Origin of the sequence: Sinorhizobium americanum, from assembly GCF_001651855.1 — a bacterium.
GTDB lineage: Bacteria > Pseudomonadota > Alphaproteobacteria > Rhizobiales > Rhizobiaceae > Sinorhizobium > Sinorhizobium americanum.
Genome location: NZ_LNQC01000051.1, coordinates 1 through 51902, shown reverse-complemented (window position 1 = coordinate 51902; position 51902 = coordinate 1). Strand labels below are relative to the sequence as shown.

Sequence of the window (51902 nt, the reverse complement as noted above, 5' to 3'; positions counted from 1 at the left end):
GCTCACAGCAGCTCATCGTGTCCGTTACCGATACCTGACCGCTCACCCGCTCCGCCAGACGGGGTCTGCTTGCCGCTTACGAAGATCTCGACCACCCGATGAGTAAGCCGCACCTGGACGGTGCGGCCGATCAGCCGGTGTGGCACCGAATAGAAGGTCTTATCGATCTCGACGTGGTACTCGGGATGGACCTTCGCCGATTTCCATTCCGCGTATTCGAACGGCGTCGCCGGCAGCGGCCTCAAGGCTGTCCGCTCGATCTCCTCGAACAGCTCGCGGCGGCTTTTGCCAACGTGGCGCATCGGCCGGTTGTTCAACTCCTCGAGCAGTTCGGCGATCGCCGTATTGAGCTCGGCCAGCGAGAAGAACATCCTGTTTCCTGAGCCGCGCGAGAATCCAGCGCTCGACGATCAGCACCGCGCCCTCGCGTTCAGCGTCGGCTCGAACCACAGCGCCTTGGCGATCCCAGCCTTCCAGATTGTTGCAGACGATCGCCTTGGTGACGCCACCGAAGCAGGCGAGCGCCCGCACCTGGCCGTCGATCCAATCGGGCAGCTTTTGACTGAAGCTGACAAAGGCGAAGGTCAGGTTGGAGTCGCCCAGCACCGCGACAAAGATCTGCGCGGAGAAAATAACGCCGGTGGTCGGGTCGATCACCGGCACCGTCTGGCCGGGATAGTCGGTCCACATCACCGCGCCCGCCGCATGCAGGTTGCGGAATGTCGGGCTTGCCTGCCGCCGGAAGGCGGCGAACCGGTCTCAGAACCAGGTGAAGCCGTTCCAACACAGCATCGTCGTCGTCTGGCGGCAGTGGCCAGCACGACAACCCCGCCTTCCGCGCCCGCAGCAAATAGTCGAAACCGAGGCCTTGCCGATCTTCAGCCGCTCGGCCACTTCGCGCACCGAAAGACCCTGTTTATGGGTCAGTCGCAGGATCGTCCGGATGTCCTTCACGCTCGTTCGTCTCGCTTGCTCCCGTCTTGGCATGGCCCCTCTCAACGTCTTCGTGAGAGGCACATTGCCAAAACGGCGCGGCCGAGAACCGACCGTAAAAATCCGCCCCGGAACTGTCCGGGACTTAGCGGAATTGCCGTCCGCGACTTACTGAAATCTGTGACCGGGACTTACTGAAACACGCACATGACGTCGCCGCAGCATTACGGATCCATAGGAATGGCGAAACTCGCCTTAATGCGATCTATCACCACCATTGTCTTAAAGCTTTTGATGTCGGCATTCTCATAGAAAAAGCGGCGGGTGAACTGCTCATAGTCCTGCATATCTTTGGCGGTTACGACCAATACGAAATCAGCTTCTCCCGTTATATAGTAGCCGATCATCACCTCGCGCGAATGGCGTATTGCCGTTTTGAAACGATCGACAATGTCAGCTCTCTCTCGCTCGAGGGAGACCATTACGACCATGGTAATGTATCGACCAACTGCTTTGGGGCAGACGATAGATATGTCCGCTTCGATAACGCGCTCACTCCGCAACCGCTTTAGACGCCGTTGGCATGCTGTTGGTGATAGGTGAACAGCCTCTGCCAATTCCTCTGATGTTAGCCGATTATTCTGCTGAACAGCTTGAAGAAGTGCGATGTCCGTACGATCTAACTCGGTCATTGCTGTAGCCTGCAAAGATAAAGATTCCGTCGGTTTGCTTGCCCAAAGATGAGCATCGCAGCTACGCGACAGAAACGACGTTCAGGGGATGGCGACCCAGGATTTCGCGCAGGGTCTGAAGTGCTGCGGACCACTGAATTAATGAAAGTTCTTGCATCTCAATACAACTACGGAGTCACGCCTTGGGTGAAATGTATGAGCCGAATTTGGGCGCGCTTTGAAATATGCGCCACACCTGGTCCTGATACAGCAGTCTGGCAGTGGGCAGGTACTGCGCGAGTCGCCATGCACAAGATGAAAGCAAGCTTTGCCGTCGGATTTGCCATCCCTTTGCGTAGGGGTTGGTACTTCCTAGCAGGCCTAGCAGAGGGACGATTCTTGCTGCAATACGGAAAAACAAGGTGAGCCTCGGACAAATCTCGCCGCCTGCCGACAAGCAGCTGAGATCTCGACTGTATGAAACGCCACCGGCCGGCACACTCAGAAGGTGCGTCTAAACAGCGTCCAGATACAAAAAGAGGCACTCAATGACGATTGCGACTCGATCTTCTCAGGGGTGGCCCCAGCGCGACTTTATCAATCCCTCTGTCTCGCGAGGGCAGCCACTGAGCGAAACCATCCGGAACGGTGGGGAAGCTGTCGTATCTTAACAGACGTCAATCCCCGTGGCTTTGGTCCGTCCAGAGTCCATAGAAAGTGGCTGCCGTCGGGACCTGCTCGAGCGCCTTCATCGCCACGGATGGTGGCGAGATCAGTCAGCTTGTGTAGCCAGTGTTGCATTCTAGCTTCTCCGGGAATGATGGGCGGCTCCGGCATGGTGCTCCCGTGAGTGTTCTGCGGAAGAACTTTCCGGTCGATTATGCCGATCTCATCGTCGCGCCCGTTCGGACGGTGTCCTGCGGCAGCCCAAAGGACACGAATACCGGTTGTTCCTCCACTGCGCTGTCTCTTCACGTCAATTGACTCCTAGCCCCTACGAGATAAGTAGATGGACCAGCGTGAACAGCCGGCGGGCCGTCTCCTGATCGATCTCGACCTTGGATTTGAGGCGCTCTCGGAGCAGGGCGGAGGCTCCATTGTGGATTGCGCGGCGCCCCATGTCGATGGCTTCGAGTCGGTCGGGCTGCAGCCGCGCCGTTGGCAAAGCTCTCGCACACAAGCCTGTAGTCCTTGAGAGCAGCGAATGACGTCAGCGAGACGTGGTGGCACAGGTCGGGTGCGCCGGTCTCGGTGGTGATCGACATCACCAGTCGCCGGACCATGAGTTCAAGATGAAGTCGATTAGGGACCGCCGCCGTGCTCGACCGGAGCAAAGCTGTTGTTGTCCAGGAAAATGGCGACAGTTTGCTCGTGCTTCTGTGCTGCATCCGTCCGGCCGACCAAAGGCGGCTCAAGCGAAATCGCCGAAAGCCGAAACCGGGATGGCGTGGCGCTCATGCAGGTCATCGCGCACGGCCTCCCCGAGCAGTGTCGACCGCGCAACCGCGCTTCTTTGCGGAACCAAACGACGTGGCTGCCGCCGTGGTCCGACGACAGCCACTTTGCCCTGGGAGGCTGGGCAAAAGGAAAATCTGTTCGAAAAGCTCGTGCCCGAGATTCGACGCGGAAACCGGAAGCGGTTCCAATTGCTGTATACTCGCTCCCGAGCGGCAGCGCCACCGCGAGGATTGTCTTGGCGAAGCGCCGCAAGCGTCGCCGGCGGCCGGGCCGGTGGCACGCATACTGTTGCAAGCCGAAGAGAAAGTGGCTGCCGTCGGGGCCTGTTCGACGGCAGCCAAGTGGCCCTGGTCGGCTGGAGTAAATGCCATTCGCAGGGCGGGAGCTGGTCCAGATCGACGCTGACGAAGGCCAAGCGCAGAGATTTCAGCAAAGGAGCCGGCGTCGCACACACGGTGCAAGCATTGCTGTTCTTCGACCTGCTGCCGCATCTCAAACGCTCCTCAGGGACGCGAGACGCGAGTTATCGGCTGGCTCCGGGCGCGAGACGGAGTTGTCCCTCGCTCGATCGCCAGCACGGTTTCAGGCGCGCCAACTCCATCATGGAAGGCGGCAAGCCGCTGGCCCAGTTCCTGGTCGGCCGCTGAGAGGCGATGGTTCATTCGGAGAAAGTCCGTCCAGGTTGGCGTCCGGAAGGTCTCGGTCCACAGAGTGGGGGTCAGCAGGTTTCGCTGGAGCGTCCAGTTTCGTGCCCCCGCCCGGCTCTGGATACGCCGCCGCTCGCGCATGCACTCGAGGAAATCCTCGAGATCCTGCTCGGCAATGGCGTATTCGACTTTGACAACGATAGGTCCGCTTCTCGGCGTCAAGTCGAGTGCGAGCGACGGCGGTACGAACTCCGAAGCTTCTTTCTCCGACTCTTCCCAAAACTCGATCGGCAGCACGAATGCAGCGGCGGCCACAAGCATCAGAACCACGGCTGCGCTCTCGAATGCCATGGTGAGGGAGTAGTTCTGCGCGACAGCGCCCCAGATCCAGCTGCCGGCAGCCATGCCGCCATAGGAAAGGGCGTAGTAGATCGAAAGTGTCCGACCAACGACCCACCTGGGGCTCGACAGTTGGATTGCAACGTCAACGCCGGTCCAGGTGAGCAGCCAGCCGGCGCCGCCGACCGCTAGCGCAAGCGCCGCGACGGGGATCGATGTCGTGAGGGGGAGCAGAAAGCAGCATGTCCCGCACGCGACTGAGGCAAGCGCGATCAGCCGGTCCTGAGGCATGATCCGTCTGAGATAACTGCTGCTGAGCCCAGCGGAGAAGGCACCGACACCGAATGCGGCGAGGAGTGCGCCGTAGACGATCGGCCCGCCCAAAAGATGATCACGGACAATTAGCGGCAGCAGCGCGAGAATGGAAATGCTCGCCACTCCGAAGAAGGTCCCGCGTACGATGGCCGCCTTGATTTCCGAGGACATCGCGGTAAAGCGCAGCCCATCCTGAATGGCCGTCACCACGCGCTCGCGCGGCAGCGAGGACGAGCGCACGTGCCACTTTGAGCGGGAGATTGCGGCAAGCGGCGCCAGATCGCTCAGGGCTGCGAGAACGAAAGCGGCAAGCGGGCCCAAGAAGGCGAGGATCGCGCCGCCAATGGCGGGACCGGTACTTCTCACGATGTTGTAGCCGACCGACATCAGCGTGACCGCCGCCGGGACGTCGCGCTTTTCCAGGATATCCCCGACCGAGGCGTGCCAGGCCGGATCGGTCAAGGCAAAGCCGCATCCGGCGAGAAATCCCAATCCCAGGATCAGCCACGGACTGCCGGGGCCCAGTGCAACCGAGATTGCCAGCGTTAGCGAAGCCAGAGCGATCAGGAAGTGACCGGCGAACATAACGCCGCGGCGGCTAAAGCTGTCGGCAATGGCGCCGGCGACGATGGACAGGAAGAAGGCGGGCAGCGTCGACGAGGCCTGAACCAGCGCCACCATCAAGTCGGAGGCGGAAATCGTCGTCATCAGCCAACTGATCGCGGTTGTCTGGATCAGCCATCCTAGGCTGGAGATTTGCGTCGCCGTCCAGATCGCACGAAACGCCCGGTTCCGAAGAGGAGCCAGGGTGGTCGAAACGGCCGAGTGCGGATCATGCTGCATTTCTTCCTGTCTTTCTCAAGCTCCTAACGCGTTGCTGCAATGCAGCAGAATATCTGGTACCCAAAGACGGATTTCGCCGTTATGCAGCTAAGCCGATGCCGGAAACCGGCGATGATGCGCGTTAGGCGAGTTATCCGGCACGTTACGCCATAACTGTCAAAGCTATTTAAAGATGAGACAAAGTCGTCAACTTAGAAATGCGACATCATCCTATTCCTGATTACTGCGTTTGCAAGTTGCTATATTTACAAAGTACGTAGACGGAGCCGCCGGCCGGGTGGAGCTGGCCAGGGTTGCGCAGCCCGGTCGGCGGCGGATGGCTCCAGCTGCAGAATAAACTTTAGCTTTGACACCCCGATCACTCCGCCGCCTTCAGCTGCGCAAGGGCCTGCTGGCGCTTGGCGATGACCACCGGATCCTTGGTGAAATCCGTCTTCCGGCCAGGCTTGGTGCCACGCTTCTGATAGCCATTGCTCTGGCTGCCGTCGCGAATGCCGAACATATGGTCCGTCTGGCCGGTGCGGCGCGGTCCGCCCTTGCTGCGCTGTTGCTCTCGTCCGGCCTGCCTCTCGGCCACAATCGAAAGCATGTCGTCCAGGCGCTTGTTCGCAACCACCTCGCAGCGGTGCACCGAGCGCAGCGTGTCGAAGGTCCTGTAGGGCAGGGAGGTCCCCTCATGGGTGACCTCGAGGCGACCATCGGGATAGTCGCAGACAATGAGCTTCTTGCCGGCGAGCGCCGTCGCGAAATCCGTCGGATCGAGGATGAACATCACCTTGTCATAGCGCAGCGTCAGCGAATTCGACAGTTTGCGGATCTCCTTGCGGCACATGGCGCCATCGAGGTTCTCATGCGCGGCAAACGGCCGGTGCATGTCCTTCGGATTGCGCGGCGCCTTGCCAAAGCGGCGATTGAAGTCGGCCATGAACTCCGGCGCATAGGCATTGGCCGCCGCGATCGTGTCGATGCCGCGCAGCCGCAGTTCCTTGACGAGCCGATCCTGCAGCGTCTGGTTGGCGCGCTCGACGCGCCCCTTGGCCTGCGGGGTGTTGGCGCAGATGATGTCGATGTTGAGTTCATAAAGGGCCCGCCCGAACTGCGTCAGGCCACTGGTCCTGTCCTTCTTCGACGCATGGGTGGTGCGGAAGATGCCATGCTTGTCGCTGTAGAAGGCGATCGGCTTGCCCCAGTGCTGCAGATAGGCCTTCGTCGCGTGCAGATAGTCGAAGGTGTTCTCCGATACGGCGAAGCGCAGATGCAAGAGCTTGCCGGTGGCATCGTCGATATAGACGAGCAGGGCGCATTTGGGTCCGCGGTTCTCGAACCACCAATGCAGCGAGCCGTCGATCTGAACGAGTTCGCCGAAACAATCGCGCCGGCCGCGCGGCTGGAAGACCCGCTTCTTGCGCTCGCGTCGCGACACCCAGAGGCCGGCTTCGATCATCCACTGACGCAGCGTCTCCTTGCTGACGGCAATCCGGTGGCGTTCGAGCAGCTTCTCGGCCGCCAAGGTTGGTCCAAAATCCACGTAATGCTCACGCACCAGGTCGAGCACTAGGTTGCGGAAATTCTCGCTGTAACGCCGGTTGCTCGGACGGCCGCGCTTCTTCGAGACGAGACCATCGGCGCCGGCCAGATCATAGGCCTGCAACAGCCGGTGCACCTGACTGCGGCTAAGACGAAGCAAGGCGGCCGCCTCGACGACGCTCAGGCTGCCACCGCGAATCCGCTGGATCAGTTCAAGACGATGCAATTCCTTCTGCGACATGGTGATCAAACAAGACATGACGACTCCGAACGCTCATGGTCTCAACCACGCTTCACGTCGCCAGTCTTCCTTCCAAACGTTGACGTTTGACCAGCATCCCGAGAGGCGACGACTGTCGCATCTCTAACTGGCTCATATGTCGCATCTCTAAAATGCTGCTACAATAACATGTCGCATAACATAGCTTATGGAACTTACATGCGTAGGTCCGCCTGAGAGTTAAGCTTTGCTCACCTGAATGCCAGGTCCTGGTGTTCCGTCACGTGGTGTTTCCTCCTTCAGAGCTGTGAGCCCCCGGTCTCTGTTCAGCTCAACAGAAATTGTTGAGGGGAATTGCGCGCGAGAAGTGCGTAATCACCGTGAAGAGCCGACGGGCGGTATCCTTATCGACCAGCACTTTCGCTGAGAGCCGTTCGCGCAAGAGTTCGGCGGCCTCGTTGTGGACGCCGCGCCGCCCCATGTCGATTGCCGCGAGTCGCTCGGGCCCAGGGCGCCTGATTGCATCACAGGCTGTCGCAGATGCGCGTGTAGCCTTGAGCAACCGCCGGAAGGGCGTGATTGACAGGTGGTGACTGACGGCATGCGCTCCATCATCGTCGGCGATATGCAGCTCTAGGCGCCCATCTGCAGCTTCGATCCTGAGACGATAAGGGCCGCCATCGTGACCGACGGGCAAGAAGCTGTTGTTCTCAAGGAGGTCAATAACCGCAAGCGCCTGTTCGCGTTCGACGCGAGGGTCTCGACGGTCGAAGGATCGGCCAAGCGAAGCATCGCAAAGACGGGCTTCCTGGCTAATCGCTCTGCCTTTCCCTAACATCGCTTCCACGCACATGGCTCCAACCTGCAGTTGCCTGGCAATTCAAGTTCAGCACATTCTGAGCCATCGACCCACATCTCGCTCCGGCGCAATCGCGTAGTCTGGAGCGTTTATTCACGGCTCAGCGCCGTCCGACTCAAGCACCCCTCGTCGTGTGCTTGCGAAATTCTCCACTGCATCTACAAATCGGTCGAGATCCGATTGCAAAACCGGAAGGCTCAGCGCGAACATGCCACGCCGAGCGAGATAAAAACCGGTCTGCACCATGTCGAGAAAGAACAGTTCCCGCAGGTCTTCCTCTTGAGCCGTTGGCGAATACGGGCGGCGGATCGTAGGGGCGCGGTAGTGCGCTGTGGCGACGGAGCCCACTCCGCTGAAGTGCATCGCGACGCCGAGCCTCGTAAGTCGGTCATTCAGTGCAGTCCGCAAGCGCTCACCGCGAACGTACAACTCCTCCGCTACTTCCTTTGTGAAAATTTCTCCAAGCGCGACACGTCCTGCAGCCATCGACAGGACGTTGTTATTGAACGTACCTGCGTGCGACAGACGCCCCTCGAAGAGCGACATCACGTCGGCCCGACCGCCGAACGCTCCAAAGCTCATTCCGCCGGCCATGTACTTGCCGAGCGTCGTGAGATCAGGATTAATCCCCAGGCGCTTTTGGAGCCCACCATCAGACATGCGCGATGTCATGACCTCATCGAAGATCAGCAGAGCGCCCGCCTCTCGCGTAGCCTCCCGCAATGCTTTCAGGAAGCTGATTTCCGCTGGGATACAGCCGCCACTACCGAGCATGGGTTCGACAATCACCGCGGCGAGCCGATCCCGATTCTGCTCAATCACCGCAGTGGCAGAGTCCGTGTCGTTGTAGTCGGCCAAGAGGAATGGGAACGGAACGGTAACCGGAGACGGACCCTGGGGGGTGAACAATAGAACACCGCCATGGTAGCCGCCGGGAAATGCAAGGATCATGTCTCGGCCGGTGTGGACGCGGGCCGCCGTTAGCGCCAATAGATTGGCCTCTGTGCCGCTGTTGGTGAAGCGTACTAGTTCCATTGACGGAAACCGCGCGCAGATGAGATTTGCAAACTCGTATTCGGCCCTGCCCACTGCTGCGAGGTTCAAACCTTGCGTCATGGCTTGGTGAACAGCAGCGTGGATCCGAGACTCCGAGTGGCCAAACAGACCTGCGGTGTATTCACCGCAAAGATCCACAAATTCATTGCCGTCAATGTCCCAGAGCGTACTTCCCTCACCTTTGTCCATCGCAATCGGAAAAGGCTGATAATATAGCACCGAGCGGGTGTTTCCACCTGGCATCACGGTGCGAGCTTGGCTGTGAAGTTCGGCGCTTCTAGGATGCCTTGCGATGAAGCGGCTCCTCGCGTCCAGGAGACTCGATTCAAGTGTACTGTTCGATTCCGGGGCTGCCAACATCTCAAGATCTCTTCATTAAGCGTCGCCATCAACGCACATAGGGAAGACGGGGCGGCCGCGCGGCTACTGTCTCGCACCAGAGAAGTCTAGGATTGGCAGCTACCAAGATGTCTTCAATCTCACCCACTTTGTGCGTCTTCCATTTCATCCCTGCGCGCTTTTGATGGTTCTGCTGCACGGATGGCAGCTTTAGAAAAGTTAACAGATCGACTACGAGTTCAAATTCGCACTCACGGTGTGGGCGGCCGGTTGCGCTCCACATATGCAAAAGCTCATGTTGCGGCGGGCCCAGTGCAACCCAATCATAATGACTGATGGGGTATTCGGCTTGCGCTGCATCTGTGGTGGGTGAAGAGAGACGCTGCGTTTCGAGCTAAAGGTAAAACGCGAGATCTTGCTCTCTCGCAATCAAACTTGCCGCGTTGACGTTCCTGAGTTGCCGCGTGCGGAAGTGGGCGATATGTCATTCGAGCGATTTCGTCGCGTGCCAATTTGGCAGTCTCAGCGACCCTCGCTCGTTGATGTTAATACGGACCCGTGAAGTCCTTCCTGACCCGCTATGCAACAAATGGCAACCGTCCTGGCTTCACCGAACGCGGTGCAAAAGGCGCGGCTTACTTCTGTGAAATGTAAGGCACCGGCGGCGAAGACTTCGCGGTTCCAGGGGGGCGCTCGACCAGGATGTTCGTCCGCGGAGGGCTCATTCTTTTGCTCACCTTCAGGAGTTCTCGATCCAGTTCCTTATCCGCATCCGTGAGGCGATTATGAAGCCGATGAAAGTCTGTCCAGGTCGGTGTGCGGAACGTCTCCAGCCAACGGGACGACTGCTGAACGTCGCGGGTGAGGGTCCATTGGCGTGCGCCAACGCGGCTTTGCGCGTATCGGCGTTTCTGCATGATCTCCAGAAACATATCTATGTTTTCCTCAGAGATCGCATATTCCGTCGTGACGAGGATAGGGCCGCTTCTTGGCTTCAGATCAAGCGCGATTGCCGGCGCGCTGAAACCGCCCGACGGTTCGAGTTCCGAGTCAGAACGATTGCTGATCGGCAGCTTGAGACCAAGAGCGGCGACCGCCAATGTCGCGGCACTAGACCAGCCCAGCGCAATGGGAAGCGAATGATTTTGGACGACTACACCCCAAAACCAACTGCCCGCGGCAATGCCGCCGTAGGTGAAGGCGCTATAAATCGATATCGTGCGTCCAACGACCCAGCGCGGACTTGCCAACTGTACGTTCACGCCAAGTCCCGACCATGCGGTGAGCCAGCCAGCGCCGCCGGCGGCAAGGCTGAGCGTTGCGATGGCGAGCGATGAGGTAAGAGCAAGGGAGATCTGACATATTGCACATGCGATGCAGGCAAGTACCACCAGCCATTCTTGGCTTAGTATTCGCCTGAGCTTGGGATTCATGAGTCCGGCGAGAAGTGCACCAGCGCCAAAGCCGCCCATCATAATACCGTAGCTGATCGGACCGCCCTTCAGAATGTCACGAGCAATCAGCGGTAACAGTGCCAAGGTAGAAATCGCTGCAAAGCCGAACAGCGTCCCGCGCACGATTGTTGACTTGATCTCCGAAGATATCGCCGTGAAGCGCACACCATCGTAGATGGCGGTCATAAGTGCTTCGCGCGGAAGCGACGGCGTTTGAACCTTCCATTTGTTGCGCAATAAAGCGGTGAGAGGGGCGACAAAGCCAAGCGTGGTGAGCGCGAATGCGACAAGCGGCCCGAAAGCGGCAACGACTAGGCCGCCAAGAGCAGGACCGACACTGCGTACCGAATTGAACCCGACATTCAGCAGGGTAACAGCTGCCGGCAGATGGCGGCGCTCCAATATGTCGCTAAGGGAGGCACGCCAAGCTGGATCGCTGAGTGCTATGCCGCAACCGTCCAAAAAGCTGAACGCGAGAATCATCCATGGATCGGTTATGCCGAAGGCCATGAGGATTGTCAGCATCGCGGCCGCGGCCATCATGAGGCTTCGACCGACGATCATGACCGTCCGGCGGCTGTAGTTGTCGGCAATCGCCCCAACGAAGACGGCGAGAAAGAAGGCCGGCAAGGTCGATGAGGCCTGGACGAGAGCAACCATCACGTCCGATGTGGAAACGGTGGCCATCAGCCAACTGAGCGCCACCGTCTGCATCAGCCAACCTAGAATCGAAACCTGGGACGCTAGGAAGATCGAACGGAAGGTTCGGTTCTTCAATGGCGCCAGCAAGCTCGTGGATGCGTTTTCTTCGGTAGAAGGCATGGCAAAGTCTCTTAGTAACGGGCAACTCTTGCCCGCTGTCGAACCTAGTGCTTTAGCAAATTTGCGCTGTCAGACCATTCCATTCGATTGCCACAACAGCGCGCCGTCTCGATTATTGCATCGGCGCAAGATAAACCGAGTTTGTTCATGTCAGTCTCCTCTTGATTTCGCTTGGAGCCACCGGCGATGAAGGACCGGTTCGGTATAGCGGTTCGGCTGTTCGCGTCCCTTCAGCACCAGATCCAGCGCGCCTGGAAGGCGATCGTTTCGTCGAAGAAGCTGGCCATCGGCACATAGGCCGGATCGTCGGCATTCTGCCGGTCGACGATCGCGGCCATCCGCTCCAACGTCTCGCCGATCTGCGCCTCGCTAAGATGCCACGATGTAGCCAGTTGGCCATGTGCTGTGCTGAGATGCGTAGCGTCGCGTGGTCCTCCATCAGGCCGACATTGTTGATGTCGTCGAACCTTCGAGCAGCCGATGCCCTGGTCGACCCAGCGCACGACATAGCCGACGGCGATGCCGATGTGCACATCGTTCTGGCGCAGAACGATCTCGGACGGCGCCGCTGCGGTTCCGGAATAGCCGGCGAACTGAGCCGGATTTGCGAAGCCTCGTCCCACCACCGCTCGTAAGGTCAGCGAGAGCGTCGACCCGTCGAGTGCAAGCGCTGCGACCTCGTTCCAGCGGCCCGTCACGAGCGGCGCGCTCGCATCGCGAAAACCCCGAGCCCGGGCAATGACCTTGGCACCGCGCGCCGGATTATAGCCCTTGCCGCGCTCGGCTCCGTCAGTATCAGGAATGGAATCGGTGCCGTAGCGCGCGTCAGTGAGAGAGCCCCCACGCGCATCGGCGGCGTTCAGTGCATAGCGGGCATTCATGACCGGCACGACGAGTTGCGGGCCGGCAATGGTTGTGATCTCGGCATCGACATTGGCGGTCGAGCTGGAGAAATCCGGCCCCCCCGGGAGATAGCCGATCTCATCCAGGAAGGTCTGGTAGACCTCGATATCGACCGACGCACCATGCTCGCCATACCAGGCATCGAGCTTCGCCTGGAGTTCGCCGCGTGACTGGCCGGGCTTTCCCCTTCGCTGGGCTTGTTTCACTGAACGGTCACTTGTGCCTGAGAGTTTCCTTAGGGGGTTGCTCTGTCGGCGCCGGCGCAAAACCGATTCTCCCGAACAGTCTTTGGAACAGCCAATTATACCCCCAATACGGTCTCGACCAGCGTTACCCAGTAGCCAATCCCATACGGCAAAGCCTCGTCATCGAAGTCAAAGGCGGGATTATGACACGCGGGTGTTGGCCCATTGCCAAGGAAAATGTAAGCCCCCGGTCGCGCTTCGAGCATGTACGCGAAATCCTCCGCTCCCATGGCAAATTTCACGTTATCGTCAACGGATGCAGACCCTACAAGACTGCGCGCCGCCTGAATCGCTAGATCGGTTTCCTCCGGGGAATTAAAGGTCGCTGGAACCGATCGGGTATATTTGAACTCAATATCCCCGCCGAAGCCTCGCGCAATGCCTTGAGCAGAAGCAGAAATCTCTTGCTCGGCGAAATCACGAAGGCGAGATGCGGAGGTCCTAACGGTCCCGCCGATCTCGACCTGATCGGGTATGACATTGTACGCCTTCGCGGCTTTTAACTTGGTAACAGAGATCACCAGCGACTCTAGGGGATCGGTTTTGCGCGATACCAACGTTTGCAGGCCAATAATGATCTGGGCTGCAATCACAACGGGATCGACAGTCCTAGAGGGATTGGCCGCATGGCCACCCCGGCCCTTAACGATGATATCGAAGTCATCTTGGGAGGCCATAATCGAACCATGGCGGATGCCGAACTTGCCGACTTCGATGCCCGGGCGAATGTGCATGCCAAAAACCTGAGAGATTCCGAAGCGCTCCATGATCCCTTCCTGGACCATTTTAAAGCCGCCCGTCGGAAATTCTGGCTCCTCGGCCGGCTGGAAAATAAGGGCAACGGAGCCCTTGAAGTTGCGGGACCTCGCAAGATGCTTTGCGGCGCCCAGGAGCATGGCCGTATGACCGTCATGGCCGCAGGCGTGCATTACACCAGAGATTTTTGACGCCCAAGGCTTGTTTGATGTCTCAACTATTGGCAGGGCATCCATATCTGCTCTCAAGCCAATCGTGGGCCCGTCGCCGCCTTCTCCCTGGATCAAGGCAACGACGCCGGTCCCAGCGAATCCGGTTTCAATGTGATTTATGCCAAATGACGCGAGCTTTTCGGCGACAAACCTTGCGGTGTTGTACTCCTGGAAATCCAATTCGGGATTTTCATGAAGATAACGACGCCAATCAGTAACTTCGCCTTGCAACTCCCGGAAATCATTAATCTCTTTCATTTTTCCACGAACCTTTTGACCTCTTGATACCACCTCCCCCTGCATCTCTCGGGCGAAGGTGACATTAGCCCATTTGCGCGATTTGCATTCCCGTTGAGTTTCAATTTGGGCTGTCGCCGATCCCAGTGAAAACGCCTTCGAGCACTGCTATAGAATGGCGCATGTGAGCGAAGCGTTTGCAGCAATCTGTGACCTTCCCTGAAATACTGATGCCACTGTCGGTCGCTCGCTGAAACGATCGAGAAAGAGACACGACTGGAGATGAGGCAGTCGGAAGTCAGTCACTCCAACATATTAACGCGAGATCGGCTCGCTGGGCATCATTGACTGCGTAGCTAGTCGCACGCTCGGTGCGGTGACCAAAACCAATGCAACCTTCTTTGCAACTTCAGTTGCGCGTCGAGGCAACCCTTGGACTGCCGTCCAACCGGGGCGTCCATCCTGAGGTGCGTCGGTGATTGCTGCGAGAGACAACTGCCGAAGACGATTTCCTGCGTAGCATTGCCAGCCCTTCGAGCCTGGCGACGCGTTCTCAGCTACGCGCACCTTAAGCCCGCGCTGGCGTCGTCCGGTGTGTACCGTTCAATGTGAATCGGACGCGGCGCTCAATAACAGCGCTCCTAACCTCTGGCTCGCTCTGGCATTGCCAGTGGCGTATTTGTGAATTTCGTCGGTCGAATCCGATGGCATGAGAAAGCCGCCGTAGAATTTTCATGCCATGCAGATTCGATTGGCGCGATATCTTCTGGTGTCAGTGGCCGCCACTCAAGCCCGTGCTCCTCCGGCGGATGCGTCCGATTTGATTCTCAATTTCGATACGAGTTCCAAACGGCTCCGACAGCTTCTGCATTCGCTCCAGAATGGATCTCGCCTGCTGCCCCTCGGCGAGCCGAGGAACTCCTCTGTTCGCAAACCTGTTCGTGCGACGTAGCTCGATTGGATAGAGCTGCAACTCGGCAAGCTGATTGCCGTCGAAGCGGCTGATCGCAACGACGCTCTCGTAGAATTCAACACCGGATTGAGGACCGACGAATCCTTCGGCTGTCGGGTATCCTTTTGCGACCTCATCCACCGTCACTTCGGCATCTGTATCGATCCGCGGATCCTTGTTATAAATATCGAACATGTCACCGCCCACCGGTGTTCGAATGTCCTGGCAGAAGAAATTCCCTAAACTGTAAAAGATTGGCCGCCCATTATAGATCTCTATTCCTCGCAGGATATGGGGCCCATGGACAATGTATGCGTCTGCACCAGCATCAATCACCCTGCGGCGAACGCTTGCTCGTAGTCGGCTGGCTCTTGACTCCATTCGCCGGGTTCGTGCCCATGGTTGGTCACAAGGCAAAAGTCGGAGAATTGCTTACCCCGACGAATGTTACGCAATATATCGGCGACGTCTCGCGCGTCAGCTTCAAAGCTGTAGCCGGGCGTCTCGCCAGCTATATAAATGGCTCTGCCTAGTACGACCTTGTCGGGAGTTTCGACGGTTGGTTTGTAGCCCGGGAGCACTTCCCGGACACGCTTCAAGCTTTTAAGCATTTCCTGCGGAAGCACCGTACTTTTTGTCAGGCGCAGGGCGTTGAGCCCGGGTCTTCCAGGCGCCTCTCCAGCTGGATCGCACGCCCGAGCCATCGGGCTGAACGTCGTCGCAAATGACACCATACCCGCGCGACCGCGCGGCGTCTCCAGAAAGCGAGCGGCGCCAGCATGTCCGAGAGTTTCTCCGGCTCCTGCGTGGACAATCCCGTGCGCATCGAGAGCTCGGGTGGTCTCGCGCATACCTTCTATGCCCCAGTCAAGCGTATGGTTGTTGGCGCGGCTCAACATGTTGAAGCCCATTGCTTTCAAATCTGATCCCACTTCTGGGGCGCTGATGCAATATGCACCACCGTACTCAGCTTGTGGGCATCCTTTGGACCGAGAACCCAAGATGCTGGTTTCCAAGTTTCCGAAGATGACGTCGGCGCCACTGAATATCCTCAGCACGTCTGATAAACCCGGATAATAACCTGTTGTTACTGGACGAGAATAGAGGAGGTCGCCCACCGCAACCATTGTAAACCCATCTTCAACGTTCGTCTTAATCGAGCCAATTGTATCAAAGCTATCCTGTTCGATTTTTTCGATATTGCTTCCCTTCGAATGACTTTCCATAAAACCTCCATTACAGCGGAAATATTTGTCCCTTGGTCATCTCATCTGTGGCAATGCTAGACCGCAAGTGGACAACAAGGACGGAACGCGAACCGCTTGGAGAGTTGATGGGCTGGATCTGCATTCCACGTCGAAACGTCCGAAGAGTGTCCTTCTTGAGATCCGCTATCTCGCTATAACGCGGTCGTTTGTCGGCTCGATGAGGCGCATCATAACGCAAGAGTCCACTGCGTTATCTTGGACGACATCACCTAGATCGGGCGCCTTCTCGCGGCAGATGTCGATGGCTAACAGGCATCGAGGCGCAAAGCTGTAGCCGACGATCGGCTCACGCAGTCTTGGCACGTTTCCCGGAATTTCTGGAAGACGACGCTGTCGACCTTGCCGCCGATCCGGAACAGAGCGCATGAAGCCGGGTGTAACGCTGAACCGGGGCGGGCGAAGAGCTCATGAACCGTGTCGGCGATAGTTTAGCTGGTTCCAACCCGGCTTATTGTGCTCACCTATTGTTAGATCTGGCTTTGTCTCGCTCACAGCATCTCCTCCGGATTTTGTGCGCAGTGTAAAACTACATAGCGATAACAAGTATGCAAGCGGAGTTTTCGTCAAACTGCGCTAACTGTTGAAATGGATACGGCGCAAAATGGATCGGTATGAAAAGAGTGGTGGCGTCGTGGATCCACGGCGCCACGCGGCTGCAGCTCTTCGACGGTCCAGCGCCCAAAGAATCGTGCGCTGGCTCCCTGGATCGACGCCGGAACACCTGGTGCGGCGATGGGGCGCCTATCTCCGGCCTCTGTCCTCCCCCAAAGCCTACGTCGATTGTTTGATCCTCGACGACTTCGGCGCGTTTCAGCGGACGAGCTCCCCGTATTCCGCGACAGCACCCGATTGGCCGTTTTGGCGGCTCCCCTTTTCTCCGGCGCGATCCCATGCCAGTATTGCGGTCGTCGCGCTTGAGCGCCTCCAATCCACGGCAAGCGACTAGGGCGCAAGCGGATAACGACCGTTCTTAACCACGGCCATTGCGCAAATGACCGAACGAGCTTCAGCACGTCGTCGGCGTACCGCAGGGCTTAAGTCGGACCCCGCGGTTGAGGATGCACCTAAATGGGTGAGCCGTGGCGCCATTCGGCAACCACGGCTCGATGATTTACTATCCTGATCCGTCGAACCATACCGCTCGGCGTAAGCTTCTCGCGCCGGACCCTGCAGAGTCGACCCGCAGCGTTTCGTCGGCCTTACACGTCAAACGCGAATGCCAGCCGTCGAAAGGGTTAGTCTACAAAGGTCCGTGATATCATAGATCGGCAACCCTGTCTTGCGCCGAAGGGCGTTTGTGACAACCGGAAAACCGGTGCACTCGAAGAGTATCAACGCAATCTCGGGGTGCTCGACGCGGAGTCGTGCGATGCAGCCGCCAACCTCCCGTTCGATCTGATCAACGTCAGTTCGCACGAATGGGCGGGCTAGAGCGTTGCGCACGTATACGCCATCTTCAATCCCTCCGATGACTACACGCCTCCGGTCGCCGGGGTGTTGTATACCCAACAGGTCTTCACTGAAATGCCGCGAGTCAGCCGTTATTACCGCGAGCTTTTTCGCTGGAGCTAACTGTCGCAGCAGAGCAGGAACAAAAAGCAGGCTTGAGGTCACGACCGGCACATTGACCGCTGTAGAGATCGCTGCTTGGTGACGAACCATAAAGCCGCAGTCAGCGGTAATCACGCCGGCACCTCGATCGACCAGGCGCTGGGCTGCTGCCACACAAGCGCCTTCAAGCGAAGCGTCACCCCGAATGACTACTTCAGCAAACGCACCATCCACCATTTCTGTGATGATAGGTCGGTCAAAGGTCGCCGGGTGGAAGAGGGAGCCTTCACGCGGAACATAAGTTGGATCATCAGTCGACAGGCCTTCATCCAGCTCAAGTATTCCAAGAACGGTGCTTTGCGAAGACATGGGTTGGCTCCTCGGTGTCAAAAAAGCTTTATTGCTTTGAGATGGTTTTCGGATAACGTCCGGTTTGACACGGGAGCATACACCCCCGTGATCGACTGAATCTGGTAACAAGATGACGCTGGAGGACCCTGAACACCTTGTCCACTGTAAGGTACCATGCGGTCTGTTCGGAACTGTACGGTCAAAGAGTGATTACCCTGCGTGGTGTGTTGGTCAACACTTCGACTCCCGACTCCGTAACGCGGATTGACTCGCTGAACATGTAGCCAAAGTCCTCGTCGAACCAGTTACCCAGCATAAGATGAAAGGTCATGTTCGGCTTCAACTCGGTCATGTCCCCGCTCTGAAAGCTTGCAGTCGGTTCTATCCAACCAATCCCGATGGCATAGCCACAACGCGACTCCTTTTTAAAGCCATGCTTTTCATAAGTTCGGTGAAAAGCATTTGCGACATCGCTACAGGTCTTCCCAGGGCGAATTGTTTCAAGCGCAGCATCTAGTCCGGCAAGGTGCGCAACGTGAACACGGTTGAGACGTTCCGAGGGTTCACCAATTGAGAAGGTACGCATAAGCGGAACAGTGTAACCATGCCGAATACCGGCAAGTTCGATATTGATCTGCGACCCTTCCCGAAATACGTCCTCGCTCCATCGGATGTGCGCTGTTCCTGTTCGTGGAGAAGAGCAAATGGCGTTTGAGGCGATATTTGTACCTGGCTTTCCATTTGCGCCCCGTGCAAGCGTCGCCTCAATCTCAGCGGCCACATCGGCTTCGCGTTCACCAGCACGTATAACTTCGGCTGCCCGCTGCATCGCGGCGTCCGAGATGGCGGCAGCCTCGCGCATGATAGCGATCTCGAGGTCCGACTTAATGATCCGAATCCACGTTACGAGGTTGGTACAATCCTCAAGCTTAGCGTTCGGGAGGCGCGTCCGGAACTTCGTTACCGCGTGGAAGCGCAAGTCCCCGAGTTCAAAACCTACGCCGCGGTTTCCCAAACCTTTTTCGTGTAGAAAATCGATAATCGCATCATAGCCATTTTTTTCGGGAGTACCGATTAACGCTTCCGGATATGCGAGGATGCTGTCACGGCTCATAAACGTCTGATGAATTGCTGCAGGAGCATCCATTTGGCGCAGAATGAAAATGGGTTCTTCTTCGTGAATCAACACCACCAGTCCATCAGGCACGTAGCCTGATGGCGTAGTATACCCTGTGAGATAGGTGATGTTGTGTACGTTGAACACTACAAGCGCTTCGATGTCCCGCCGAACCATCTCCGATTTCACGGCGGTAAGCCGACGTAGGAATTCCGTCCTCGGGAAGACCTGAGGGCCCTTGCTAATAGCCATTATTTTACTCCTGTTATTGAAAACCTTGCGCTCCCTGAAACCACCCCACAAGCAATCACCTTACGAAAACGGTCTCAAGGCGATTAGCGCCGCGATTTCCCGGTTGTTCCTTCGCCCGCAGTTGCCGCAGCAAAAAAGGGCACCGAACTCACTTACTAGGGCGCGCCTAGCTATGGCTTCAAGGGGCATGGCCCCCTGGAACCATCGTTGACGTCGCCGAGCCACTCAGTGCTGCAAGATTTGGCCCAGGAAAAGCTTTGTTCTGTCGTGCTGGGGTTTGGTAAAGAAGTCTTTGGGAGCGGCTTCTTCGACGATGCGGCCTGCATCCATGAAGATGACGCGGTCTGCGACGGCGCGAGCAAAGCCCATTTCGTGGGTGACGCAGACCATGGTCATTCCGTCGCGGGCAAGGCTTGTCATGGTTTCCAGCACTTCCGACACCATTTCCGGGTCCAGCGCCGAGGTGGGCTCGTCGAACAGCATGACGGCCGGCTCCATGCAGAGCGAGCGAGCAATGGCAACGCGTTGCTGTTGCCCGCCGGAAAGTTGCACGGGGTATTTGTTCGCCTGTTCGGGAATGCGCACACGCTCGAGGAATTGTAGGGCGGTCTTCTTGGCCTCGGCTTCTGGCACGTCCTTGATCCACATCGGACCAGCCATACAGTTCATCAGCACGGTCATGTGCGGGAAGAGATTGAAATGCTGAAATACCATGCCGACGTTCTTGCGAACTTCAGTCACGTTGCGCATCTTGTTGTGCAATCTGATCCCATTGACAGTGATCTCACCTTCCTGATGCGCTTCGAGCCGGTTGAAGCAGCGGATCAGCGTCGACTTACCCGATCCGGAGGGGCCGCAGATGACGATGCGTTCGCCCTTGCGGACGGTGAGATTGACATCTGTTAACGCTCTGAAGGTGCCGTACCACTTGGAGACATGGGTCGCCTCAATGATTTTGTCCGAAGTCATCGTTACCTGCTTCTTGCCTGATGGTCCTTGAAACGAAGTTGGCTGCAGGTGCAACATGTCGGCTGCGTCCGTAGGCTCGCGCTGAGAGGGGACATTTTTCAATTGATGTATCTTGCTCGCGGTCATCGCACCTTGCTCCTCGCATAGTGACGCTCGATCCTGCCTTGAATCATTTCCAGACAAACGGACAGAATCCAATAAATAATTGCCGCAGCAATTAGCATTTCCATGTGATGGAAGGTTGGTTGGCCGATCGTTCGAGCAAGGAAAGTCAACTCCCACACTCCCAGCACCGAAACGAGCGAGCTGTCCTTCAGCATTCCGATAAACATATTCCCCGTCGGCGGAATGATGACGGGCAACGCCTGCGGCAGAACGATTCTACGCATGGTGAGGCCAAAGCCGAACCCCATGGACCGGGAAGCTTCCCACTGGCCTCGATCGATGCTAGCAATACCGGAGCGGAAGATCTCCGTCATATAGGCGCCAATGCAAAGTGACAGCGCCAAAATTCCCGAAGGAACAGCATCGATCACAATTCCAAGTTGCGGCAAACCGAGATAGACGAGGTAGATCTGCATCAGAAGCGGCAGGCCACGAAAGAAGGACGTATAGAAACTGGCGATCCCGTATGCAAATCCGTTTGTTGACAGCTTAGCGATCGCGGCCACGATAGCAATCATTGATGCGAACAGAAGGGAGATCGCTGACACGTATAGTGTCGTAAATACCCCCTGCGAAATCAGGAGCGGAAGATTATCCCAGATAAAAGGCAGACTGAGATTGAATAAATTGAAAAAACCGATGAAGAGAACAAGCAATTCGAGCCATACGACGACGATTTGCACTATCAACGGCCCAAAGCCGATTAGAACTAGATTGAGGCAGAACATAACTGCAATCACAAAAGCGATCGCGAATCGCCCATAGAATCCACTCTCCAGTGGATCGCCTATGACCGGGCGCATAACCTCACCCATTACGGTGCCCGTGAGATTGATCGTAAGAAACAACGCGAGCACAAGCGCGAAGATCGAGGCCACAAACCAGGGCTTGTGAACTAACACCTCTGATTCTACAGTATCTTGATAAAGCATGAGAATTCCTCCCGGACGCGGCCCAGACTGACCTGGGCCGCTGCAGTGCTACTTTAGGACGGTTTGGTCCGAGCCGTACCATTTGATCGACAGCTTGGAGAGCGTGCCGTCTTCCCTCATGCTCTTGATGGCCGCCGCAACTTTGTCGCTGAATTCCTTGTCACCATGAAGCACGGCGATCACAGCCGGCGCGGATACGAGCGACCCACCGATAATTTTAAATGGGTAACCGGCCTTGATCATTCCTTTCGCATCCAACTCCTCAGTAAGAAGCCCGTCAATGCGAACGCCATCGCCCAGGCGGAGATCATCCGCATAACCAGCCGATGCGTAGCTCTTCACCTCGCCCGGCGTGAATTCGTACTTTACCGGCGGTGCGTTGTACAATTCGAGCGTCTGTTTAAGATAAGATTCCTCTGAAGAACCTGCAGAGACACCGATCACCTTGCCATCAAGATCAGAAGGCTTGCTTGCCTTGCTATCCTTGTGAACGACGGCAACTGTGTTGCCGTAGATGTATACCGCTGCAAAATCGAATAGCTTGGCGCGCGGCGCGGTCGGCGTCATCTGACCCATGGTAAGGTCCCAACGGCCCTCCCATTTTCCTGAAGTTATGATATCCCAGCCGGGCGTCACAAATTGAGCCTCCACACCCATGTACTTTGCGACGCCTTTGGCAACTTCGATATCGAAGCCGTCGAGTTGACCTTTGTCATTCATAAATGAGGCGGGGTGCCAGTTGGCGCTTGTCGCCACTGTCAGCGTCTTCTTGGCAAGGACGCGGTTAAGTACTTCGCCAGCATGGGCCGAGAGATTGACCGAGAACGACGCAAATGCAAACGAGGCAATCGCCGTGAGAGTTTTCAATGACCAATTCACCTTAGTTCCCCTTTTTTTGTTTGGTGTCCAGTAACCCACAGACCAAGGAACTGTCTGTCCGTTGTTATTGATAATGCATCACGATATGCGTGTTGCGCCAAAATGCGTCGAGCGCCGAAACGGTCGCTTCAAAAAAAGGTGTTTGTTTGAAATGCATCGCTAATCCTCGCCGTCGCGCCATCTGGCGCCACACGTTGGAGGTCTGCCGCGCTAGGAGCCGAGGCAAAGTTGATGGGCGGGTGCCAGAACAGCGCGTGTTCGGTCTGGCGATGGCGATAGGTTTATACGGAGTACGGCTTCGGCATCATAGGAAGGACCGCGGAGGCGGCAGCAGTATTTGGCGGGGCTGACAACGCGGCGCTCTGATAGTGTGGAGATAGCACCATCTCATCGTCAACGGCGACGATATCGCGGCTCGGCTCACGGCCGAGATGCATTAGCCGCTTGCCGAGGCGAATCCGAACCCGTCCGTGCCGCGGCCCATGTTAATGGTATGGGGAAGATCTCGCATCTTTCAAGAATATGCTGCTGAGCAGCCTGCGGGCCGGCGTTGCCGCGATCGCGGTCCGCCTTTATCGAAGTAAGTTCTAATGGTGACCCCGTTGACAATTACTTTGGACGAGGAGCCACCTGTTCGCCGCGTCCGCAGATAGGTTGTCAGTCACGATGCCGTCGAGACTAATGCCCTCGCCAAAGCGAAAATTATTCGCTGCACAGCTAGCGCTTTCGTAGCTCTTCCCGCGGCCGGCGCGTGAATGGCTTGTACTGTTCGGTTGCAGCCAGGGTAACGCGGGACCGTCGCCACTTTTCAGCGCCTTCGTGGCGAGGACGCTTAGCCCGCATGGGCCGAGATAGCGAAAGTCATCGACGCAAATGCGATCGATGTACCCGCTTTGAACCTCATCATAGATGCGTCCATGCTGCGGACGTGGGTCGGATCGGATCACTCCATTATGTTGGCTGTACTCATATCGAGCGGATCGCCTTGGGAGGACAACTCTTTCAGCAGATGATCCATAGAAGCCGCGCTTTCCCTGCATCGATATTCCCTTCGCCGACGCAGCGCAAAAAGGGGAAGCAACTATCGATCGAAAAGCTGGACTACTTCCCGAAACTGGCAGTCCGGGTTCCTCGACGCCAACCTGGCGTCGAGGAAGGCGAACAGGTGACCGCCATGGCCCATTTGACTTCGCGGAACAAGGCGCGGCTTCCAAGGCCAACCGTCTAACAAACTCTTGAAGCCCCGCGACGCCGTTGCGCTGGTCCGTATTGCAGCAAGGGAGGTTGGCGTATCCAGAAAAGCGCCTATGGAGCAATACACCTTAAAGACAATGTCAGCCTCCTCGAACAGAGGCCTACTAGTCTCAAATGCACGAGAAGAGCTTGCGCTCCATGCTGGTTAGGCGTTCCGGGCCTCGCTCTGTCACGAGCACGACGTCGCTGAAGCCCATCCCACCTCCCAATATTCGCATATCAAACACCATTCCCGCCTCAAGGAGCCATTCCACGCCCGGCAAGAACTCGCGAATAAATTCGCCGGCTGAGGGGCGGTAGTTGAGACCAAGCGAATAACCGGAACGGTTCGTAAAAGCTTTTTGCAGACCCATTGCTTGCAGCGGTTCGCGGCATGCTCGGTCGATCACGCTGGCCGGTGTGCCCGGCCGCATCAGCGCGATGGCCTCGTCTTGGACCCGGCTGATCGTCTCAGCGGTACGCTGCTGCTCAGCGCTGAGCTGACCAACAATGGCGGTACGCATCAAACGTGCGCAGTAATTGTGATGGATCCCGCTGAGCTCAAAATTGACAGTGTCGCCACGCTCCAGTCGCCGGTCGCCATAGCATCCGTGTAAGAGATTTGTTCGATTGCCGGAGGTGATGACACCGCTAAGCGGCAATTCCCCGCCTGCGTTCACCAATGCGCCGAACACGGTGCCAGCGAGTTGTCGCTCCGTGATGCCAGGCTTGACGATCTCGATGCCAGCGGAAATGGCTGCTTCAACGCATCGAGAAGCGCCGCGGAGGTAATCTATTTCCCGCGGCGATTTGATCAGGCGCAGATGGTCAACGATGCGCGGCTCTGCGACAAAAGTTGCATTCGGCAGCAGCGCCTGCAACATCTTCGAGCGTTCTTGGGTTAAGAACCATGAGTGTTCATCCACGCCAACACGCCCACCTGCCACGCCGAGGCCTTCGAGGGCTCTTCGTGCTGCGTCGATGGAAGCTCGTATCGGTTCGAGGGGATGATCTGCATAGCTCGTATGGCTCCTGACCCAAGACGTGACGTGAGCCGCCGGGAGTTCCGCATCGCGCATCACCAGCACAGGGTCGCCGTGACTCGGAACCGCTACGGCGTGATATGAGAAAAAACCGATCCCAATGTCGAGACCTGTCAGATATTGAATGTTTTCAGGCTGATGCAGCAGCAACACGGGGAGATCATGCTTAGCCATCCCCTCCTGCGTGCGTTGAAGACGTGTCCTATACTCCTCAATAGAAAAATCCATACCGCTATTCTTGGGCTCGCTCACAGTCGTGCACCTTCATGTTCGACTCAGATCTGGGCATGCGTACCTTCTGCATTCGTTCCAGGGGGAGCAAAACTCTTGTTCGAAGATAGCACTTGGTAAGTCGTACCATCGGGGGAAGGATACTTTGCATCAAAATGAGTCAGCAGCTGGGATGTGAGGACGCAAATACGAGCGCGGTTTGAAATGGGTGCGTCCTTTCGCCACTCAACCGAGGATACTGGGCTCCAGGTTTGCGCATAAAATAGTTTGGCCAGCAGCTCTTGGAGACACTGTACGAGCCTGCGCTGTGAAGAGTGGACGCTTGATACTACCCGCTGCCGGCTGTTGGCGCGCCCCGGTAAAGAAGCAGGGAAGGAGACCCCAATGTTGTCCAGACCGCCTCGATGCACGGCCTCGCCGAAAAACTCCGATGAGGCCGTGCTTTTTCCCGCAGCAAAGTGTCGCTCCGTGTGTCGACAACTCCAATATGTGGCAAAGAGGCGCGGCTTTAGCGTGGCGGAGATTGTGGACGCCAAAGCGAAAGCAGTTGAGACCGTGACTAGATTTCGAAAATCTCCCGCGGGAGACAGCTGAACGTTTCAACCCCGGTTTCGGTGACCCGGAAAGTCTCACTGATCACGCAGCCGAGATCTTCGCCGATCCAATTGCCGAGCATCAGATCGAAAGTCATATTCGGCTTCAAGATGGTCGAATCGCCCTCCTTGATACTGGCAGTCGGCTCTACCCATTCAATTCCCACGGCGTAGCCACATCGCGATTCCTTTTCGAAACCGTATTTCCGAAGCGTGGTATTGGAAGCGGCCGCGACATCGCTGCATGTTGCACCTGGTTTGATGACGGCAAGTGCTGCCTCCAGGCCAGCGACCTCCGCATCATGAAGGCGCCGAAGTTGGTCGGAGGGTTTGCCGATCGAGAACGTGCGCATCAGAGGCGATACGTAGCCATGACGAACCCCACCGAAACAAAGGTTGACTTGGGAGCCTTGCCGGAAGACGTCCTCGGCCCATCGAATATGGCAGGTAGAGGTTCTCGGCGCTGCGCACAGGAAGAAGCCGGCCACATCCGTGCCCGCCTTGCCATTCGCGCCACGTATAAGTGTCGCGATGATCTCTGCTGCAGCGTCGGCCTCCGTTACGCCCGGACGAATTACTTCTTTCGCACGCAGCATCCCTGCATCAGTTATGGCTGCGGATTCACGCATGTAGGCAATTTCAAGCTCCGACTTTATGCCTTTAATCCAGTCGACACTCTTGCCAACATCTACGATCTTCGCCTCCAACGCCCTTGTCTTGAATTTCTCGAGCGTTTGGGTGGGAAACAGCCTAGCCTCGATGCCGATGCATTTCCGTCCCAAGCCACTTTCCAAGATGAGATCTATCACTGCATCCCAGCCATCCTTCTCTGGATCGGCAAGAAGAGCTTCGGGATAACCAAAAATGCGATCGCGACGGATAAACGTCTGATGGATCGCCGCTGGGGCATCTTTGCGGCAGGCGATGAAGCTCGGCTCTTCGTCTCTGGCATCAACAATAAGAGCTTGCGGTGTCGAGCCGGTCTTGGACGTGTAGCCGGACAGATAAGTGATGTTCGCGGTTGATTTGACCACCAGAGCATCAACTCCGCGTCGCTTCATCTCCGCCTTAACCGCGGACAGTCGCCGCAAGTATTCACTCCGCGGGAACGCCTGCGGCCCTTTTGGCATTGCCATTTAACATTCCTCCTTCGTGTCGACGTTTGGCTGAGGGTTTGTAGCCCTCGTTACCATCCTATGCGGTAGGGTTCTCTCTTCGAGAATATTGCACGGTTGAACGTCAATTCTTCACACACTGTTGATCGCCGATTAGATCCCGTCCTAACGACCATTGAAGAATAATGTATGTGAGAGAGCAATTTACGCCAAACCCCGGCGACGCCTGAAATGTGGATGACGCGAAGCGCTGTGATTTGAAACGCAGTCAGCTGTTGAGAGAAACTTCGGGAGGCCGCCAGACGCAGACCACGAACGTACGCCACAAGTCAACGGCGTCCGCCTCGCCCGCGATGTTGGATATCGGCCTGAATGAACCCCCGTCCTGCACGTGCCAGCCCATGTCCTTCACACACAAGATCAGAGATTTACGACCTGCACCCGAACCTTGCCGAGCATCGTGGTATGGTACGCGGAATTGGACGTGCCGCAGTCCCGGCGCTCTCCGACGCAATCGCGCCGCGGAGCAGACACCGCTTGGCAAAGGTGCCCAACCGGAGGCGCATGTTCTGAAGTGATCCGGGTCTTCAATCGCCGCAACGTAGGAGACGGCCGTAACAGCGCCTATGCCCGGAACCGTCATCAGACGCTTCACAGCCTGACCTCCCGCGCCGTCGCGAGTAGCCGACGGTCAAGCTCGGCCGCACGTCTGCGTATGTCGCGCCAGGCATCGAGCAGGGGCAATATGATCCGCCCCAAGCCGTCATTACCACCCAACAGTGTCTTCACATAACCGTCGAACACGCGGCCAGTTCCCTTGGGGACGATGAGACCAAACGTCTTCATCAAGCCGCGAATCTGGTTGCTGAGTTGGACCGAGATGCTCAGGAGCTGATTGCGTGCCCCAACCAGCGTGCGCGTCAGCATGCTGTCGAATGCCTTGACCCGGACGACCTTGTAGAAGCCGGCTTCCGCCAGTTGCGCCAACCCGTCCGCATCATTCGCATCGGTCTTGTTGAGCGTCTCGTTCAAAACTTTTTGCGCATGTCGAGCCTCGATGCAGATCGCCGGCATCCTCTCGGCCGTCAGGGATAGAACCACGTCGACAACGGCCCAGTCTCGAAGACAACGCGTCTTGCATGCGGCGCGTGCATGCGGATGATCCTCGCCAGAAGCTCGGGATCCGAAGGGCACTTCCCGCGCCAGATGCGCTTGCCGTCTTGGCGGATTGAGATCGCTGTGTCTTTCAAATATATGTCGAGCCCGATATACTGGTTCATGGTTGCCCCTAATGAACGATGTTTGGGCTCGCTTCCAATCGAGAGCCCGTATTGCCATTTTATCGGGGGCAACCACCCCTGCCAGAATCAACTGAGAAAATGGCCTGAGGAGATCGCACCGCGATTACCTCATGTTGGAGATTGCGAGCTGATGAACTCGCGCGGCGATTGATATCCTAAGGCGCTGTGCGGGTGAAGATTATTGTAATGCTCGAACCAGAACGGCAGTTGCGCCATGACGGTTTCGGCATCCGGCGTGGGGTTCACCGCGACGTAATCGCGCTTGAAGGTTTTGACGGAAGGCCTCGGCATGCGGGCTGCGCACCGGCGTCGTGCACGGTTCCATGCCGATGTCGCGGAGCAAGGACGCGGTGTCCTTGGCGATGAAGCAGGAGCCGTTGTCGGTGAGCCATTCGATGGGTTTGGACATCATGTTGATGCGGCCGAAGCGGTTCTCCACGGCGGTGATCACGAGGTCCTGCACGTCCTGGCTCTTAATGCCCTTGGTTGTGGCGACATGGGCGATTGCCTCACGGTCGCAGCAGTCGAGGCCGAAGGCGACCCGGACCTTCTCCTTGTTGTCGCAGCCGATCTCGAAGCCGTCGGAGCACCATCTGATGTTCGAACGTTCGACAGGGACCTGACCGTCATGGAGGCGATCATCGACCGCTCCTGTGTGGCGCACCAACAGCAGATTGTGCAGCTTCATGACCCGGTAAACGCGCTTGGCATTGGGCCACGAACGCCCGTCTTGCGTTGCGGCGCAGGATGGCATGGACACGCCGATACCCGTAGGTGGGCAGGTCGGCGATGATGCCTTGATATCCTCCACCAGTTCCCGATCCGGGAGTGGTGGGCGTCCTCTGGCTCTGGAAAAGGGAGCTGTGGCACGCGCAGCGATATTCGACCGGGCGACACCTAAAGTTTCGCAGACGGTCTTCATTCCAAAATCCCCCTCGGAAGAGAGAGCGAGCGCAACAGATGTTTTTTGGGCCACCGGCGATTTCGAGGGCTTCCTTCAGGATTTCGCTCTCCATCGTCTTCTTGCCCAACAGGCGTTGCAACTCCTTCACCTGGGCCTGAAGCGCCCGGTATTCCGAAGCCGGAACGACCTCCTCTTCGGCGGCCGTCGCCGTGAGTGCCCCTTGGGACGCCAGCTTGCGCCAGGCGAACAACTGGTTCGGCTGGATGCCGTGCCGACGCGCGACGATGCTCACCGTCGCGTCCGCCTCATAGGTCTCGTGGATGATCGCCAGCTTCTCTGCCGTGCTCCAGCGCCGCCGACTTTCCGGCCCGGAGAGAACTTCCATCTTAATATTGCTGCTAGTCATATTACCAACATTACTCCTGCCCACTTAGCTAAGTGGGGGAGCATGTCCGGGCCTTTCGGGGGCTAATTCATGATCGAACACCCTGCTCGGCTGCGGCGCTTCTTAATCGGATGCGTAAGAATGCTGCTCATTGCCACGGATAGGTTGTCGCGTGACCGTGGCTTGAGACGACCCTGCAGCCCGATCTTTTCCCAACAAGAACTCATCTGAACTGCCAGGATTTTTTAATAAACCTGCCACTTGGTGCCGATATAGCTATGGAATGACGCCCAATTCTTTCCCGACCTCCACAAACTTCTCGACTGCGCTATCGACATCGGCAAATGAATGAGCCGCCGACATTTGAGTGCGGATACGTGCTTGCCCCTTCGGCACAACCGGAAAGCAAAATCCGACAACATAAATTCCACGCGACAGCATTTGCTCGGCCATACGCTGGGCCAGGAAGGCGTCCCCTAACATCACCGGAATGATGGGGTGGTCCGCGCCCGCAAGACTGAAGCCGGCCTTTCTCATTTTCGACCGAAAATGCTCTGCGTTAACGTAAAGCTTTTGGCGCAAACCACTGCCGTGCTCGACGATGTCGAATACCTTTAGTGAGGCACTGGCAATCACCGGCGCCAGCGTGTTCGAGAAGAGATAGGGCCGAGAGCGCTGGCGCAGCCAGTCGATCACTTCTGTAGCGCCTGATGTATAGCCGCCGGAGGCGCCACCGAGCGCCTTGCCGAGCGTGCCGGTGATAATGTCTACCCTGCCCTCCACGCCGCAATATTCGGCAGAGCCGCGCCCATGCTCACCGACGAAACCAACGGCGTGGCTATCGTCCACCATGACCATCGCATCGTACTTGTCGGCGAGGTCGCAAACGCCCTTGAGATTTGCGATGATGCCGTCCATCGAGAATACGCCATCAGTTGCAATCAACTTGAACCGCGCGCCTTCCGCCTTCCTAAGTTCCTCCTCAAGCGCCGCCATGTCGTCGTTGGCGTAGCGGAAGCGTTTTGCCTTGGAGAGCCGCACGCCATCGATGATCGAGGCATGGTTCAGCGCGTCGGAGATGATTGCGTCTTCTTCGCCAAGAAGCGTCTCGAACAGGCCGCCATTGGCATCAAAGCAGGAGGAATAAAGGATGGTGTCTGCCATACCCAGAAAACTGGAAATCCGCGCTTCGAGCTGCTTGTGCTCTTCCTGCGTGCCGCAGATGAAGCGCACCGAGGCCATACCGTAGCCATAGCGGTCAATCGCCTTCTTGGCCGCGTCAGCGATCTCTTCGTTATCCGCGAGACCGAGATAGTTGTTGGCGCAGAAATTCAGTACAGTGCTACCGTCGGCAACCTCGATCTCTGAAGACTGACGTGAAGTGATAATCCGTTCCGATTTGTAGAGGCCGGCGGACTTAAGGTCCGCCAGCTCCTGTCTGAGATGCGCAAGAAAGGCTTGGGTCATCGATGTATCCTGGGAGTTTTCAGCCAAAAAATGACGGCTCCTCAAAGTGGGAGCCGTCGGATCGAAGCCAGCGCTTACCTAGTCACTCATAGTTCACAGCGGTCGACCAAGCATTGTCCGAATGCTTCTTCCAGTACAGATCCGTCAGTTGGCGCGTCACGATGCCGACTTTGCCGTTTGCGATGGAGCGACCATCGACGCGCGTCACCGGCATGATACCCCCTGCGGTCGAGGTGATGAATACCTCGTCCGCTTCGTTCAGTTCATCACGCGATAGGTCCGCAGCAGCGACCGTTAGCCCGACTTCTTTGCACAGTTCGAAAACGGTCTGCCGCGTAATCCCTGGAAGAACTCCGAAGGCTGGAGTCTTCAACTGACCGTTCTTGATAGTGAAAACATTAAAGCCCGGGCCTTCGGCGATATTGCCGTTAGTGTCCATAACAAGCGCAGTTTCGGCGCCAGCATCGTATGCGTCGAAAAGACCTTTCACCAGGTCAAGCCAGTGGTAATTCTTGATGGTCGGATCCACTGACGTTGGCGGGATTCGAACGGTTTCGCTAATGCCAACGTGCAAACCTCGCTCCAACTGTTCTTTGTTGGCAACCGAGCCGAAAGGCACAGCAAAGGCAATGAACCGGTTCTCAGCGTCACGCGGGTCGCGGCTAAATGTCGGTGAACCGCCGCGCGTGCAGATCATCTCGACATAGGCCGATTTGTGTCCAGAGAGAGCGACGCAGTTAGAAAGAATTCGTTCGACCTCTTGACGGTCGTAGGGCAGCTTCATCCGGAGACGCTCCATTCCCCTGAAGAAGCGATCAAGATGAAGATTCAGCCTAAAGAAGCGCCCCTCCCAGACGTGTACGGTATCGTAGGTAGCGTCCGAATGCAGGAAGCCCCAGTCAAGAACCGAAACCTTCGCCTCCGACATTGGGAGATACTGTCCGTCCATGAAGGCGACACCCTGTGGATAACGGCGCGCATCCTTATGGCTAGGTTCGAGTTCCGGGACTCTCGCCATCGGCTTCGTCGTGGCAACTGTCATGTTTTCTTCCTCTAAACGTGGCTACGCCAAGGTTATTGCGCGCGTCTGCCTTCATGCCGCCCTCAAGGGACTTCATGTACTTCCCACGCACAAGCTCGTTGCTATTATTCGGTCGCTCTAAGATCCCGTTTGATCTGAAACTTCTAGTGTCTGCATGAAGAACAAGAGAACTGAGGCCGCTTGTTCGTACAATCTGGCAAACGCCAGACGTACTTATTCATCGCATCAAACTATGCGCATGCCCGATCAAATCGAGACCACAAGCGCAATAGGTGCATCAAAAAACACCGTCCACTGGCGAAAATAATCAGGTTGAATAGGCCTTAGACCAGAATGCGAGGTTCGAACTTCACACGGTCGAGGGTGATCATGCTTCTAAACTTGCGCACGTTTGGGTTGGTATAGAGCTTTGTCTTCACGAACACGTCGAACGCTTCGACGTCTTCCACTGCCACGATCAGGACGAAGTCTGCATCCCCCGTGACCATGTAACATTGGGTTACTTCTTTTGCGGCACGCATGGCTCGCTTGAACTCGTCGACAAGATCCAGGCGCTCCCGGTCCAGCTCCACGTTAACAACAACAGTCAGGGATTTCCCGAGAGCTTTTGGGTCCACCAGCGCAATGTCGGCAATTATCACACCGTCCGCCCTGAGCTTATTGACGCGCCGCATGCACGAGGCTGCTGAAGAACCAACGATCTCCGCTAGCTCTGCAAACGATAATCGATTGTTCTTTTGAAGTGCGGCGATGAGGCGTCGATCGAGATCATCCAGCATAGTTTTGCAGCTCCAGTATTTCTTTCGATACCGACCGGCGCACCCGAGGTAACCGTTGGCTATCTTAACCTATGGCTTTCTATGAAGCACGCACCAACTTTTGGCCGACGATGCAACGGGCGTTTCACTTGCGATCGATGTATGCAATGACGACAGGGGCGCGGTTCTGGCAAGCTTAAAGTACTGGCTACGATTTTGCGGCACGCCTGGGTGACTTTCGGAGGCTGCGGTCACGTTATGTGCAAGCACCATCTCGCGCCCGCCGGCAATATCGCTGAAAGAGCCCTTTGAGCTCCATTATTGGGGAATGTGAAAGTTGTTGTTCTCGGGTCCGGCATCGTCGGGTTCACGTCCGCCTATCAACTGGCGAAAGCGGGTCATGCGGTCACGGTCATCGACCGCCAGCCGGGTCCGGCGCTAGAGACGAGCTTTGCCAATGCCGGCCAAATCTCATTCGGCTACTGTTCGCGATGGGCCGCCCCGGGCATTCCCCTGAAAGCGTTGAAATGGCTGTTCATGGAACATGCGCCGCTGATCCTGCGCCCGAAGTTCGATGCCGCCATGCTGTCCTGGCTACTCAGGATGCTGTCGAACTGCACCTCGGAACGCTATGCAATCAACAAGAGTCGCATGCTGCGCCTGGCGAACTACAGCCGTCTTGCGCTCGCCGAGCTACGCAATGAAACGGGGCTTGCCTGACGAAGGCATGCAGGGCACCGTCCAGCTCTTCCGGACTGAGCAGCAACTCGATGCGTCTGCAAAGGACGTGAAGGCTCTCGCCGCCGACGGCGTTCCCTATGAAGTGCTCGACCGCGACGGCTGCGTCAGGGTCGAGCCGGCTCTTGCCCATGTCCGCGACAAGATCGTCGGTGGCCTGCTGACGCCGAAGGACGAAACGGGCGACTGCTTCAAGTTCACCAATGCGCTCGCCGGCAAGGCGGAGGAGACAGGCGTCCGCTTCTTGTTCAACACGACGGTCAAGCGGCTCGATGTCGAAGGCGGCCAAGTGCGTGGTGTCGTTACTGGTGAGGAGCGGATCGCGGCGGACGCGGTCGTGGCGGCCTTTGGCAGCCATTCCCCAGTCTTCCTGAAGCGCTACGGTATCAAACTGCCGGTCTACCCAGTCAAGGGCTACTCACTGACGATCCCGATCACCAACGCCTCCCGCGCCCCGAAATCGACTGTCATGGACGAAACCTACAAGATCGCGATCACCCGTCTCGGTGACCGCATCCGGGTTGGCGGCATGGCCGAGATCTCGGGCTACACCAACGATCTCCGCCAAGCGCGCCGGCGCACGCTCGAACACTCCGTCACCGACCTCTTCCCTGGCGATGTGTCCAAGGCGACCTTCTGGTCGGGATTAAGACCGATGACTCCGGACGGCACGCCGGTCATCGGCCCGACGAAGATTGGCGGCCTTTATCTCAACACCGGCCACGGCACTCTCGGCTGGACGATGAGCACCGGCTCGGCCCGCGTCATCAGCGATCTCGTCAGTGGCCGCAAGCCGGGTCGACGCCACCGAACTGGCGGTCGCCCGCTATGCCTGACACCATCTCGATAATTCTATCCGAGGAGGACCTATGTCGATCACAGCTATCTCCACCGCCGATGCGCCGGCCTGTTAGCGATCCATCCCCCTTGTCAAGCGAAGTGAGGAATCGACAAGCGTGTCAAGTTTTTTGAGACTCGGAATTGAACTAACCCGCTGACGCGGGAGAGGTCGGGTTTGGAGGCGCGGTCTCCCAGTGGGATGTTTGGGTGTTGGAAACCAACCCCGACTAGGAGACCGACCGATGACCGACGCCCCGGCAGCGGTGAACCCGCTGCGTCGCCGCACGATCGACTACTCGATGCTCCGCCGCCTGTCGCCGGCCACGCAACCATCCTATCTGCATGCAGTGACAAGGTTCAGCCGGTTATTTCAGCCGCTCCCCGCATCGGCTGGGGCTGGAGGATGTGCGCGCTTTCAAGGTGTACCTGATGTCGCAGGCATCTTCTGGCCAGCGCTCAACCAGATGGCTACGCGCTGCGGTTCCTTTACCGCGTGACGCTAGACCTGGCGGAGACCCCGAGCGGATTGCCTATGCGCGCACGCCGCGCAAGCTGCCGGCGATCTTGAGCGCCGACGAGGTCGTGCGCTTCTAGAAGCGGTGTCGTCGCTGAAGGCGCGCACAGCGGTATCGACCGTCTGTGCTGCGGGACTGTGTGCCTCGAAGACGGTAAGCCTGAAGGTGCGACATCCAGCGCATGGTGATCCAGATTCCATCACGGCAACCGCGCCAAGGATCGCACGGTGAGGCTGTCGCCGCAGTTGCTTGGCATCCTGCGCACCTATTGGCGGCTGACGTGTCCGACGAAGTGGCTGTTTCCCGGACGGGGCGACAAGACGATCGATGTGCAGGTGCTTTATGCCGCCTGCCGTTCGGCGACCAAGGCGGCGGGATTGACCAAGCGGGTCAGCGTGCACACGCTGCGGCAGAGCTTTGCCACCCGTGCTCGAGAGGAGCGTCGATATCCGCATCATCCAGGTGATGCTCGGGCGCACCTTCTGTCGACGACAGCACGCTACACGCAAGTGGCGACAACCACGCGCGCCCGGACAGAGAGCCCGCCCGATCGGCTGCGCCTCGAGGTCGTGCCGCCGGCCTGAGATCGCGCCATGCGACCGGCGCTGGAGGTGGCCGATATCTTCCGCCGTCATGGCGCCCGCCCACCGTCGTTTCGATGACGGTCAATCGGTCGGGGGGAGCGCGACGTCATGGCGGCGCTCGAGTTGTGCCGGACCGTAGCGCTCGGCGGCCATGTCGAGACCTGCGACGACAGCGCCTTGAACCGCATTGTGTACAAACTGCTACAGCCGCCCATTGGAAGTACGTCACCGGCAACAGATCTACCTGACGGTCGGCCAGCGATCGCGCGGGGGACCCCGGCATTGTCGTGTTCACCGTGCTGGCCGAGATTGCCGCAACAGCCTATCAGAACAAGCGGCAGCTCAATATGATCCTGTTCGAGGCGGCCGCCGAGACGCTCAAGACCATTGCAAACCCTCGGCATCTCGGCGGCGAACTCGGCTTCCGGACGCTTTTTTGAAACCTTCATTTCGAGAATCAGCGCCTTTTGGCGCAACCCGCACATCGTGGTGCATTATCAATAACAATGAACAGACCCAATGTTCGGTCTGTGGATTACCGTACACTAAACAAGGAAAAGGGGAACAAAGGTGAATTGGTCATTGAAAACGCTCACAACGACTGCGTCCATCGTATTTGCGTCGTTCGCCTCCGCTATTTCGGCTCATGCTGGCGAAGTGCTTGATCGCGTCCTTTCCACTAAGACGCTCACGGTGGCCGTCGGGACGGACTGGGGTGCGGTCTCGCACCTGAACGACAAAGGGCTACTCGTCGGCTGCGATGTTGACATCGCCAATGCCATAGCGAAGTACCTCGGCGTCGAAGTCAAATTCGTGACACCAGGATGGGATATTATCATGGCCGGCAACTGGCAAGGCCGATGGGATATGGCCATGGGTCAGATGGCACCAAAAAAGGAAAGAGAGCGGGTGTTCGACTTTCCCGCAAATTACTACTACGAGCAGGTGGTCGCTGTTGTGCACAGGGATAGCAAGACAACGAAGCTTGCCGATCTAGACGGCAAGACCGTCGGCGCTCTGGCGAACTCGGCGTATAACGATTATGCCAACCACAAGCTTAACCCAGATTGGAAAGGCAGTACGCCTATTACTTACCAGTTCAAGCCGGGCGCCGTAACGAGCTACGGTGCCACCACGATGGCCTTCGACGACCTCCGGCTCGGCGATGGAGTTCGACTTGATGCAGTGATCGCTGACAAAGTTGTTGCGAATACTGCTATAAGCAAGGGCTATCCAATGAAGATCCTTAACGATCCCCTGTATGCCGCGCCAGCAGCCATCGCGATACTTAAAGGCGACAATGAGTTCAGCGAAAAGATTGCTGCGGCAGTCAAAGGAATGAAGGACGATGGCTCGCTTTCAAAGCTGTCGATCAAATGGTACGGAGCGGACTACTCCACTGAAAAATAGAGTCGCATGTTCCGGCGTCTCAGGCTCGGCCTGAGACGCGTATCCTGTAGGATCCGTCATCAGGATACAGTTGGACGCCTCTAAAAACCTACCGCTTCAGCCAGGCTTGCGCGATTTCAGGGAACGGATGATGCGTGAGTAGCCAGGCGTTTAGGATTTTTGGTGAGCGTTACGAGCGCCTGGGTGCGTCGGCGACCCTTTGGAGACGCGTCTGACGTTACCCGGCGGTTTGTACAAGTAGCGATGTTGCTGGCGTATCGATGACGCTCGAGAATGCCTTTGCGGCCGAGTTAGTGAACGGTCGAAATGCAAACGCCGAGCTGCTGGGTTACTCCCTCGCCGGTGAACATGCCGCTCTCAAGCAGCCGTTTGTAGCGGCTCTTCAAATACCTTCATCACTACTACGGGTCGGTCCGCCCCAGACCCCTGCATCCGTACTCTCGGCTCACGGTGGTGTGCCGCCTGTGCTTCCCCCTTGGCATCAGAAAACTGGTTTTCCGCAGTTCCGGGCAAAAAGCCTTGCATCCGGCTCATGCCCCCTATTCGCGGTCCACTGTCCGCCATGTCACCAAGGCTGCCGGCGGACATGTCCCCAGAGATCTACACGCCCTCGGTTTTAGTGGTACAACGAACTTCTAACGACGCGTCGTCGAAGGATTTGCTTGCGCTCATCTTCCGGATGCCCACGGAAACGGAAAAGATGAGTCCTGTCTATCAGGTCTGTCGCCAACGCGGCGACCTAGCCGCCTAGGTGAACCGCTCCAGCAGATACCCGAGTGCGTTTCGGAGATCCGTTTCGATTGCTTCCGCGACTGCCATACCGTCACGCCGTCTCAATGCGGAGCAAATCTTGACGCGGAGGCTTGGAGACTTCGACAGAGGAAGATATTCGGGTATCAGGAAGCTGAGATAGGGTCCCGACTGCAACCACAGGCTTTCAATTAGCTTTAGCGACACAGGCTTTCCGGCATGCCTGTAAAGCTCGAAGTGAAACTCGACTAGCCTCTCTCGATGCAGGGAGAGGTCGGCAGGAGATTTGGTATCGAGCTGCTCCGTCAGCGCCTCCATCTGTTCAATCGCGCTCTCGGGTATTCGCGCGGCGGCATATGCTGCCGCACGGGACTCGATAAGGATACGGAGCTCACGCACCTCCTTATAGACGTGCCAGTTCGCTTCCGGGACGCGTATCGATTTCTGCAGGGAATGTTCGAGCGTTCCGGCCGTCACCAATTGCAGGAGTGCCTCCCTGACCGGTGTCACGCTGGTATTCAGTTCCTCGGCCAGCGGCCGCAGTTTGATTTTCTCGCCTGGGTGATAGCCGCCGCTGATCAACCGGAAGCGGATCTCATCGTAGACGGACCCCCGGCGTCCGAGACCAGTATCTCGGAATAACCCTGCACTGTCTCCTGTGTGTGTAAGATCGGCCATGATTGCTTGTACGACACCTATTAGTTTGCCATCTGGGCTGCGAGCAACTTGGGAGGAAAGGAAAGCAGATCAGCGGGGTCATCGTAAACAGGTTCTGGACGACAAAAGGCGTCACGTCACAGAAAAACGGTCTCGATCGGCACGCCAATTAGCTACGACGAACGTTTACGCGCACATGCCACACCAACGGTCCCCCCAATCGGCTAACTCAAACGGGCCGGCCGCATCTCGATCGCCGGCACCCTCACCCACCCTGTCGGGCAAACCGACTGCCGACCGTAGCGCCTTGGGCGGCCTCCGACCGCCCGACAATTGTGGCTCCGCTGGCGTCGGGCTTGGACATTGCTGTTCTGCAACCACGGAATCGAAGCCGAAAAGGCCGCTCATCATGTCGCTCGTGGCGCTTGCGATGATCCTCCGAAATTCCTGACAGCCCGGATGCCAAGAGGCCGCCCGCTAGTCTCAGCCTCCGTTTCTCCGCGCCGAGCGCATTTTTGTCATAACAAAACAAGCTACTGCAGCGAGATAAGGCGGACAGGCAAGAAACTCGGCTTTCAATCTCTGCTTCCCAACTGCCCCAATCTATGCCGCGTTACATCAAATAATGCAATCCGGATTCTCTCTCGAAGGCAATATTCTGAGAAACGATTGTTGACAGACGGACAACTTTGATGTTCATTTGTCATAACAAATGTGTCGCGTGAGGGAAGCGACCGTAGTTGCGCCTCCCAGGGCTTTAAGTAGTACCCCGCATTCGTCCCAGCCGGGCCCGATGCATCCCGCTCAATTGGATGTGCGGCGAGCCCTGTTTGAGGAGGCGTCAACAATGATTGCGGAGAAGGAATGCCTGTCGCGTAAGCCCGGATAGCCACGATATCCCGCTTACGACCGCCTATCGTCAACGAAATCACTCGCCGAAATCAGGATATGGACATGACAATGACAAATGGACGCACGTGGAACGAAGTGCGCGCTGAGATGGAATCGTTCAAGGATCAGGACTTCGACTGGAAAGGGGGCCGTCTACCTTCATACATCTACTACCTCGATGAGGAGATGCTGAATATACAACGCGAGGCGTACGGCCTGTACATGGTCGAGAACGGGCTTGGCAAAGGGCGTGCCTTCCCCAGCCTCAAGCGGATGGAAGACGAGGTCATCCGTCGTGGACTCGCGATCTTGGGCGGCTCGGAAGCGAGCGGCGGCATCTTCACCTCCGGAGGGACGGAAAGCATTCTCCTGGCAGTCAAGGCGGCGCGTCAGTGGGCCCGCCAGAGCGGCAAGAAGAAGCCGTATAAAATTCTTTTGTCCGAGACTGCCCATCCGGCGTTCAATCGCGCGGCAGATCTCATGGAGCTCGAGGTAGAACGGCTCCCGATGCGCGATCGCGACTTCAAGTTCGATCTCGACTTACTGCAAACGGCGCTGGACGATAGCGTCATCATGGTAGTTGGTTCGGCACCGAACTATGCTGCGGGAACCTTCGATGACATCACCGGATTGGGCGAAATATGCCTCAAGAACGGTCTGTGGCTGCATGTCGATGCCTGCGTCGGCGGCTTCCTCGCCCCGTTTGCGCGCATGAACGGAAGGAGCATTCCGGAATTCGATCTGAGCGTACCGGGCGTGAAGAGCCTCTCGGCCGATATTCATAAATATGGCTTTGCAGCCAAGGGAGCCTCTCTCGTGCTTTTCTCCTCTGCCGAGGATAAGAAGCTGGCGCATTTCGCGCTCGACTGGTCGAGAGGTACTTACCAGTCTGAGTCGAATCAAGGCACGCGCGCTGGTGGTGCCGTGGCGGCAGCTTATGCCGTAATGAACGTCCTCGGAAACGATGGCTATCGCCGCCTCGCGGACATCACGCTTGGAACAGTTGACCGCCTTACCGACGGCATCGATTCCATCGACGGACTGGAAGTTATTAAACCCTTTGAGCTGTGCATTTTTGCTTACAAGAGCGTCGATCCGGGCATCGAAATTAATGCAGTTGCTGACGAAATGGGGAACAAGGGGTGGTTCATCGGGCGCTCGCAGCGCCCGGCACCTTCAATCCAGATGGCCGTCAACCCTGTGCATGCGAAGATTTGCGACCAGTACCTAGCCGACCTTTCAGAAAGCGTGGCCAAGGTCAAGCAACTCGGACTGCGCTCACAATTTGACAAGAATACTTATTGAGCGGTCGTCTCAATGCAGAGCGTTATTCGCTTCCGCCCGGGACAATACAATAAGGGGAATATCATGAAACAGTGGTGGATCTTAACAATCGTTTTATTTTCTCTCCAGTGCACTCTGCCTAGTGTGTCCCATGCAGGTGAGGTTCTGGATAAGGTTCGGTCAGATGGAACCTTGCGATGCGGTGTAGGCGGCTCGCTTCCCACGTTCTCCCGTTTGAACAGCCAGGGGGTTTGGGTTGGGCTGGACGTAGACTACTGCAGGGCCGTTGCTGCTGCGGTTCTCGGTGACAAGAACAAGGTCACATTTGTACCGCTCACTTTGCAGCAGCGCTTTGCGGCGCTGCAAAGCGGGCAGGTGGATATGCTCGCTCGGGACACCCTCTCCAACCTGACACGCGATGCCTCGCTGGGGGTCATTTCAGTGGCGACGAATTTCTACACCGGAGCTGGGTTCATGGTCCGTCGGGATGCAGGTATCGCGTCAACCGATGACATGAGTGATGCCACGTTCTGCATAACTCACGGCAACTCCGCCGTCGGGGCATTGGCTGACACGATGAAGAAAAAGGGGTTCGAATATAAACTGATACAGCTCGAGAAATTCCAGGACACGTTCCAGGCATTCCTTTCAGGCAGATGCGACGCGGCAGTGGCTGGTGCCGCGGACCTCGCTGGCGTCCAAGTGACGATGGCACCCAATCCTTCGGAACTCGTCGTCCTGGATGAACTAATGTCGGCCGATCCGTACTCCGTCTACGTTGCCCGCGGCGACTGGGAATGGTTTACCATCGTGCGATGGGTTCACTATGGACTGATTGAAGCTGAAAAACAGGGCATTCTTCAGGCCAACGCGCAGCAGCTTGCGACGGCAAGCGAGGACCCGACAGTCCGACGGATGCTCGGAGCTCAGGACGAGCTCGGCAAGCTTCTCGGACTCGATAACGATTGGCTGGTGAAGGTCATTTCGGCAACCGGGAACTACGGCGAGATTTTCGATCGTCACTTCGGCAAGGGTTCTCAGGTCAATATGGCTAGGGGCCAGAACGCCCTGGCACGAGACGGTGGCCTTATGTACTCGCCGCCTTTCAACTGACATCTGGGTAAAGGGGTTGAAGAACCCCTCTCACTGTCTATCTCCGGCGACGACGCTCACAGACATAGATTGGAAGCATCCAGATGATCATTCAGTCGCTCTCGGGTCACCGAAAAAGCCGGAACATGGCTTGGCAAATTATTGCAGTCGTCGTGATCGTAGCGATCATGGGCTGGATGTTCCAGAACGCACAGCAGAACTATGAAGTCCGTAACCTGAACTTCGGCTGGGACTTTCTGACGAGATCCGGCAACATTCCAATTGGGGAGACTTTGGTCGCTTATGCGACTGGCGATGCCAACTATCGTGTGTTTGTAGTTGGGCTGCTGAACACGATTTTGGTTGCTGTTATTGGCATCGCCTTATCAACGTTGTTTGGTACCATTCTTGGGATCGCTCGCCTGTCCGGCAATATGATCGCGTCACGCGCGGCTCTCAGTTATGTGGAATACGTACGAAATGTGCCGTTGTTGGCACATCTCTTCATTATCTACTTCTTGCTGCAGAAGTTGCCGCCGATCCGATCAGCCTGGTCATTAGGCGATCTGGCATATCTCTCCAATCGAGGGCTGGTCGTCCCGGCACTTTCCGGCGGAGCCTTTTCTAACACCTTCCTCGTTGCATCTCTCATTTTCCTGACAATCGCGTTGTTCTCTCATCTTTTGCGGAGAACGACCGTTGGAGTCGGAACCTTCCCAACGTCAATACTGATATTTGCCACCAAGGCTGGATTGATCCTCTCTGCAATATCGCTGGTCTGCTTTAGCGCTTCAATGGAAGTCTCCATTCCGCAGTTTGACCGACGGCGCTTCGTTGGGGGTTGGAGCGTTACACCGGAATTCCTGTCGATCGTACTAGGTTTGACCATCTACTATAGCTCGTTCATTGCCGAGATCGTTCGCGGGGGCATCCTATCCGTTCCCCGGGGCCAGTGGGAATCGGCAGCGGCGCTCGGCCTTAAACGGCAGCAATCTCTGAGACTCGTGGTGTTGCCTCAAGCACTCCGGTTGATAATACCGCCAGCCACCAGTCAGTATTTGGACCTAGCCAAGATGACATCATTGGCCATTGTGATCGGATTCCCAGATCTTGTCTCCGTTACGAACAGCATCATCAATGACACGGGACGAGCCATCGAAGCGGTTGCCCTGATCATGTTTGCGTTTCTTATGATCAATCTGACCATATCGATCTTCATGAACTGGCTTAACGGACGCGTGGCTTTGGTGGGGCGCAGCTAATGAACAACGCTCGCTATACCATGATCTCGCACGCCTCCTACACTGTTCAGCAAACAGCGGTGCGACTTCGCCTCAAGCCAAATCTTTCGGGACTCCTGTTATCTGGCATCCTTCTCCTGATCATCGTCGCGATCGCGATTCCAACTTTGAAGTGGGCCGTTCTGGATGCAATTTGGATCAGTGAGCCAGGCATTTCAACCGCGTGTCGGGCATCTCCTGAGACTGGCGCATGCTGGGCCCTGATCCCGGAAAAATACCGCTTCATTCTCTTCGCCACCTATCCATATGACGAGCAATGGCGGCCAGCCGCTGCCATCATGATCTTGATTGCCCTCTATGCCGTAAGCGCTGTTCCCGCTTTCTGGAGCCGTTGGCTCGTTGCCGGCTGGATTTTAGCGTTGGTTTGCGTAGGGGTTTTGATGTGGGGAGGCTTAGGGCTCCAATTCGTGCCCCAGACGATGTGGGGCGGATTAGTGGTCACTCTCTTGCTATCAACCTTTGGTATCATCTTCGCCTTCCCCATAGGAATCCTCCTCGCCTTGGGCAGACAAAGTTCGGAATTCAAAATTTTTCGGATTATGTCCATCAGCTACATCGAGATCATTCGCGGCCTTCCACTAGTTACTCTGTTGTTCATGGCGACATTCGTGCTTCCAGTCTTCTTTCCTCCGGGCTTTGAAATCGATAAGCTATTGAGGGCGCAGATTGCATTGATCATACTTTCTGCGGCCTATCTGGCCGAAGCTGTTCGCGGTGGGTTGCAGAGCGTTCCAGCTGGCCAAGGCGAAGCTGCAACAGCGCTCGGCTTTGGGTTCTGGCGGATTCAGTTGCTGGTGGTTCTTCCGCAAGCCTTGCATAAAGCTCTTCCGTTGCTGGTGAACACGTTCATTTCGATCTTCAAGAGCACATCTTTAGTGCTCGTTGTCGGAATCTTTGACCTCATGTCAGCCGGAAAAGCAGCAATTGACGATCCGGCATGGCAAAGTTTCGCGATTGAGATGTTCATCTTCGTCTCATTTATATACTTTGCATTCTGCTATTCCATGTCTTTATACAGCAGTTATCTTGAAAGAAGGCTACGTCTTTCAAAGTAGAATAAAAAAATTTGTGAACATTATGCAGTGCAGAGATCGGGAGAAGTTCAAAGTGGCAAACAAAAATTTTAACATTAGCTCGTGGTTATACAAATGGAACCGATGAAGATATTTACAACGAAATCATTGGTATGCACAATCATATAACGAATTTAAGGTTATTACTCATATCAACATGCAGGTGATGCGCGGTGAGCGGATCGTTATCTGCGGCCCTTCCGGCTCGGGCAAGTCCACGATGATCAGTTGCATCAACCGCCTTGAAGAACTCCAAAAGGCGTTGCCAACAGGATCCGCTGGATCTGCAGGCTGACGCTCGCGAACTTCTGGAAGTCCACATTACGGTAGGGGGCAACGGCTGCTGGCTCCAACGCAAGAATCCTTTTGCGCGCGTCACCGTAACGGACGGGGTCGCTCATGCCCCTGAACAGTTGCGCTACGTGACGGCGAACTGCGGAAAGCTCGATAGCCTGATCGAGCTGGAGTTCCGTGACCACGGTCCCGACGCCATTTCTCGATTCGACCAAACCGAAGGTCGTCAGCTGGCGTACGGCTCAGATCCGAACTCCTTGCCAGGGCCGTCTCGCTGAGCGCCTGACCCGGACGGTAGTGCAGGCCGCAAATTCGTAGGAGCAGCGCGTTGAGGATATTCGACGAACTGACTCGCTCGACCTTGCTTTCGTTTTCATTTTCCTCCGCGCCTGATTTCCTGAACCCGTCTTTTTCCTACGGTATACCCGAGAACAATTCAGAAAAACGCTGTACACAGCAGCTGTGTACAGCCATGGAAATGAAAGATGGGAACAAGAGAGACTTCCAAATGCAGGTCCAGCACAGGCCTCCAAGGCCATCGAGATCCGGGAAATACGGAAGTCCTACGGCAAGTTCTGAAGGAACGTATCCCTTACGGCGGCGCGCGGGGAGGTCATTAGCCTGATCGGGAAGTCAAGCTGCGGCAAAAGCACGTTTCTCCGGTGCATAAACTTCCTTGAACGTCCGACGGGCGGCAAGATCGCGCTACCTTGCGCGCCTCGGCGAGAACGCGCTCGACCTCCATCAGCTTCGAGGCCTTGAGACCCGTCGGGTAGTGGGCGGACTGATACCGCAATCCTCGGCACAGCCGCCGGTCTTGATAAGAGCCGGCTCATCTGGATGGCATTGGGGTCGAAATGCGCGCGGTGAACCAGCTGTGCGCGGAATCGCTGAAGGGAGGATTGTAAATTGCCCTTGCCTCATCCACGGTGACCGATTGCATCGGTCGATGTTGATCCAAGTGGAGACCGTCAGTCATGACGTGACCCACCGTCGATCACTCCTCGCTTTTGCTATAAGATTTGCCTGTCGCTACCGGTTCATTTGACCTCTGCGAGCTCGATCAACGTGCCGAAGAAATCCTTTGGATGTAGGAACAACACAGACTTGCCGTGGGCGCCGACCTTCGGCTCACCGCTTCCAAGCACGCGCGCGCCCGCCGCCTTCAACCGGTCGCGGGCGGCGAGGATGTCGGTCACTTCGTAGTAAATGTGGTGCATGCCACCGTCCGGATTCTTAGCCACGAAGCTCGCAATCGGCGAGTTGTCGCCGAGCGGTTCGAGCCGTTCGATCGTGTTGGCAATCGCCACGAAGGCGACGGTGACGCCATGCTCAGGCAGTGCAAGCGGCTCGGAGACCGTGGCGGCGAAGCTATCGCGATAGCGCGCAACGGCGACCTCGAGACTGGGCACTGCCAAGGCGACGTGGTTGACCCATGTAAGGAAATCATGCATTGCGCAGCCTTCCCTGGGTGAGGTCGAGTACCGCGCGGGCTGCATCGACGACATTAGTGCCAGGGCCGAACACTGCAGCGACCCCATGTTCGTACAGGAACTCATAATCCTTGCGGGGAATAACACCGCCGCAGACGACGATGACGTGGTCGGCACCCTTGGCCTTCAGGCGAGCAACAAGCTCAGGCATGAGCGTCTTGTGGCCAGCGGCGAGCGAGGAGACGCCGAGGATATCGACCATTTCGCCCATAGCGAGATCCGCCGCCTCGTCAGGGGTCTGGAAAAGTGGGCCTGCCACGACATCAAAGCCGATGTCTCCAAAAGCCGAGGCAATCACCTTGGCTCCTCGGTCATGGCCGTCTTGTCCAAGCTTGGCAATCAGGATTTTTGGTTTGCGTCCCGACTTGCGGACCTGTTCTGAAAGCCGCCCTTTCAGGGTTTGATATTCCGGATCGTTCTCGCTCGCCGGACCATAGATGTCACCGACGACTTCAGGCACAGCCGAGTAGTCCCCGAAGGCTTCGCGCATCGCATCAGAGATTTCACCCACGCTGGCCCGTGCGCGGGCTGCCTCGACCGCCGATGCCAGGAGGTTCCCCTCACCCGTGCGCGCAACTTTCTTCAAGGCTTTGATTGCACCGGCGCATTTTTTGGGGTCGCGAAGCTGCCGGATCTTTTTGATCCGCCTGACCTGGCCTTCGCGGACGGCGCGGTTGTCGATCTCCAGCGTGTCGATATCGGCTTCCTCGAGCAGGCGGTATTTGTTGACGCCGACGATCACCTCCTCGCCGCGGTCGACCGCCGCCTGTCTGCGGGTGGCCGCTTCCTCTATCAGGCGCTTGGGCAGGCCGCTCTCGATCGCCTTGGTCATGCCGCCGAGCGCCTCCACTTCCTCGATCAGCGCCCAGGCCTTTTCGGCGAGCTCGTAGGTCAGGCTCTCGACATAATAGGAGCCGGCAAGCGGATCGACGACCTTGGTGACGCCGGTCTCGTGCTGGAGAATCAGCTGCGTGTTGCGGGCGATGCGGGCCGAAAACTCGGTCGGCAGCGCGATCGCCTCGTCGAAGGAATTGGTGTGCAGCGACTGCGTGCCGCCGAGCACCGCCGACATCGCCTCGAAGGCGGTGCGGATGATGTTGTTGTAGGGGTCCTGCTCGGCAAGCGAGACGCCGGACGTCTGGCAATGGGTCCGGAGCATCAGCGACGATGCCTTCTTCGGCTCGAACTCCTTCATGATCCGCGTCCACAAGAGCCGCGCCGCGCGCAGCTTCGCAGCCTCCATGAAGAAGTTCATGCCGATCGCGAAGAAGAACGAGAGCCGGCCGGCGAAATCGTCGACGTTCAGCCCCTTGGCAAGGGCTGCGCGCACATATTCGCGCCCGTCGGCGAGGGTAAAGGCAAGCTCCTGCGTGAGCGTCGCGCCGGCCTCCTGCATGTGATAGCCGGAGATCGAGATCGAGTTGAACTTCGGCATCTCCTTCGCCGTATATTCGATGATGTCGGCGACGATCCGCATCGAGGATTCCGGCGGGTAGATGTAGGTGTTGCGGACCATGAACTCCTTGAGGATGTCGTTCTGGATGGTCCCGGAGAGGTTCTCGCGCGACACGCCCTGTTCCTCGCCGGCGACGATGAAGGAGGCGAGGATCGGGATCACCGCGCCGTTCATGGTCATCGAGACCGAGATTTTTTCGAGCGGGATGCCGTCGAAGAGGATCTTCATGTCCTCGACCGAGTCGATTGCCACCCCAGCCTTGCCGACATCGCCGACGACGCGGGGGTGGTCGCTGTCATAGCCGCGGTGGGTGGCGAGGTCGAAGGCGACCGAGACGCCCTGCTGGCCGGCGGCAAGGTTCCGCCGGTAGAAGGCGTTCGAGGCTTCGGCCGTCGAGAAGCCGGCATATTGCCTTATTGTCCAGGGCCGGCCGGCATACATGGTGGCCCGCGGCCCGCGCAGGAAGGGCTCGAGGCCCGGCAGCGAGTCGAGGTGGCCGATGGCCGCGAGGTCATCCTGGGTGTAGAGCGGCTTGACCGCGATGCCTTCGGGCGTGTGCCAGGTGAGGCTTTCGGGGGCGGCCTTCAGTTCCTTCTCGGCGAGATTTTGCCAATCAGTGAGGCACTTCCCATCGCTCATCATTCAAACTCCATAATGATTTGTCTACGGCCAGCGACTGGCCAACCATTGCGCTCACGGACTTGACGAGGGCCTTCTCGTCGGCCTGAGCACGTTTCCATCTTCATGGCTTCCACCCTCGCAAGCGACTGCCCCGCCTCGACCTCGTCACCGTTCTTGACAAGGATTTGTGTGATTACCCCGGGCATGGGGCAAGGCAGTTGCTTCGACGTGTCGGCCGCCTTTTTTACGGTTGCACGCGGCAAACAATTCGGCTTTGCTTTCCTCGAAAGCTAACATTGTGTTAACACGTAAAAACTTGCAAAGACCTGTGAACCTGGCCGAACTTCTTCAAAATACGGCGTCTAATGAGGGATTACACCACCGCAACTCCGCGCGATCGCCCGTGCCATTCGTCGGATCGATGATTGCGATGAACATCCAAGCCTCGGATGCGGCGATTGAAGCTCCCAATCTTTGGCGAGCCGACGGCATCGGCCTAGCCATGCGAAGTCCGCTCCACGATCCAGCGCTTGAGCATAACGACAAATCCCTTGGCCCATCCGAACGCCCTACGATTTCGAGAACCAGGTCCTTGATGTGAGCCAGCGTGGTTTCCAATCCTCGCCGGCAAAGCCGCTCTCTGACAATCTCGGTGACTGACGGGTGCGCCGTCGCGGTCCTGAATGCCTCGTGAACGTTGCCCGCTGTATCGGTGACCATGTGGCCCGTGCGACGCTTGACTTTCTTGCCCGCAAAACCGCGTAGACCGCCGCCGTCAGTCGTCTTCACCGACCGGCTGTCGATAATATGGCTGGAGGTTCGGATTCCGTCCATCAGCAGACCGTTTGCCATAACCAGCGCCTTGTTGACCAACACAAGCCGGCTGCAGTCGTGCCGGACTGCACCGTCGTGAAGGGCGGAAAATCTCTGGGTAGAAGCCGCCATGACAGCTCGACGCTGCAACATACTGAATTGCAATTCCATAGCTCGCGCAAATCGCGCACGCATGGACGTCCAACCTTGCAGCAGCGCCCCAGAAACGGAGCGACAATTTCCCATTCCCGATCGCGCAGTTGCCTGCATGACGCAGTTCGCGTTGATGGCGCCGAGTGATTTCGGTTGGGGGCATCCGATTCTCCGCAGTCTTCGCAGCGCGCGGAGTTACACCCATCAGAAATAACTCACCTTTTGGCCAGCTCTAAAAGCCCATAGGACAAGCCGTTGGAATTATTGTACGCGACAACCACGAGGTTCGATCTATCGGATGTAAACGTTTCACCTTCCTGGCCATAAGCTTCAACAGTCACGAACCCCGCGCTTCGCAACATACGAAAAAATCACAGAAAAGCCGCGTCAAATCGGTCTCGCCAGGGGAAGTGAGCGCATGTCGCCCAGACATACTCAACATTTACTCCGCGTTCGGCCTCATCCGCATCGGCTTTTTTTAGCAAGATCGGCGAGATGTCGAGTCCGGCTAGCCGCGCTCCTTTCTCAGCCAACCGGTTGGTAATTCGTCCATAACCGCATCCAAGTTCAAGAACTAAGCTGTCTTGTCTAAGGGAAAGAATCCCAAACACTTCGACCTGTCGGTCACTTGTCTCCGGCGGATTGACCACATCGCAGAAATAGAAGTAATCGTTGCTGAAGGGTGCTTATAAGGAAACTGTAGCTGTACCACTCAAATCATCATTCATAGTTTTTCCTCAGCTGCTAGGTCGATTTTTGCACGGTTTGCAGAATATTGAAAGAAAACATTTGTGAATTCTTTTATGCGGTTGTTAAATATTTCGGCAACAGCCATTGACCTAGCGCGTTTGAGGTTGTACCGCGAACAGGTGTAGGGCCTCTCAAGGCGCTGCTCTCGAAGGCTCGTAAACATCGATCTCGCGGACGTAGTCCCGGCCCCTCGTAAACAAACGATCCTTACCATCATGCCACATGATCTTCAGGAGGCCTGCAGGCGGTGATTAGCGAGAGCGGAGCGGAGCGGAACGAACAGATTGCGCAGGGCCGAGAAGCGCGAAACGAAGCGTTGCAGTTGGTGATCGGGAGCCTTGCATCATCAGCCTCCCGTTTTCGCAGCGTAACATGTGCGTTCTCCGCCCGGTTGTTTAATCCCTTGTGCGACCAATGCTCGACGTCCGGCATCACCTGACTCCTGGCTGCTCCATACGACCGCAGCTTGTCGGTGATCATGCGCTTCGCCGCGATGCCTTGCTTCTTCAGCAGCCGCGTCAGCAAGCGCTTGGCTGCTTTGATGTTGCGGCAGGTCTGGACGATCTCGTCGAGCACATAGCCATCCTGGTCGACGGCGCGCCACAACCTGCGGTTCCTGCCGGTGATGGTGATGACGACCTTGTCCAGTTGCCCGACATCGTTTCGGCTGTGCTGGTTGCCGCGCAAGCGGCGAGCGAAACGCCGCCGAACTTGATGCACCACCGGCGGAGAGCAGACCACGGCCTATGTCAGTAATCCGCAAGACGCCGGCACAGGTCGTGTCGTTGATCAACGACCTTCTGGAGAGTGCCAACCGCCAGCAGATCGCCGGCCGTATCAATGAACCCGGACATCGCATCGGCGCGGCGAACCCTTCACCTGAGGAATGTCATGCCTTGGGCTGACCTTCGCCGCGCTGCGCCGAGGGGGTCAAACTCCAATGAACCCACCCCCTCAGAATGAGGCTGTTAACCCAGCCCCGGCGATTCGGATCCAGCAGCACAGAGAGAAAAAGCCATGGAACACCATGGGACGGCATTTAGATACTGCCAAACGACAGGCAGGCTAGCGCGGTCGAATCTCGTCCCCTCTCTGGTCGAGCATTTCCCTTCCCCATCGCCAGACCAGGAACGGCCAATTTCCTTTAGTGTCAAATCAAACGCTCCAACTGTCGCAACAGAGCCGTCAACAAGAATTCACAAACCTTTGCGACTATAAATCGCCGATGATGATACATTAGCCACAACATCTGAGATCAGGGTCAGCTGAAAAGGCTGATACCGATTTGTCTTGGCTGTCGCCAATCAGGCAACGTCGGAGTGAATAACCAATGATGAGAGCTCTTATCCTGATTGAAGGCCACAAGGGTAATGGTCTAAAATACGTCCAAGCAGCCCGGCGTCTCGGCATTTGTCCAATTACTCTCTCCGCTGATCCAACTCAGTACGACTACGTTGCAACGGAAAGCGTTCCGACAGTCTGTGTCGAAACAGGCAATCTCGAAGCAATGATCTTTGAATGTTCCCAGCTACGCACCACGTATGACATTGCCGGCATTACCGGCTTCTCGGGTGACGACGAGTCTATCTATGTGGCAGTTGCCAGGCTCTGCCGACACTTCGATCGACCGGGGCCGGACCCCGCATCGATTGAACGGTGCCGCGACAAGTTCGTTCAACGTCAGACCTTGGCGGAGGCCGGCGTTCCAATGCCTGCTTATCGCTTGGCCGCAAATGCGCCGGAGATTGAAACTTTTGCGGCTGAGATCGGCTTGCCGGTAATTCTCAAGCCTGCCGAAGGTAGCGGTAGTAAGGGTGTCCGATTGTGCCGCAGCGTTAATGAGTTGGTCGAACACACGAACTATCTCCTGAAGGGCGAGTACATATGGCGGTCCCCGCCAAGGATATTAATCGAAGAATTCGCACAAGGCCCCCTTTATAACGCTCAGATAATGGGCAATGAGATTATTGGAATTGCGGAGAGTGAGTTCGGCCCCCCACCACACTTCGTTTCTCGGGAGTTGACCTTTCCGATCCTGCTAACCGATCAAGAGCATGAACGTATTGCCGATGTTTCGCTAGTTTGCTTGCAAGCTCTCGGCCTCGGATGGGGGCCCACAAACATTGAATTCCGATGGACAAAGCGCGGCCCAGCAGTCATTGAGGTCAATCCGCGTCTTGGCGGCGCTCCCGACCCACAACTGGTCCAGCTCGCTTGCGGCGTCGATCTTATTACGGAGCACGTCAAGCTTGTCATCGGGGACGAATGGAATTTGGCCAAGACGCATTCGCACACTGCGACTGCCCGAAAGCTCATCGCTGATCGCGATGGCATCCTTGAACGGATCGATGGTGACGATCAGGCGGCTGCTATTCCAGGCGTCGCCGAGGTTAGATTCTACATTCAACCCGGTACGCCGATCATCACAAAAGGAGATTCTCGAGACTGCATCGGATATGTCATCGCCTCTTCACCGAGCCGCGCTCGGACCAAAGCGACACTCCAGCATGCCGTCGATTTAATAGATTTGTCGATCACGCCCTTTGCGACGCCTGGCGGACGGGAACAATTTGGCCCCTCGCACCCTTCGGCTGCGGGTAGTTACTGACGTGGAGCCGCCTGTGTATACTCCCAAAGGTTCGCTGGCGTTTATCACTTATATGAAACTTATACCAGCGCTCAATGATTAGAACTCATCGGACCATTTTCTGTGGCCGATGGACATGACGCGTCAGATGCTGATTCATCAGATGCTGGTTCATGGTATCCATCCGAGCAGTGCCGCGGGATTTTGGGTGCCGCGCGTGGTAACGTCGGTTCATGGAGATCGATGAGGACAAGAT

Annotated in this window: 35 protein-coding genes, 14 pseudogenes and 1 riboswitch; of the genes and pseudogenes, 15 read left to right on the top strand and 34 right to left on the bottom strand. The window is 57.0% G+C overall.

The annotated features are described in order from the left end of the window. Positions 1-80: 80 nt before the first annotated feature. The 26 genes and pseudogenes from ATC00_RS31060 to ATC00_RS13355 form a co-directional block, all read right to left on the bottom strand. Positions 81-987, bottom strand: a pseudogene (locus ATC00_RS31060) (Mu transposase domain-containing protein); the annotation flags it as partial. A 170-nt stretch (positions 988-1157) separates the two neighbouring features. Then, the gene (locus tag ATC00_RS13460; RefSeq protein ID WP_064253176.1) at positions 1158-1625 is read right to left on the bottom strand and encodes an Lrp/AsnC family transcriptional regulator; all 468 of its coding nucleotides are present in this window, start codon (positions 1623-1625) and stop codon (positions 1158-1160) included. 973 nt (positions 1626-2598) lie between these two features. After that, a pseudogene (locus ATC00_RS33480) lies at positions 2599-2869 on the bottom strand (UPF0262 family protein). Positions 2870-2906: 37 nt separating this feature from the next. Continuing rightward, positions 2907-3071, bottom strand: coding sequence for a hypothetical protein (locus tag ATC00_RS33475; RefSeq protein WP_234782305.1), 165 nt, complete (start codon positions 3069-3071; stop codon positions 2907-2909). A 494-nt stretch (positions 3072-3565) separates the two neighbouring features. Further along, the gene (locus ATC00_RS13450) at positions 3566-5206 is read right to left on the bottom strand and encodes an MFS transporter (RefSeq protein WP_064253175.1); all 1641 of its coding nucleotides are present in this window, start codon (positions 5204-5206) and stop codon (positions 3566-3568) included. Positions 5207-5564: 358 nt separating this feature from the next. Next, a complete protein-coding gene (locus ATC00_RS13445; RefSeq protein WP_037385899.1) occupies positions 5565-6992 on the bottom strand; it encodes an ISNCY family transposase in 1428 nt (475 codons plus the stop codon). A gap of 292 nt (positions 6993-7284) precedes the next feature. Continuing rightward, positions 7285-7806 carry a UPF0262 family protein gene (locus ATC00_RS13440; RefSeq protein WP_234782304.1) on the bottom strand — a complete coding sequence of 174 codons (522 nt, stop codon included), beginning with the start codon at positions 7804-7806 and terminating at the stop codon, positions 7285-7287. Positions 7807-7905: 99 nt separating this feature from the next. Then, a complete protein-coding gene (locus tag ATC00_RS13435; RefSeq protein ID WP_064253174.1) occupies positions 7906-9228 on the bottom strand; it encodes an aspartate aminotransferase family protein in 1323 nt (440 codons plus the stop codon). A gap of 614 nt (positions 9229-9842) precedes the next feature. Next, positions 9843-11483 carry an MFS transporter gene (locus tag ATC00_RS13430; RefSeq protein WP_064253173.1) on the bottom strand — a complete coding sequence of 547 codons (1641 nt, stop codon included), beginning with the start codon at positions 11481-11483 and terminating at the stop codon, positions 9843-9845. A 150-nt stretch (positions 11484-11633) separates the two neighbouring features. Then, a pseudogene (locus ATC00_RS34055) lies at positions 11634-11998 on the bottom strand (malate synthase G); the annotation flags it as partial. Continuing rightward, a pseudogene (locus ATC00_RS34050) lies at positions 11996-12553 on the bottom strand (malate synthase G); the annotation flags it as partial. The pseudogenes ATC00_RS34050 and ATC00_RS34055, both read right to left, overlap by 3 nt. A gap of 33 nt (positions 12554-12586) precedes the next feature. Continuing rightward, a riboswitch (glycine riboswitch) is annotated at positions 12587-12676 on the bottom strand. Between the two features lie 11 nt (positions 12677-12687). Beyond that, entirely contained in the window at positions 12688-13857 is a 1170-nt protein-coding gene (locus ATC00_RS13425; RefSeq protein WP_064253172.1) for a M20 aminoacylase family protein, read from the bottom strand. Between the two features lie 751 nt (positions 13858-14608). Next, positions 14609-16014: pseudogene (locus ATC00_RS13420) on the bottom strand (CapA family protein). A gap of 165 nt (positions 16015-16179) precedes the next feature. Beyond that, a complete protein-coding gene (locus ATC00_RS31050; RefSeq protein WP_082912320.1) occupies positions 16180-16422 on the bottom strand; it encodes an oligopeptide/dipeptide ABC transporter ATP-binding protein in 243 nt (80 codons plus the stop codon). 840 nt (positions 16423-17262) lie between these two features. Beyond that, positions 17263-17976, bottom strand: coding sequence for an aspartate/glutamate racemase family protein (locus ATC00_RS13415; protein WP_064253171.1), 714 nt, complete (start codon positions 17974-17976; stop codon positions 17263-17265). A 181-nt stretch (positions 17977-18157) separates the two neighbouring features. Beyond that, complete coding sequence (locus ATC00_RS13410; protein WP_064253170.1) at positions 18158-19327, bottom strand: M24 family metallopeptidase; 1170 nt, start codon at positions 19325-19327, stop codon at positions 18158-18160. A 225-nt stretch (positions 19328-19552) separates the two neighbouring features. Further along, complete coding sequence (locus ATC00_RS13405; RefSeq protein ID WP_064253169.1) at positions 19553-20296, bottom strand: amino acid ABC transporter ATP-binding protein; 744 nt, start codon at positions 20294-20296, stop codon at positions 19553-19555. A 122-nt stretch (positions 20297-20418) separates the two neighbouring features. Beyond that, positions 20419-21393, bottom strand: coding sequence for an amino acid ABC transporter permease (locus ATC00_RS13400; RefSeq protein WP_064253168.1), 975 nt, complete (start codon positions 21391-21393; stop codon positions 20419-20421). A gap of 48 nt (positions 21394-21441) precedes the next feature. Further along, positions 21442-22272, bottom strand: coding sequence for a transporter substrate-binding domain-containing protein (locus ATC00_RS13395; RefSeq protein WP_064253167.1), 831 nt, complete (start codon positions 22270-22272; stop codon positions 21442-21444). Positions 22273-23636: 1364 nt separating this feature from the next. Next, positions 23637-24776 (bottom strand): M24 family metallopeptidase, encoded by a 1140-nt coding sequence (locus ATC00_RS13390; protein ID WP_064253166.1) that lies wholly within the window; start codon positions 24774-24776, stop codon positions 23637-23639. Positions 24777-25338: 562 nt separating this feature from the next. Next, positions 25339-26508: a M24 family metallopeptidase gene (locus ATC00_RS13385; RefSeq protein WP_064253165.1), complete on the bottom strand. Its 1170-nt coding sequence runs from the start codon at positions 26506-26508 to the stop codon at positions 25339-25341. 535 nt (positions 26509-27043) lie between these two features. Continuing rightward, positions 27044-27767 (bottom strand): annotated as a pseudogene (locus tag ATC00_RS13380) (IS110 family transposase); the annotation flags it as partial. Between the two features lie 129 nt (positions 27768-27896). Further along, positions 27897-29098, bottom strand: a pseudogene (locus ATC00_RS13375) (IS3 family transposase). Between the two features lie 255 nt (positions 29099-29353). Further along, positions 29354-30544 (bottom strand): glycine C-acetyltransferase, encoded by a 1191-nt coding sequence (locus ATC00_RS13365; protein WP_064253164.1) that lies wholly within the window; start codon positions 30542-30544, stop codon positions 29354-29356. 82 nt (positions 30545-30626) lie between these two features. Beyond that, a complete protein-coding gene (locus ATC00_RS13360; RefSeq protein ID WP_082912319.1) occupies positions 30627-31586 on the bottom strand; it encodes an aminotransferase class IV in 960 nt (319 codons plus the stop codon). A gap of 323 nt (positions 31587-31909) precedes the next feature. Then, a complete protein-coding gene (locus ATC00_RS13355; protein ID WP_064253163.1) occupies positions 31910-32365 on the bottom strand; it encodes an Lrp/AsnC family transcriptional regulator in 456 nt (151 codons plus the stop codon). A gap of 309 nt (positions 32366-32674) precedes the next feature. Between ATC00_RS13355 and ATC00_RS13350 the strand changes: the two are divergent. The 6 genes and pseudogenes from ATC00_RS13350 to ATC00_RS13340 all read left to right on the top strand — a co-directional run bounded on the left by ATC00_RS13350 (position 32675) and on the right by ATC00_RS13340 (position 36431). Further along, positions 32675-33918: pseudogene (locus tag ATC00_RS13350) on the top strand (D-amino acid dehydrogenase). Between the two features lie 246 nt (positions 33919-34164). After that, entirely contained in the window at positions 34165-34419 is a 255-nt protein-coding gene (locus tag ATC00_RS33460) for a hypothetical protein (RefSeq protein WP_234782302.1), read from the top strand. A gap of 245 nt (positions 34420-34664) precedes the next feature. After that, positions 34665-35021 (top strand): tyrosine-type recombinase/integrase, encoded by a 357-nt coding sequence (locus ATC00_RS33455; protein ID WP_234782301.1) that lies wholly within the window; start codon positions 34665-34667, stop codon positions 35019-35021. Between the two features lie 9 nt (positions 35022-35030). Next, positions 35031-35187, top strand: a pseudogene (locus ATC00_RS34185) (IS91 family transposase); the annotation flags it as partial. A 115-nt stretch (positions 35188-35302) separates the two neighbouring features. After that, a pseudogene (locus ATC00_RS32565) lies at positions 35303-35443 on the top strand (IS91 family transposase); the annotation flags it as partial. 160 nt (positions 35444-35603) lie between these two features. Continuing rightward, a complete protein-coding gene (locus ATC00_RS13340) occupies positions 35604-36431 on the top strand; it encodes a transporter substrate-binding domain-containing protein (RefSeq protein ID WP_234782300.1) in 828 nt (275 codons plus the stop codon). Positions 36432-37178: 747 nt separating this feature from the next. Here the strand turns inward: ATC00_RS13340 and ATC00_RS13335 are convergent. Next, positions 37179-37859, bottom strand: a complete 681-nt coding sequence (locus tag ATC00_RS13335) for a GntR family transcriptional regulator (RefSeq protein WP_064253161.1) — start codon at positions 37857-37859, stop codon at positions 37179-37181. Between the two features lie 933 nt (positions 37860-38792). Between ATC00_RS13335 and ATC00_RS13330 the strand changes: the two genes are divergently transcribed. From ATC00_RS13330 to ATC00_RS33450, 7 genes are all read left to right on the top strand, one after another. Next, complete coding sequence (locus ATC00_RS13330; protein WP_064253180.1) at positions 38793-40034, top strand: pyridoxal phosphate-dependent decarboxylase family protein; 1242 nt, start codon at positions 38793-38795, stop codon at positions 40032-40034. A 63-nt stretch (positions 40035-40097) separates the two neighbouring features. Next, complete coding sequence (locus tag ATC00_RS13325; RefSeq protein ID WP_064253179.1) at positions 40098-41126, top strand: transporter substrate-binding domain-containing protein; 1029 nt, start codon at positions 40098-40100, stop codon at positions 41124-41126. 83 nt (positions 41127-41209) lie between these two features. After that, complete coding sequence (locus tag ATC00_RS13320) at positions 41210-42367, top strand: amino acid ABC transporter permease (RefSeq protein WP_064253160.1); 1158 nt, start codon at positions 41210-41212, stop codon at positions 42365-42367. Continuing rightward, positions 42367-43461 carry an amino acid ABC transporter permease gene (locus ATC00_RS13315; RefSeq protein WP_064253159.1) on the top strand — a complete coding sequence of 365 codons (1095 nt, stop codon included), beginning with the start codon at positions 42367-42369 and terminating at the stop codon, positions 43459-43461. The genes ATC00_RS13320 and ATC00_RS13315 overlap by 1 nt, the downstream gene beginning before the upstream one ends. Before the next feature lie 175 nt (positions 43462-43636). Beyond that, on the top strand, positions 43637-43774 hold the full coding sequence (locus ATC00_RS33925) for an ATP-binding cassette domain-containing protein (RefSeq protein WP_082912313.1): 138 nt from the start codon (positions 43637-43639) through the stop codon (positions 43772-43774). Beyond that, the gene (locus ATC00_RS32795) at positions 43722-44051 is read left to right on the top strand and encodes a hypothetical protein (RefSeq protein ID WP_162532531.1); all 330 of its coding nucleotides are present in this window, start codon (positions 43722-43724) and stop codon (positions 44049-44051) included. Before ATC00_RS33925 ends, ATC00_RS32795 begins: the two co-directional genes overlap by 53 nt. Positions 44052-44388: 337 nt before the next feature. After that, entirely contained in the window at positions 44389-44535 is a 147-nt protein-coding gene (locus ATC00_RS33450) for an ATP-binding cassette domain-containing protein (protein ID WP_161951907.1), read from the top strand. Here ATC00_RS33450 and ATC00_RS33445 read toward each other — a convergent pair. The 7 genes and pseudogenes from ATC00_RS33445 to ATC00_RS13285 all read right to left on the bottom strand — a co-directional run. Beyond that, a pseudogene (locus ATC00_RS33445) lies at positions 44483-44716 on the bottom strand (biotin synthase BioB); the annotation flags it as partial. The gene ATC00_RS33450 and the pseudogene ATC00_RS33445 sit on opposite strands and share 53 nt — an antisense overlap. 97 nt (positions 44717-44813) lie before the next feature. Then, entirely contained in the window at positions 44814-45227 is a 414-nt protein-coding gene (mce, locus tag ATC00_RS13305) for a methylmalonyl-CoA epimerase (RefSeq protein WP_064253157.1), read from the bottom strand. Then, positions 45220-47361: a methylmalonyl-CoA mutase gene (gene scpA / locus ATC00_RS13300; RefSeq protein WP_064253178.1), complete on the bottom strand. Its 2142-nt coding sequence runs from the start codon at positions 47359-47361 to the stop codon at positions 45220-45222. The genes mce and scpA overlap by 8 nt, the downstream gene beginning before the upstream one ends. Then, a pseudogene (locus ATC00_RS13295) lies at positions 47361-47591 on the bottom strand (biotin/lipoyl-containing protein); the annotation flags it as partial. The pseudogene ATC00_RS13295 and the gene scpA, both read right to left, overlap by 1 nt. Before the next feature lie 100 nt (positions 47592-47691). Then, positions 47692-48521, bottom strand: a pseudogene (locus tag ATC00_RS34045) (transposase). Between the two features lie 159 nt (positions 48522-48680). Continuing rightward, entirely contained in the window at positions 48681-48920 is a 240-nt protein-coding gene (locus ATC00_RS34040; protein ID WP_072642873.1) for a class I SAM-dependent methyltransferase, read from the bottom strand. Between the two features lie 368 nt (positions 48921-49288). Then, positions 49289-49790, bottom strand: a pseudogene (locus tag ATC00_RS13285) (IS6 family transposase); the annotation flags it as partial. A 15-nt stretch (positions 49791-49805) separates the two neighbouring features. Between ATC00_RS13285 and ATC00_RS32790 the strand changes: the two are divergent. Beyond that, a complete protein-coding gene (locus ATC00_RS32790) occupies positions 49806-49964 on the top strand; it encodes a hypothetical protein (protein WP_162532530.1) in 159 nt (52 codons plus the stop codon). A gap of 425 nt (positions 49965-50389) precedes the next feature. Then, entirely contained in the window at positions 50390-51667 is a 1278-nt protein-coding gene (locus ATC00_RS13280) for an ATP-grasp domain-containing protein (protein WP_064253154.1), read from the top strand. Positions 51668-51902: the final 235 nt, after the last annotated feature.

What these genes read in the sequence shown, in the direction of transcription:
- ATC00_RS13385 (WP_064253165.1), bottom strand. Translation starts at nt 26,508, where the DNA reads ATGGCAATGCCAAAAGGGCCGCAGGCGTTCCCGCGGAGTGAATACTTG.
- ATC00_RS31050 (WP_082912320.1), bottom strand. Translation starts at nt 16,422, where the DNA reads ATGCGCTCTGTTCCGGATCGGCGGCAAGGTCGACAGCGTCGTCTTCCA.
- ATC00_RS13330 (WP_064253180.1), top strand. Translation starts at nt 38,793, where the DNA reads ATGACAATGACAAATGGACGCACGTGGAACGAAGTGCGCGCTGAGATG.
- ATC00_RS13280 (WP_064253154.1), top strand. Translation starts at nt 50,390, where the DNA reads ATGATGAGAGCTCTTATCCTGATTGAAGGCCACAAGGGTAATGGTCTA.
- mce (WP_064253157.1), bottom strand. Translation starts at nt 45,227, where the DNA reads ATGCATGATTTCCTTACATGGGTCAACCACGTCGCCTTGGCAGTGCCC.
- ATC00_RS13320 (WP_064253160.1), top strand. Translation starts at nt 41,210, where the DNA reads ATGATCATTCAGTCGCTCTCGGGTCACCGAAAAAGCCGGAACATGGCT.
- ATC00_RS13450 (WP_064253175.1), bottom strand. Translation starts at nt 5,206, where the DNA reads ATGCAGCATGATCCGCACTCGGCCGTTTCGACCACCCTGGCTCCTCTT.
- ATC00_RS13405 (WP_064253169.1), bottom strand. Translation starts at nt 20,296, where the DNA reads ATGACTTCGGACAAAATCATTGAGGCGACCCATGTCTCCAAGTGGTAC.
- ATC00_RS13460 (WP_064253176.1), bottom strand. Translation starts at nt 1,625, where the DNA reads ATGACCGAGTTAGATCGTACGGACATCGCACTTCTTCAAGCTGTTCAG.
- ATC00_RS32790 (WP_162532530.1), top strand. Translation starts at nt 49,806, where the DNA reads ATGTCAGTAATCCGCAAGACGCCGGCACAGGTCGTGTCGTTGATCAAC.
- ATC00_RS13445 (WP_037385899.1), bottom strand. Translation starts at nt 6,992, where the DNA reads ATGTCTTGTTTGATCACCATGTCGCAGAAGGAATTGCATCGTCTTGAA.
- ATC00_RS13430 (WP_064253173.1), bottom strand. Translation starts at nt 11,483, where the DNA reads ATGCCTTCTACCGAAGAAAACGCATCCACGAGCTTGCTGGCGCCATTG.
- ATC00_RS13435 (WP_064253174.1), bottom strand. Translation starts at nt 9,228, where the DNA reads ATGTTGGCAGCCCCGGAATCGAACAGTACACTTGAATCGAGTCTCCTG.
- ATC00_RS33925 (WP_082912313.1), top strand. Translation starts at nt 43,637, where the DNA reads ATGCAGGTGATGCGCGGTGAGCGGATCGTTATCTGCGGCCCTTCCGGC.
- ATC00_RS13315 (WP_064253159.1), top strand. Translation starts at nt 42,367, where the DNA reads ATGAACAACGCTCGCTATACCATGATCTCGCACGCCTCCTACACTGTT.
- ATC00_RS13390 (WP_064253166.1), bottom strand. Translation starts at nt 24,776, where the DNA reads ATGGATTTTTCTATTGAGGAGTATAGGACACGTCTTCAACGCACGCAG.
- ATC00_RS13440 (WP_234782304.1), bottom strand. Translation starts at nt 7,806, where the DNA reads ATGTGCGTGGAAGCGATGTTAGGGAAAGGCAGAGCGATTAGCCAGGAA.
- ATC00_RS13325 (WP_064253179.1), top strand. Translation starts at nt 40,098, where the DNA reads ATGAAACAGTGGTGGATCTTAACAATCGTTTTATTTTCTCTCCAGTGC.
- ATC00_RS13410 (WP_064253170.1), bottom strand. Translation starts at nt 19,327, where the DNA reads ATGGCTATTAGCAAGGGCCCTCAGGTCTTCCCGAGGACGGAATTCCTA.
- ATC00_RS33460 (WP_234782302.1), top strand. Translation starts at nt 34,165, where the DNA reads ATGACCGACGCCCCGGCAGCGGTGAACCCGCTGCGTCGCCGCACGATC.
- ATC00_RS13400 (WP_064253168.1), bottom strand. Translation starts at nt 21,393, where the DNA reads ATGCTTTATCAAGATACTGTAGAATCAGAGGTGTTAGTTCACAAGCCC.
- ATC00_RS13355 (WP_064253163.1), bottom strand. Translation starts at nt 32,365, where the DNA reads ATGCTGGATGATCTCGATCGACGCCTCATCGCCGCACTTCAAAAGAAC.
- ATC00_RS13415 (WP_064253171.1), bottom strand. Translation starts at nt 17,976, where the DNA reads ATGTCTTCGCAAAGCACCGTTCTTGGAATACTTGAGCTGGATGAAGGC.
- ATC00_RS13425 (WP_064253172.1), bottom strand. Translation starts at nt 13,857, where the DNA reads ATGAAAGAGATTAATGATTTCCGGGAGTTGCAAGGCGAAGTTACTGAT.
- ATC00_RS13335 (WP_064253161.1), bottom strand. Translation starts at nt 37,859, where the DNA reads ATGGCCGATCTTACACACACAGGAGACAGTGCAGGGTTATTCCGAGAT.
- ATC00_RS13365 (WP_064253164.1), bottom strand. Translation starts at nt 30,544, where the DNA reads ATGACCCAAGCCTTTCTTGCGCATCTCAGACAGGAGCTGGCGGACCTT.
- ATC00_RS33475 (WP_234782305.1), bottom strand. Translation starts at nt 3,071, where the DNA reads ATGACCTGCATGAGCGCCACGCCATCCCGGTTTCGGCTTTCGGCGATT.
- ATC00_RS13360 (WP_082912319.1), bottom strand. Translation starts at nt 31,586, where the DNA reads ATGACAGTTGCCACGACGAAGCCGATGGCGAGAGTCCCGGAACTCGAA.
- scpA (WP_064253178.1), bottom strand. Translation starts at nt 47,361, where the DNA reads ATGAGCGATGGGAAGTGCCTCACTGATTGGCAAAATCTCGCCGAGAAG.